At 64.8% G+C, this 57671-nt stretch carries 49 protein-coding genes (1 of these 49 running past the window's edge); 24 read left to right on the plus strand and 25 right to left on the minus strand.

Annotated features, from left to right (window positions below; all coding sequences use genetic code 11):
- Together dnaN and dnaA are read right to left on the minus strand one after the other, a co-directional pair.
- Positions 1–947 (minus strand): DNA polymerase III subunit beta (dnaN, locus tag VFF99_RS14490; protein ID WP_325019063.1); only part of this gene is annotated, 947 nt, incomplete at its 3' end.
- A gap of 295 nt (positions 948–1242) precedes the next feature.
- Positions 1243–2649, minus strand: coding sequence for a chromosomal replication initiator protein DnaA (gene dnaA / locus VFF99_RS14495; RefSeq protein ID WP_325019064.1), 1407 nt, complete (start codon positions 2647–2649; stop codon positions 1243–1245).
- Between the two features lie 543 nt (positions 2650–3192).
- Between dnaA and rpmH the strand changes: the two genes are divergently transcribed.
- From rpmH to mnmE, 5 genes are all read left to right on the plus strand, one after another.
- Positions 3193–3327 (plus strand): 50S ribosomal protein L34, encoded by a 135-nt coding sequence (gene rpmH / locus VFF99_RS14500; RefSeq protein ID WP_040041456.1) that lies wholly within the window; start codon positions 3193–3195, stop codon positions 3325–3327.
- Between the two features lie 8 nt (positions 3328–3335).
- Complete coding sequence (gene rnpA, locus VFF99_RS14505; protein ID WP_414691544.1) at positions 3336–3758, plus strand: ribonuclease P protein component; 423 nt, start codon at positions 3336–3338, stop codon at positions 3756–3758.
- The gene (gene yidD / locus VFF99_RS14510) at positions 3758–4012 is read left to right on the plus strand and encodes a membrane protein insertion efficiency factor YidD (RefSeq protein ID WP_325019068.1); all 255 of its coding nucleotides are present in this window, start codon (positions 3758–3760) and stop codon (positions 4010–4012) included. Before rnpA ends, yidD begins: the two co-directional genes overlap by 1 nt.
- Positions 4013–4035: 23 nt before the next feature.
- Entirely contained in the window at positions 4036–5697 is a 1662-nt protein-coding gene (gene yidC / locus VFF99_RS14515; RefSeq protein WP_325019070.1) for a membrane protein insertase YidC, read from the plus strand.
- Between the two features lie 262 nt (positions 5698–5959).
- Entirely contained in the window at positions 5960–7342 is a 1383-nt protein-coding gene (gene mnmE / locus VFF99_RS14520; RefSeq protein WP_325019071.1) for a tRNA uridine-5-carboxymethylaminomethyl(34) synthesis GTPase MnmE, read from the plus strand.
- Positions 7343–7560: 218 nt separating this feature from the next.
- Here the strand turns inward: mnmE and VFF99_RS14525 are convergent, their stop codons facing one another.
- Positions 7561–7803, minus strand: coding sequence for a hypothetical protein (locus VFF99_RS14525; protein WP_325019073.1), 243 nt, complete (start codon positions 7801–7803; stop codon positions 7561–7563).
- Positions 7804–7975: 172 nt separating this feature from the next.
- Here VFF99_RS14525 and VFF99_RS14530 point away from each other — a divergent pair, with 172 nt between their 5' ends.
- Together VFF99_RS14530 and VFF99_RS14535 are read left to right on the plus strand one after the other, a co-directional pair.
- Positions 7976–8314, plus strand: a complete 339-nt coding sequence (locus VFF99_RS14530; RefSeq protein ID WP_325019075.1) for a DUF3135 domain-containing protein — start codon at positions 7976–7978, stop codon at positions 8312–8314.
- The gene (locus VFF99_RS14535) at positions 8314–8802 is read left to right on the plus strand and encodes an MgtC/SapB family protein (RefSeq protein WP_325019076.1); all 489 of its coding nucleotides are present in this window, start codon (positions 8314–8316) and stop codon (positions 8800–8802) included. Before VFF99_RS14530 ends, VFF99_RS14535 begins: the two co-directional genes overlap by 1 nt.
- 111 nt (positions 8803–8913) lie before the next feature.
- Here VFF99_RS14535 and VFF99_RS14540 read toward each other — a convergent pair whose 3' ends face one another.
- The 6 genes from VFF99_RS14540 to VFF99_RS14565 all read right to left on the minus strand — a co-directional run bounded on the left by VFF99_RS14540 (position 8914) and on the right by VFF99_RS14565 (position 16517).
- Positions 8914–9120, minus strand: coding sequence for a hypothetical protein (locus tag VFF99_RS14540; protein WP_325019078.1), 207 nt, complete (start codon positions 9118–9120; stop codon positions 8914–8916).
- Positions 9121–9254: 134 nt separating this feature from the next.
- Positions 9255–9473, minus strand: a complete 219-nt coding sequence (locus VFF99_RS14545; protein WP_325019080.1) for a hypothetical protein — start codon at positions 9471–9473, stop codon at positions 9255–9257.
- 199 nt (positions 9474–9672) lie between these two features.
- Positions 9673–13251, minus strand: a complete 3579-nt coding sequence (locus VFF99_RS14550; RefSeq protein WP_325019082.1) for a PAS domain S-box protein — start codon at positions 13249–13251, stop codon at positions 9673–9675.
- 142 nt (positions 13252–13393) lie between these two features.
- Positions 13394–14353 carry a CAP domain-containing protein gene (locus VFF99_RS14555; RefSeq protein ID WP_325019084.1) on the minus strand — a complete coding sequence of 320 codons (960 nt, stop codon included), beginning with the start codon at positions 14351–14353 and terminating at the stop codon, positions 13394–13396.
- A gap of 89 nt (positions 14354–14442) precedes the next feature.
- A complete protein-coding gene (locus VFF99_RS14560) occupies positions 14443–15846 on the minus strand; it encodes a sensor histidine kinase (protein WP_325019086.1) in 1404 nt (467 codons plus the stop codon).
- Positions 15843–16517, minus strand: coding sequence for a response regulator (locus tag VFF99_RS14565; RefSeq protein WP_325019087.1), 675 nt, complete (start codon positions 16515–16517; stop codon positions 15843–15845). Before VFF99_RS14565 ends, VFF99_RS14560 begins: the two co-directional genes overlap by 4 nt.
- Positions 16518–16695: 178 nt before the next feature.
- On the opposite strand from VFF99_RS14565, the gene VFF99_RS14570 reads away from it, so the two are divergent.
- Positions 16696–17670 carry a Bug family tripartite tricarboxylate transporter substrate binding protein gene (locus tag VFF99_RS14570; protein ID WP_414691543.1) on the plus strand — a complete coding sequence of 325 codons (975 nt, stop codon included), beginning with the start codon at positions 16696–16698 and terminating at the stop codon, positions 17668–17670.
- A 40-nt stretch (positions 17671–17710) separates the two neighbouring features.
- Positions 17711–18766 carry an AbrB family transcriptional regulator gene (locus VFF99_RS14575; protein ID WP_325019089.1) on the plus strand — a complete coding sequence of 352 codons (1056 nt, stop codon included), beginning with the start codon at positions 17711–17713 and terminating at the stop codon, positions 18764–18766.
- A 220-nt stretch (positions 18767–18986) separates the two neighbouring features.
- Here VFF99_RS14575 and VFF99_RS14580 read toward each other — a convergent pair whose 3' ends face one another.
- Positions 18987–19625, minus strand: a complete 639-nt coding sequence (locus VFF99_RS14580; protein ID WP_325019091.1) for an NAD(P)-dependent oxidoreductase — start codon at positions 19623–19625, stop codon at positions 18987–18989.
- Between the two features lie 109 nt (positions 19626–19734).
- Here VFF99_RS14580 and VFF99_RS14585 point away from each other — a divergent pair, with 109 nt between their 5' ends.
- Entirely contained in the window at positions 19735–20637 is a 903-nt protein-coding gene (locus VFF99_RS14585) for a LysR family transcriptional regulator (protein ID WP_325019093.1), read from the plus strand.
- On the opposite strand, the gene VFF99_RS14590 is transcribed toward VFF99_RS14585, so the two are convergent.
- Positions 20638–21195: a hypothetical protein gene (locus VFF99_RS14590; protein ID WP_325019095.1), complete on the minus strand. Its 558-nt coding sequence runs from the start codon at positions 21193–21195 to the stop codon at positions 20638–20640. It lies immediately after the preceding gene.
- Positions 21196–21744: 549 nt separating this feature from the next.
- Here VFF99_RS14590 and VFF99_RS14595 point away from each other — a divergent pair.
- Positions 21745–22503 carry an L-asparaginase gene (locus tag VFF99_RS14595; protein WP_325019097.1) on the plus strand — a complete coding sequence of 253 codons (759 nt, stop codon included), beginning with the start codon at positions 21745–21747 and terminating at the stop codon, positions 22501–22503.
- Here VFF99_RS14595 and VFF99_RS14600 read toward each other — a convergent pair.
- The 4 genes from VFF99_RS14600 to VFF99_RS14615 all read right to left on the minus strand — a co-directional run bounded on the left by VFF99_RS14600 (position 22460) and on the right by VFF99_RS14615 (position 28011).
- Entirely contained in the window at positions 22460–23050 is a 591-nt protein-coding gene (locus VFF99_RS14600) for an MOSC domain-containing protein (protein ID WP_325019099.1), read from the minus strand. The genes VFF99_RS14595 and VFF99_RS14600 overlap by 44 nt on opposite strands.
- Complete coding sequence (locus VFF99_RS14605; protein ID WP_325019101.1) at positions 23047–24210, minus strand: MFS transporter; 1164 nt, start codon at positions 24208–24210, stop codon at positions 23047–23049. The genes VFF99_RS14600 and VFF99_RS14605 overlap by 4 nt, the downstream gene beginning before the upstream one ends.
- Before the next feature lie 66 nt (positions 24211–24276).
- Positions 24277–27015, minus strand: coding sequence for a pitrilysin family protein (locus VFF99_RS14610; protein ID WP_325019102.1), 2739 nt, complete (start codon positions 27013–27015; stop codon positions 24277–24279).
- Positions 27016–27021: 6 nt separating this feature from the next.
- The gene (locus tag VFF99_RS14615; protein WP_325019105.1) at positions 27022–28011 is read right to left on the minus strand and encodes a D-2-hydroxyacid dehydrogenase family protein; all 990 of its coding nucleotides are present in this window, start codon (positions 28009–28011) and stop codon (positions 27022–27024) included.
- 357 nt (positions 28012–28368) lie between these two features.
- Here VFF99_RS14615 and VFF99_RS14620 point away from each other — a divergent pair, with 357 nt between their 5' ends.
- The 3 genes from VFF99_RS14620 (at position 28369) to VFF99_RS14630 (ending at position 33298) form a co-directional block, all read left to right on the plus strand.
- The gene (locus VFF99_RS14620) at positions 28369–30213 is read left to right on the plus strand and encodes a phosphoenolpyruvate carboxykinase (GTP) (protein WP_325019106.1); all 1845 of its coding nucleotides are present in this window, start codon (positions 28369–28371) and stop codon (positions 30211–30213) included.
- 348 nt (positions 30214–30561) lie between these two features.
- Positions 30562–32766 carry a DUF1631 family protein gene (locus VFF99_RS14625; RefSeq protein ID WP_325019108.1) on the plus strand — a complete coding sequence of 735 codons (2205 nt, stop codon included), beginning with the start codon at positions 30562–30564 and terminating at the stop codon, positions 32764–32766.
- Between the two features lie 166 nt (positions 32767–32932).
- Positions 32933–33298, plus strand: coding sequence for a hypothetical protein (locus VFF99_RS14630; protein WP_325019110.1), 366 nt, complete (start codon positions 32933–32935; stop codon positions 33296–33298).
- On the opposite strand, the gene VFF99_RS14635 is transcribed toward VFF99_RS14630, so the two are convergent.
- The gene (locus VFF99_RS14635) at positions 33272–33940 is read right to left on the minus strand and encodes a 1-acyl-sn-glycerol-3-phosphate acyltransferase (protein ID WP_325019112.1); all 669 of its coding nucleotides are present in this window, start codon (positions 33938–33940) and stop codon (positions 33272–33274) included. The genes VFF99_RS14630 and VFF99_RS14635 overlap by 27 nt on opposite strands.
- A 116-nt stretch (positions 33941–34056) precedes the next feature.
- On the opposite strand from VFF99_RS14635, the gene VFF99_RS14640 reads away from it, so the two are divergent.
- Positions 34057–34974, plus strand: coding sequence for a DUF808 domain-containing protein (locus VFF99_RS14640; RefSeq protein ID WP_325019115.1), 918 nt, complete (start codon positions 34057–34059; stop codon positions 34972–34974).
- Here the strand turns inward: VFF99_RS14640 and VFF99_RS14645 are convergent, their stop codons facing one another.
- From VFF99_RS14645 to VFF99_RS14655, 3 genes are read right to left on the minus strand one after another with little or no spacing between them, the layout of a single operon-like run.
- A complete protein-coding gene (locus VFF99_RS14645; protein WP_325019117.1) occupies positions 34975–35568 on the minus strand; it encodes a phospholipase D family protein in 594 nt (197 codons plus the stop codon).
- Positions 35569–35613: 45 nt separating this feature from the next.
- Complete coding sequence (locus VFF99_RS14650) at positions 35614–36552, minus strand: pyridoxamine 5'-phosphate oxidase family protein (protein ID WP_325019119.1); 939 nt, start codon at positions 36550–36552, stop codon at positions 35614–35616.
- Positions 36553–36563: 11 nt separating this feature from the next.
- Positions 36564–37193 carry a glutathione S-transferase gene (locus VFF99_RS14655; protein ID WP_325019121.1) on the minus strand — a complete coding sequence of 210 codons (630 nt, stop codon included), beginning with the start codon at positions 37191–37193 and terminating at the stop codon, positions 36564–36566.
- Positions 37194–37312: 119 nt separating this feature from the next.
- Here VFF99_RS14655 and VFF99_RS14660 point away from each other — a divergent pair, with 119 nt between their 5' ends.
- Positions 37313–38215, plus strand: a complete 903-nt coding sequence (locus VFF99_RS14660) for a LysR substrate-binding domain-containing protein (protein ID WP_325019123.1) — start codon at positions 37313–37315, stop codon at positions 38213–38215.
- A 186-nt stretch (positions 38216–38401) separates the two neighbouring features.
- Entirely contained in the window at positions 38402–40522 is a 2121-nt protein-coding gene (locus VFF99_RS14665) for a CHASE domain-containing protein (RefSeq protein WP_325019125.1), read from the plus strand.
- A gap of 16 nt (positions 40523–40538) precedes the next feature.
- Here the strand turns inward: VFF99_RS14665 and VFF99_RS14670 are convergent, their stop codons facing one another.
- The 4 genes from VFF99_RS14670 to VFF99_RS14685 form a co-directional block, all read right to left on the minus strand.
- Entirely contained in the window at positions 40539–42512 is a 1974-nt protein-coding gene (locus tag VFF99_RS14670) for a TRAP transporter large permease (RefSeq protein ID WP_325019126.1), read from the minus strand.
- Positions 42509–43135 carry a TRAP transporter small permease subunit gene (locus tag VFF99_RS14675; RefSeq protein ID WP_325019128.1) on the minus strand — a complete coding sequence of 209 codons (627 nt, stop codon included), beginning with the start codon at positions 43133–43135 and terminating at the stop codon, positions 42509–42511. The genes VFF99_RS14670 and VFF99_RS14675 overlap by 4 nt, the downstream gene beginning before the upstream one ends.
- Before the next feature lie 108 nt (positions 43136–43243).
- Positions 43244–44392 (minus strand): TRAP transporter substrate-binding protein, encoded by a 1149-nt coding sequence (locus VFF99_RS14680; protein WP_325019130.1) that lies wholly within the window; start codon positions 44390–44392, stop codon positions 43244–43246.
- Positions 44393–44682: 290 nt separating this feature from the next.
- Positions 44683–46329: a methyl-accepting chemotaxis protein gene (locus VFF99_RS14685; protein ID WP_325019132.1), complete on the minus strand. Its 1647-nt coding sequence runs from the start codon at positions 46327–46329 to the stop codon at positions 44683–44685.
- 324 nt (positions 46330–46653) lie between these two features.
- Between VFF99_RS14685 and VFF99_RS14690 the strand changes: the two genes are divergently transcribed.
- The 3 genes from VFF99_RS14690 to VFF99_RS14700 all read left to right on the plus strand — a co-directional run bounded on the left by VFF99_RS14690 (position 46654) and on the right by VFF99_RS14700 (position 48668).
- Positions 46654–47220 carry an NnrU family protein gene (locus tag VFF99_RS14690; RefSeq protein WP_325019134.1) on the plus strand — a complete coding sequence of 189 codons (567 nt, stop codon included), beginning with the start codon at positions 46654–46656 and terminating at the stop codon, positions 47218–47220.
- A 100-nt stretch (positions 47221–47320) separates the two neighbouring features.
- Positions 47321–48238 (plus strand): lipid kinase, encoded by a 918-nt coding sequence (locus VFF99_RS14695; protein ID WP_325019136.1) that lies wholly within the window; start codon positions 47321–47323, stop codon positions 48236–48238.
- Positions 48222–48668, plus strand: coding sequence for a PA2169 family four-helix-bundle protein (locus tag VFF99_RS14700; protein ID WP_325019137.1), 447 nt, complete (start codon positions 48222–48224; stop codon positions 48666–48668). The genes VFF99_RS14695 and VFF99_RS14700 overlap by 17 nt, the downstream gene beginning before the upstream one ends.
- 46 nt (positions 48669–48714) lie before the next feature.
- Here the strand turns inward: VFF99_RS14700 and VFF99_RS14705 are convergent, their stop codons facing one another.
- Complete coding sequence (locus VFF99_RS14705) at positions 48715–49854, minus strand: GNAT family N-acetyltransferase (RefSeq protein ID WP_325019139.1); 1140 nt, start codon at positions 49852–49854, stop codon at positions 48715–48717.
- Positions 49855–50039: 185 nt separating this feature from the next.
- Positions 50040–52160, minus strand: coding sequence for a putative bifunctional diguanylate cyclase/phosphodiesterase (locus tag VFF99_RS14710; protein ID WP_325019141.1), 2121 nt, complete (start codon positions 52158–52160; stop codon positions 50040–50042).
- Between the two features lie 177 nt (positions 52161–52337).
- Between VFF99_RS14710 and VFF99_RS14715 the strand changes: the two genes are divergently transcribed.
- From VFF99_RS14715 to VFF99_RS14730, 4 genes are all read left to right on the plus strand, one after another.
- Positions 52338–54551, plus strand: coding sequence for a hybrid sensor histidine kinase/response regulator (locus tag VFF99_RS14715; protein ID WP_325019143.1), 2214 nt, complete (start codon positions 52338–52340; stop codon positions 54549–54551).
- A 94-nt stretch (positions 54552–54645) separates the two neighbouring features.
- On the plus strand, positions 54646–55425 hold the full coding sequence (locus VFF99_RS14720) for a transporter substrate-binding domain-containing protein (protein ID WP_325019145.1): 780 nt from the start codon (positions 54646–54648) through the stop codon (positions 55423–55425).
- Between the two features lie 198 nt (positions 55426–55623).
- On the plus strand, positions 55624–57300 hold the full coding sequence (locus VFF99_RS14725; protein WP_325019146.1) for a diguanylate cyclase: 1677 nt from the start codon (positions 55624–55626) through the stop codon (positions 57298–57300).
- An 82-nt stretch (positions 57301–57382) separates the two neighbouring features.
- Positions 57383–57671: the start of a hypothetical protein gene (locus VFF99_RS14730; protein WP_325019148.1), read on the plus strand. Its footprint extends 377 nt past the window's final position; only the first 289 of its 666 coding nucleotides appear in the window; its start codon is at positions 57383–57385; its stop codon lies beyond the right edge, outside the window.

A 57671-nucleotide genomic window follows, 5' to 3' on the forward strand; every position in this document is an offset into this window, starting at 1 on the left:
CTGTCGCCGCCGTAGTCGATTTCGAGTTCTTCCACGGCCTCTTCCTGGTCGGCGTTGGTGGAGCTGATCTTGAGGCTGCCGGGCGCGATGATGCAGCGCACGCCCTTGAACTTGTCGCTCGTCATGATCGCGGCGCGCTGCAGTGCGTGCAGCAGCGTCTGGCGGTCGATGGTGAAGTTGTTCTTGTAGCCCTTGGGGATCACGCGGGTGTAGTCGGGGAACTTGCCTTCGACGAGCTTGGAGATCAGTTCGATGTCGGCGAAGGTGAGCTTGACCTGGTTGCTGGCGATCTCCAGCTCGACCGGCGCGTCCTGGTCTTCGAGCAGGCGCTGCAGTTCGAGGATGGTCTTGCGCGGGATGATGACTTCCTGGCGCTGGAAATTCTGGTCGGTCTCGACCTGGCAGAACGCGAGGCGGTGGCCGTCGGTGGCGACCGCGATGACGTTCTTGCCGTCGACGACGAGCAGGAGGCCGTTGAGGTAGTAGCGGATGTCCTGCTGGGCCATCGCGAAGTGGACCATGTTGAACAGGTGCTTGAGCGTCTTCTGCGGCAGCGTGACCTTGGCGTTGAAGTGCTCGGCCTGCGCGACGGTCGGGAATTCTTCGGCGGCCAGGGTCTGCAGCGCGAAGCGCGACTTGCCGCACTGGACGGTCATGCGCTTGTTGGCCAGCGAGAGGGAGACGTCGCCGGAGTCGGGCAGTGCGCGCAGAATGTCGAGCAGCTTGCGCGCGGCGACGGTGGTGGCGGCGACTTCACCGCCGCTGCCGACGTCTGCCGTCGTGGTGATCTGCACTTCGATGTCGGTGGACAGGAAGGAGACTTTTTCGCCGTCCTTGCGAATGAGGATATTGGCCAGAATCGGCAGCGTGTGCCGACGCTCGACAATACCGCTCACGATCTGCAGAGGTCGGAGAAGCGTGTCTCGTTGGGTTTTGACCAATTGCATGCTGTTGTCCTTGTAGTAATTAAGTTGAGACAGTGCTGTTACTGGTGCTGCTTGTGGTTGACCTGGATGTTGGTGACGCCAGGACGCAGGGGCCGGTCTTTAAAAGGACAGATTCCGGCCCGCCCGATCAAACGCAAAATATCCTCTATTTTGACAGAAAAGGGGGGTGTCCAAGGAACCAAAGTGAGGGTTTTTTGCCGCCATTACAAGAGGATGGGCAGCGCCGGGAGGGCGCTGCTTGTTATTTGGGCAAAGGGCATTGAAAAGTTATCCACAGGCCAATAGGCAGCTGTGGTTAACCTTTCAGGGTCTGCTCGAGGACGTGCAGCTCGTGGTTCACTTCGGGGTTCTTGGACCGGTCGGCGGCGATCTTGCGGACGGCGTGCAGGACCGTGGTGTGGTCGCGGCCGCCAAAGAGTTCGCCGATTTCCGGCAGGCTTTTCTGGGTCAGTTCCTTGGCCAGGTACATCGCGATCTGGCGCGGCCGGGCGATGTTGGCCGGGCGTTTCTTGGAGTACATGTCGGCGACCTTGATATTGAAGAAGTCGGCGACGGTCTTCTGGATGTTCTCCACGGAAATCTGCCGGTTCTGCACCGACAGCAGGTCCTTCAGTGCTTCCTTGACAACATCGATCGTGATGTCCTTGTCGTGGAAACGCGAGTAGGCCAGGATCTTGCGCAGCGCGCCTTCCAGTTCGCGCACGTTGGAGCGCAGGTGCTTGGCGACGAAGAAGGCGACGTCGTCGTTCAGCGATACGCCTTCCTGTGCCGCTTTCTTCAGCAGGATCGCGACCCGCATTTCCAGTTCCGGCGGCTCGACGGCGACCGTCAGGCCGGAGTCGAACCGGGAAATCAGGCGGTCGTCCATGCCGGTGATTTCCTTCGGGTAGGTATCACTGGTGATGATGATTTGTTTCTTCGCAGCAATCAACGCTTCGAACGCATAGAAGAATTCTTCCTGCGTGCGGCTCTTGCCGGCGAAGAACTGGATGTCGTCGATCAGCAGCATGTCCAGCGAGTGGTAATAGCGCTTGAAATCGTCGAAACCCTTACGCTGGTAAGCGGTCACTACGTCTCGAACATATTGTTCCGCGTGGATGTAGCGGATGCGAACGTTGGGATTGTCCTGCAGCAGCTGGTTGCCGATCGCGTGGATCAGGTGGGTCTTGCCAAGGCCGACGCCTCCGTACAGGAACAGCGGGTTGTACGACACGCCGGGGTTGTTGGCGACCTGGATGGCGGCGGCGCGGGCGAGCTGGTTGGCCTTGCCGGTCACGAAGTTTTCGAACGTCAGGACCGGATTGATCTTGCTCTGGTCGCGCTTCTTTGTTTCCTCGATGACAATATCGACGCGCTCGATCGGGTCAGGCATGTCGGCATAGTCGGTGCCGCCGGCGGTGCCGGCAAGCGCCGGCGATGCGGACGGCATCGGCGCCGGAGCCGGCTTGCGGGCGACATTGGTGCGCGGGTCGAGCACGAACTGGACGTCGATCTGCTGCTCCCAGTGTTCGGCGGCGAGGGCGGTGATGCGGCCGGCGAACTGGGTCTTGACCCAGTCCAGCTTGAAGCGGTTGGGCGCGGCGATGCGCAGGCAGCCGTCCTCGAAGTCGAGCGGAACGAGCGGTTTGATCCAGGCGCTGAATTGCTGAGGCGTGAGTTCCTGCTCCAGTTTCGCGGAGCAAGCTTGCCAGAAATTTTCCATGAAAATTTTTCTAATGTTTGCTTTGTGGAAAATATAAAAGCCCTTGCGACTGCTCTCCTCCGGCAGTCCGCTGCACAGTCGGTGCCGGGGCGGGCGTGACTGCGCAGTGGAGTGCGGGAGCGGCGTGTCGGCCGGGCCCGGTTCCACAGGGAGGGGTATTCTAACGCCGGGAGATGCAGTTATCCACAGCCTGCGTCATTTTTCCGACATAAAAAAGTGCTTGCAAATGTGGATAATTTGGGCTTGACCAAGCGAGGGGGCCGGCGGCAACACAAGGGGAAAAATTGCCGGCCGGGACCGTTATCAGCCTTGCCAGAAGACTGATGACAGGAGGGCATGAAGAAACGGAAAAAACAGCCGGCGCTGCGCTTTTCCTTTCGGGTATTTCCCTAAGTTATTGACAGACAAGCAGAAATTGAGGTTTAATTGCGGGTTCACTGCCTGTCGCGTTTTGTGCGTGGCCACAAGACAAGAATGGGCTGCGTAAAAAATGATCTCACCCATTTGATCCCACCCATTTTTGCAGATTAGCGAGACCAAAAAATGAAACGTACTTACCAACCTTCCGTTGTCCGCCGCAAGCGCACCCACGGTTTCCGTGTCCGCATGGCTACCCGCGGTGGCCGCGCTGTCCTGAACGCGCGTCGCGCCAAGGGCCGCAAGCGCCTGGCTGTCTAAGCCAAGCCCTGCACCCCATCGCTGCCGGCGTGAGCGAAGAACGTTCACACTCCTACGCACGCACCCGGCGCATCGTGAAAACGGATGATTTTTCATCCGTTTTTCGTTTGCGGCCCGTGCAGCGGACCGCGCATTTCGTCCTGTACGCGCGCAGCAACCAGCTGGACCGCGCCAGGCTGGGTGTCGTGGCCGCCAAGCGCTTTGCGCCGCGCGCCGTGACCCGCAATACGATCAAGCGCGTCACCCGCGAACTGTTCCGCCAGTCCAACCTGCCGGCGATCGATTGCATCGTCCGCCTGTCGCAGCCCGTGAATTCGAAGGCCGGTCCGGCAACCAGCAGCAGCCTGAAGGCGACGCTGCGGCGCGAGCTCGCGCAATTGCTGGGTTCGCAGACGGTGAAATCGCCTTCGCCCGCTCCGGAATCCCGGTGATGAAAACGCTTTTGCTGCTACTATTGCGCGCGTACCAGCTGGGCATCAGTCCTTTCCTCGGCCAGAATTGCCGTTTTTATCCGAGCTGCTCCTCCTATGCCGCCGAAGCGATCCGTGAACACGGCGCGGCGCGGGGCAGCCTGCTCGCAGCGAAACGTCTGTGCAAATGCCATCCGTGGCATCCGGGCGGACTGGACCCGGTACCGACAAAAGCGGCGCAGCGCCATGCGGACTGCGCCTGCCAGCATCATTGAATTTACTAGCTCAACAAAGAACTATGGATATCCAACGTACCATCCTGTGGGTCGTGTTCTCGCTGTCCCTGCTCCTGCTGTGGGACAACTGGATGCGCTATACGGGCAAGCAGTCGATGTTCTTCCCGACCCAGTCCCAGACCCAGCAGGCCGCCGCACCCGCCGCCGGCGCCGCTCCGGCCGCGAAGTCGGACGTGCCGCAGCCGAGCGCGACCGGGCAGGCGCCTGCCGCCGTTCCCGCCGGCCCGACGCCGGTCAAGAGCGAGATCGTCACCATCACCACCGATGTGATGAAGGCGGATATCGATACCGTCGGCGGCGAGCTCCAGCGCCTGGAACTGCTCAAGCACAAGGACACCGTCGACCAGAGCAAGAACATGGTGCTGTTCGATGCCGGCACCAAGCATGTCTACCTGGCGCAGACCGGCCTCATCGGCGGCAACTTCCCGAACCACAAGTCCGGCTTCGTCGCCCGCCCCGGCCCGCGCGCGCTGGACGGCAAGGATGAAGTGCAGCTGGTGCTGGAATCCGAACAGGGCGGCGTGAAGCTGGTGAAGACCTACACCTTCCGCAAGAACGATTACACGATCGGCATCAGGCATGATGTCGTCAACGCCAGCGGCGCGCCGATCAGTCCGTCGCTGTACATGCAGATCGTCCGCGACGGCAACCGGCCGGAAGGCGAGTCGGAGTTCTTCGGCACCGGGACGTACACCGGTCCGGCGGTGTATACCGATGCGGAGAAATACCAGAAGGTCGATTTCGCGGACATCGAGAAGGGCAAGGCCAAACACGTCACCAAGTCCGACGACGGCTGGGTGGCGCTGGTACAGCATTACTTCGTGTCGGCACTGCTGCCGCCGGAAAATGTTTCGCGCGAAATCTACACGAAGAAAATCGACAACAACATGTACTCGATCGGAACCATCCTGCCCGTCGGGACGGTGGCGCCGGGCGCAACCGCGTCCATGGACGCGCGCCTGTACTCCGGCCCGCAAGAATCCGATCGTCTGGAAAAACTGGCGCCCGGCATGGAGGTCGTGAAGGACTACGGCATGCTGACGGTGATCGCCAAGCCGATCTTCTGGCTGATGGAAAAGATCCATGGCGCGCTCGGTAACTGGGGCTGGACCATCATCGTGCTGACCATCATCATCAAGCTGATCTTCTTCCCGCTGTCGGCCGCGTCCTACCGCAGCATGGCGAAGATGAAGACGGTCACGCCGAAGATGCAGGCTATCCGCGAGCGTTACAAGAGCGACCCGCAGAAGATGAACCAGGCGCTGATGGAGCTGTATCGCACCGAGAAGATCAACCCGCTGGGCGGCTGCCTGCCGATCCTGGTGCAGATCCCGGTGTTCATCGCGCTGTACTGGGTGCTGCTAGCCTCCGTCGAGATGCGCAATGCGCCCTGGCTCGGCTGGATTCAGGATCTCGCCTCGCCCGATCCGTGGTACATCCTGCCGGTCGTGATGGCGGTCTCGATGTTCATCCAGACCAAGCTGAACCCGACGCCGCCGGACCCGATCCAGGCCAAGGTGATGCTGTTCATGCCGATCATCTTCTCGGTGATGTTCTTCTTCTTCCCGGCCGGCCTCGTGCTGTACTGGGTGGTGAACAACATCCTGTCGATCGCGCAGCAGTGGGTGATCACGAAGAAGATCGAGAGCGGCCAGCCGGCTTGATCGCCTCGGTGACCAAGGAAGCCCGTGCGATGCGCGGGCTTTTTTGTTTGGGGGGTATCGCCCATAAAGGACTGTAGGGTGGGCAGAGCGAAGCGAAACACACCGTGCGCCTCGGCAGAAGTGGTGCTGGTGGGTTTCGCTTCGCTCTACCTACCCTGCGTTTCTTTATTGGTTGTCGAGTAATACACCCAACCGTTGCAATTCCATCCCCACCACCCGTTTTCATTTGATCAGCAACCATCCCCACCCCTAGAATCACCCCATGAACTTCGACTCTTCCCCCATTGCAGCCATCGCCACCGCCGCCGGCCGCGGCGGCATCGGGGTGGTGCGCATCTCCGGCAAGAACATAGCGCCCGTCATGCAGGCACTATGCGGGACGTCCTCGCTCAAGCCGCGTTACGCGACCTACCTGCCCTTCCTGAACGCGGATGGCACGGCGATCGACCAGGGCATTGCGATCTTCTTCAAGGCGCCGCATTCGTACACAGGCGAGGACGTGCTGGAACTGCAAGGCCACGGCGGGCCGGTGGTGATGCAGATGCTGCTGTCGCGCTGCCTGGAGGCCGGCAAGGACATCGGCCTGCGCGTGGCGCAGCCGGGCGAGTTCACGCACCGCGCCTTCCTGAACGACAAGCTCGACCTGGCGCAGGCCGAGGCGGTGGCCGACCTGATCGAGGCATCGACCGAAGCCGCGGCGAAGTCGGCCTCGGCATCGCTGTCGGGCGTGTTCTCGAAAACCATCCATGAGCTGGTCGACAAGGTGATCCACCTGCGCATGCTGGTCGAGGCGACGCTGGATTTCCCGGAAGAGGAAATCGACTTCCTCGAGAAATCCGATGCGCGCGGCCAGCTGGAGCGCATCCGCGCGGCGCTGGACGAAGTGTTCGCGCAGGCGTCGCAGGGTGCGCTGCTTCGCGAGGGCTTGAACGTGGTGCTGGCGGGCCAGCCTAACGTGGGCAAGTCTTCGCTGCTGAACGCGCTCGCCGGTTCCGACGTTGCCATCGTCACGCCGATCGCCGGCACCACGCGCGACAAGGTGACCGAGACCATTCAGATGGAAGGCATCCCGCTGCACATCATCGATACCGCCGGCATCCGCGATGCCGGCGACGAGGTGGAGCGCATCGGCATCGAGCGCACCTGGGGCGAAGTGTACAAGGCAGACGTGATCCTGCACTTGCTGGACGCGAGCCGCGGGCCGACGCGCGAGGATGAGGAAATCGTTTCGCGCCTGCCCGACAGCGTGCCAGTGCTGCGTGTGTGGAACAAGATCGACCTGTCCGGCCACCGGCCGGCGGTGGACCGCATGCCGGATGCGACGCATGTCTATCTCTCGGCGACCGACCGCCGCGGCATCGACCTGCTGCGCACCGAGTTATTGCGGGTGGCCGGCTGGCAGCAGACGGGCGAGTCGCGCTTCCTGGCGCGTGAGCGTCACCTGCTGGCGCTGAAGGCCGCGCGCGACCACCTCGAAATGGCGGCCGAACACGTTGCCAGGAATAACCGCACCAGCGACCATGCACTGGATCTGTTCGCGGAAGAATTACGAATCGCGCAGGAGCGTTTGAACAGCATCACCGGAGAATTCACGCCGGATGACCTGCTCGGCGTAATTTTCAGCCGTTTTTGCATCGGAAAGTGAAGGAAGTTCGGCGGGGCCAGGTTTTCGAGGCTTTTGTTTTTTATTAAAGCCGTGTAGTATTCGCCCACCAAATAAAGAAATCCGATTCCAGGATGATCGAAGGAGACACGGAAGCCCGCGGACGCAAGTCTCGCGGGCTTTTTATTGCGCGCTGTTATCAGCTTTGTGAATAGGTGTCATCACCAGAATAAAGCAGCGGTATTTGTTGCGGAGCAGTATTATTCTTCCTGTCTCCTCCAACTCTTCTTGAATTGGATTTGCCCGCTAACCGCAAGGTCAGCGGGCTTTTTTTCGCCTGTACGGGAAATCCCCTCCGGCCGGGCATCCAGCGCGGCCTGCAAGACCAGCTTCATCACCTCCCGCTCGGCCACCGACTCCGGCTTGCGCGCATATTTCGGCAACAGTCCGGCTTCGACGGCCTTCTCGACGGCGGCTTTGAGCATGTCGTTCGTGATGTTCATCGTTGCGTCTGGAATGCGTAGAGGCGCGATTATGCCCCATCCTCCGCCTCAAATGTTGACGTACGGCAATGCTTTATCCCCCGGGCCAAGGAGCCCGCCGCTTGAGCGGACACAAGATACAAAAATGACAAGGGTGTTATACCTGTAGCAACGCGACTACAGGAGCCCGAGCATGCATTCCCCCCTTCCCGACTTCGATGAACTGGCCGCCTTGCACCGGCGCGATCCGGCGGCGCTGGAAGCCTTGCGCCGCAACATGCTGCGCGATGCGGTTGACGAGGCACCGGCGCAGCACCGGGCCGCACTGGAACAATTGCTGGAAAAGATAGAGGCGACGCGTGCCACTGCAGGCACGCCGATGGAAGCGGCGGCAGCCGCGTTTCGCATGATGCAGGAATCGGTGGTGCGCCTGCACGACGGCTGGGAGCAGGCGCTGGAAGCGGTAGCCGGCCTGCAGACGACGCTGGTGATTGAACGCCTCCAGCGCAACGCGGCACTGCGCGCGGCCTGATGCCGGGGTGGTGGGACGTCGTCCTGCAGACGCTCGAAGCGGAGTTTTCCGACCTTTCGGAGCCGGCGCAGTTCGCTCGCATGGCGGTGCGCCTGCTGCTGGCAGTGATCCTCGGGGCGATGCTCGGCCTGGAGCGGGAACTGCGTGGCATGGCGGCCGGTTTGCGCACCCACATGCTGGTGGCGCTCGGCTCGGCGCTGTTCGTGGTGGTTCCGCTGCAGTCCGGCATGGAAGCGGATGGGGTGAGCCGCGTGCTGCAGGGCGTGATCTCGGGAATCGGCTTCTTGGGCGCGGGCGCGATCGTGAAGCTTTCCGGTGCCGGGGAGATTCGCGGACTGACCACGGCGGCCAGCGTCTGGCTGACCTCGGCCATCGGCATCACGGCGGGCATGGGCCGGGAAATGACTGCCGTGCTGACCACCCTGCTGGCACTGGCCATCCTGACGCTGTCGCACCTGAACACCCGTCCCGAAAGGCCGGACGACTAGCCTGCCTTGAGATTAATCAATAGAAAAATTCCCTTGCGAATCATTGACATGGCGCAGCTTATCCCCGGTTGTCCACAGTGTTTTCCACTGCGGGTGTGGGCAAGTGCGGCCTTAGCCCGCGGGATAATCGAGGTTGAAACGGGCTTCCTCTTCCGGGCTCATCGCATGGGAGAGGAACACGCTGCTGTCGGCAGCGGCGACGGAATGGCCGCAGTGCGGACAGGTAATCTTCCCGCTGCCGTCTGCGGTGTGCTTGCCGAATTCATTGATTTGGTACGGACGGCCGCAGCCGGAATTGATACAACGCTGGAAACGCATGGGACTTGCAGAATGACGTGAACGGGCAGAAGAGGCCGGCACGTATTCTATTGTCGCCAACGCAAAAACGAAAACGCCACGCCGCGCAAAAGCGCGCGTTGTTGATCACGATCAAATGACCGCCGCAGCCGGCGCTACGGCACCTCGGCCAGGATGCGGTGCGCCAGCGCGATGGCCTGTTCCAGCGCCTGCTCGGGGCTGTCGGAGGGCGCGTCCGCCGTATGCTGCCGGTCTTCGCTTGCCGCGCCGTCCTGGTGGCTGATCATCACGACGCCGCGGTATTTCCCGTCCGCCTCTTCCTGGATATCCGCCTGCGCAACCCAGTCTGCCTTGGTGTATTTGATCGCTGCCATCATTGCCTCCTTAGCTGGATCAGCTAGGACTGCAGTCCATGGAGGATGTTCTCGCGGCGTTGACGCTTAATTTTTGTCAAGAGGAAGCTAGAGCAAGCTGTACAAGGCCCATGCGATCAGGCCGATGCTCACCGCGGCGGATGCGGCGATGCACAAGAACGCGCGGATGCGGTTGCGGTTGAAGGACATGGTTGTTTTATTATCCCCCCGATTGCGCCAGCGCCGCTCCGATCGCGCCATAGAGCGCGCGGAGCAGGGCATCGAGCTCGTCGAGCAAGGGCGCGAGCTCGGCATCGGTTGCGCCGGCATGGATGCACTGCTCGATCCGTGACGACAATTCAGACACCATCCTTGCACCGAGCAGTCCGGCCGCACCCTTGAGCGAATGCGCGTGACGCCTCGCCTGTTCGCGGTCGTGCACAAGCGCGGCACGAATCTGCGCTGCCATGTCGCAGTGCGACTCCCTGAAGCGGGCCAGCATCTGCAGGAAGAACGCGCGGTTGCCGAGCGTTCGCGACAGCCCGCCCTGCACGTCGATGCCCTCGATCGCCAGCACCGGTTCGGCCGCGCATGCCGAAGGCGCGTCGTGCTGCACCACCGCCTGCGGGCACCAGCGGCCAATCGCCGCATACAGTTCGGCGGGATTGATAGGCTTGGCGAGATGCGCGTTCATGCCGGCGGCGAAGCAGCGTTCGCGCTCCTCGACCAGCGCATGGGCCGTCATCGCAACGATGGGCAGCGCGGCGAAACGGGCATCGGCACGGATGCGGCGCGTCGCTTCGTGGCCGTCCATTTCCGGCATCTGCACATCCATGAACACCAGGCCGTAGCGTTGCGGGCCGCCGGTCATCAACCTGTCGAGCGCGATGCGCCCGTTGGCGGCGACCTCGACTCGCACGCCGGCGGCCTGCAGCAGTTCGATCGCGATCTGCTGGTTGATTTCATTGTCTTCAACCAGCAGCACGGTGAGGCCGTCAAAGCGCGGCATGGGTTCCTGCGTGCGTCCCGGTTCAACCGGCGTGCCGGGCGCGACAAGCTCGGCCAGCGTGTCCGTCAGGGTGGACGCATTGACCGGCTTGAGCAGGAAGGCGTCCGCCTTCATGTGCTCGACGCGCTGCCGCGCTTCCTCGCGGCCGTGCGCGGTGACCAGCACCATGCGCGGCGGCGTGCCCAGCGAGTCGTCGTGCTTGACGGCGGCCACGAGGTCGAGCCCATCCATGCCGGGCATGTCGAAATCGGTGAACACCACGGCATAGGGCGCCTTGCTGTCGGCGCGATGGATCATGCCGAGCGCTTCGCCCGCATTGGCCGCGACGTCGACGCGCACGCCCAGCGCGGCGAGGCTCTCGGCCAGCACGGCGCGCGCATTCGGATTGTCGTCCACCACGAGCATGCGCAGGCCTTTGATTGCGGGCGGTGCGAGGACGCGCCGTTCCTGCGTGTCATCCAGCCCGAACCACGCGGTGAAGCGGATGGTGGTGCCGACGCCGACCGCGCTGTCGAGAGAGATGGTGCCGCCCATGAGGTCCACCAGTCGCTTGGCGATCGACAGGCCGAGGCCGGTACCGCCGTACTTGCGGGTGGTGGACTCGTCGGCCTGGCTGAAGGCACGGAACAGCTTGCGGGTCTGCTCGGAAGACATGCCGATGCCGGTGTCGCGCACGATGAACTCCAGCTGGATCCGGCCGGCCTCCGTTCCCAACCGGCGGCAGGCGACGAAGACCTCGCCCTCCTCGGTGAACTTGATCGCATTGTTGACCAGGTTGATCAGCACCTGCCCCAGGCGCAGCGGGTCGCCCACGAGGCCGCGCGGAATGTCGAGCGGGAACCGGAACAGGTATTCCAGCCGCTTTTCCTGCGCGCGGGCGCCGGTGACGGTGGCGACATTGCCGAGCACGTCGTCGAGATTGAAGCCCACATGCTCCATGTCGAGCTTGCCGGCCTCGATCTTGGAAAAGTCGAGGATGTCGTTGATCACGCCGAGCAGCGAGAGGCCCGCGCTGCGGATCTTCTCGATGTAGTCGCGCTGCTTGGGATCGAGCCCGGTACCCAGCGCGAGGTGCGCCATGCCGATGATGGCGTTCATCGGCGTGCGGATCTCATGGCTCATGTTGGCCAGGAACATGGACTTGGCGCGCGTGGTTTCCTCCGCATGGCGGCGCGCCAGTTCGGCTTCCTTCAGCTCGCCCTGGATCTGCCGCCTTTCGAGCCGGATGCGCTCGGCCATGCTGTGCTTGAGGCTGTCCTCGAGGCGCTTGCGCTCGGTGACGTCGGTCATGAAAGACAGCGTCGCCGGCTTGCCTTCCCATTCGATCATCACCGCCGACAGCTGCACCCACACCACCGCGCCGCTCTGCGCGTTGACGATGCGGAAGTTGTAGTACTGCTCGACCTGCTCGCCGCGCAGGCGCCGCAGGTGGTGGTCGGTGACCAGCGGCCGGTCTTCCGGATGGACGGCGCTGACGAAAGGTTGCGCAAACAGTCCTTCCTGGGTGGTGCCGGTGAGCTGCAGCACGCGCGGGTTGGCGAACACGATGCGGCCATCCTGCACCACCAGGATGCACTCGGTCACGTTGTCGATCACCTGCCGGTGATGCTCTTCGGACTTGTTGAGGTCGATCTCGAGCTGGCGGCGCTTGGTGATGTCCATGACCACCCAGACGGTGCCGCGCGACAGGTCGTCGGGCTTCACGGCGCGGCCGGAGAGGTAGGCCCAGAACAGGCTGCCGTCGCCGCGGCGCAATTGCAGCTCGGCCTCATAGGAGGCGCCGCGCCGTACGGCATCGGCCACCTCGGCGCCGGTCTTCAGGTAAGCCTCGCGCGAGGGGTAATAGGGTTGGAGCGATTTGCCGATCGGCTCCTCGGGCCCGACGCGGAAGATCTGGAACATCGCGCGGTTGGCCCAGTTGACGCGTCCGCCCGCATTCAGGAACACCATGCCGACGATGGAGTTTTCGAGGATGGTCTCGCGTTCGGCCAGCGTCTGCTTGAGCTTGTCTTCGAGCGCCTTGCGTTCGGTGATGTCGGTGATGAAGGCAAGCGCGGCGGGCCGGCCATCCCAGTCGATCCGCACCGCGCTCGATTCGACCCACAGCACTTGGCCGTCAAGGCGCACGACCCGGAATTCCGTATGGCGCGAATCCGGCGCATCGTCGCTCATGCGGCGCTGGTAGCGCTGCATGAGGGTGTCGAGGTCATCGGGATGAACCAGCGAGGCGAAGGGAATGCGCAGCAGCTCGTCCAGCGCGCGGCCCGACAGCGCGGCAGTGCGCGGGTTGCCGTAGATGACGCGGCCGTCCTGCACGACGACGATCGCCTCGCTCACGTTTTCCACCACGTCGCGGTAGAGGTCTTGCGAGCGGCGCAATGCGCGTTCCTCTTCGGCCTTGCGCGCATGGATGTCGGTAAAGGTGACCACCATGCGCCGCTGCCCGTTCTTCAGCGCGATGGCGTTGAAGCTGACCAGCGCGGTCAGCAGGCTGCCGTCGGCGCGGCGCACGCGCCATTCGTCGGGCAGGCGCGGCCGCGCGGAAAACAGTTCGGCAATGAAGCGATGGCCATGGACGGCGACGTCCGGGGGGGCGGCCAGGGTCCAGGAGCGGCCGACGATCTCTTCCGGAGGATAGCCGAGCATCCGGCAGAAGGCGCGGTTGACGCGCAGGAAGACGCCGTGCTCGTCGAGAAAACAGACGCCGATGCCGGCCGCGTCGAAGCCTGAACTCAGAAGTTCGTGGTCGTCGTGCGCAGAGGGATGTGGGATTGGCCTTGCCGTCATCATGCCGCCCGCTGGTTGTAGCTGCCCTCGATAGCAAGGGCAGCCGATTGCGCGGCGGGCGGCTCGCTAACGTGTCAACTCGGTGTCACCTTGATTTCCGGAAACACGATAGCAGATTCATGCCGGGCTGGCATCAGCGTGCGGTTTACTGTGTCGTAAACGACCACTCGCGAGTGGCGGCCTGCCCGTCGACGCGCCCGATGAACTGCACGTCGTAGATGGTGTTGGCCGACAGCACGCCCAGCGGGACGATGGCGGCGACCGACGGCGGCGTGAGCGGGTCAGCCGTGCCGCCGGCGCTCGCCCGGTTCTGCAGCAGCTGGGTCTCCAGCGGATTGCCGCCGCGCGGGCGGATGGTGAAGCTCTGCACTTCGATCACGGAAGTGATGTCGGCATGCACGCTGACCGGATAGCCGACTTCATTGCGCGAGGGTACCGGGTCGGGCACTTCGTGGTCGCTGAAGAAGTTGCGCGGCACGCGCTGCTGGCCGGAGAACGGGTAAGTGATGAACCTTCCCGCGCCGAGGCCCGCGTCGAGCCGGTCGGCAACGAAATTGGTGGTGAAGTAGGTGGAGCCGTTGCGCACCGTGGCCGCGCCGGCGCCGATCTGCAGGAATACCGGGTCGAGGATCACGAAGCGGTGGTAGATGGCGGCGAGCAGGTCTTCGGCGGCGTTGATGCCCGAGGTGTCGGAGGTGGAGGACAGCACTTCGCCATAAGCATAGGCGGAGCGGAACTGGTAGCCGGCGGCGGTCAGGCGGTCGCCCACCGTCTCACCGGTGAAACCCTGGGTGCCGGGTGTCTGCTCGTGGGTGATGACGTTATGGGTTTTCTGGTATTCGGAGTGCAGCTGCGCGGCCGCATCGGCCATGGGGGCGCGCACGAGCGTGCGAACGCCCGCCTGCTGGCGGCGGTAGTTGAACCATGCGACGCCGTCGGCTGCCGTGTTGCCGGTCGCCACCGGTGCGCCCGGCTCGGCAACGGCCGTCGCGTTCTGGGTGGTGACGCCGCCGCCACCGCCGTTGTCACCGCCGCCTCCGCCGCATGCGGCCAGTGCGAGCGATGCCAGGAGGGCGGCCAGGGCCGAGCGCTTGTGTCGCTCCATGTGTATTCCTTTTTCCAATTTTCAGACGCAAAAAGTCACGTTAGACGCGGCTGTTCCCATAAGGTTGCAAAGCTGAATGGAAACTTCCGTCAGACTGGAAAAAGTATCCTGACTTTGAGGCCGGCGCCTTGCGCGCCGTCCAACAATGCGACTTCCGCACCGTGCATGGCCGCAATGTCACGCACGATGGTCAGCCCGAGGCCGCTGCCGGCGGCATGGGTCTCTTGCGCAGATGCGGCGCGATAGAACGGCGCGAACACGCGCTCGCGATCGGCTTGCGGAATGCCGGGACCGCTGTCTTCCACTTCCAGCATGGGCACGTCGACCTTGAAGACGCGCAGCGCCACCTTGCCTCCGTGCGGGGTGTAGCGGATGGCGTTGTCGACGAGGTTGGCCAGCATTTCGTGGAGCAGCAGTGCGTTGCCGCGCACCATGACCTCGCGCTGTCCTTCGAAGGAAAGGTCGATGTCCTTCTTGACCGCCTCCACCGCCAGCTCCAGCCCGACCTGCCTTGCCACGCTGGCGAGCGACACCGGCTGCAGCTCGCCTTCGGCAGCGCCGTGTTCGGCGCGTGCCAGGGACAGCAGGCGGTTGGCGAGGTGCACGGTGGCGTCGGTGGTGCCGGCAATGCTTTCCACGATGGCGCGCATGGCCTTCGGATCGTTCTCGCGCAGCGCCAGCTCGGCCTGGGTCTTGAGGACCGTGAGCGGCGTGCGCAGCTGGTGCGAGGCATCGGCGATGAATCGCCGCTGTCCGGCGATCAGCGTCTGCAGCCGCGCCATGTAGCCGTTCATGGCGGCGACCAGCGGCCGCACTTCCTTGTGCACGAGGTCGGGATTGAAATCGGAGAGGTCGGTCGGCTTGCGCGCGCCGACTGTGTCGGTCAGCCGCATCAAGGGCCGCAGGGCATAGCGCACGCCGAACCAGGCCAGCGCGGCGGCGGCGAGCACCAGCATGGCTTCGCGCAGCAGCGTGTCGAACAGGATCTTGCGCGACAGGTCGCGGCGGGCCTCGAGCGACTCGCCGACCTGGATCAGTGCGATGCCGCGGATGGTGTCGTCGTACACCGGCTGGTAGAGTGCGGCGATGCGCACCGGCTCGCCGCGGTAGACGGCTTGGTAGAAGTACACCAGCGCCGGATAGGCCTGAGAGCGCTGCACATCCTTGGGCAGCGGCGGCAGGTCGTCGTAGCCGGAAACGAAATCGCCGTTGATGCCGGTGACCTTGTAGTAGATGCGGCCCAGCGTATCGGTCTCGAAACTGTCCAGCGCCACGTAGGGCACGTCCGCCACCACCTTGCCCTCGACCAGGGAGACGCGCTCCGACAGCGCGCGCGTGGAGGCGAGCAGCGAGCGGTCATAGGCGAGGTCGGCTGCCTCGATCGACGCGTGGTACACGGTGACGGCATCGATCGCCACCAGGATCGCAAGGGGAATGAGCAGCCATGCCAGCAACTGGCCGCGCAGGCTGCCGGTACGACTGGCGGAACTCACTTTTCTTCGAGCAGGTAGCCGAGCCCGCGCAGCGTGGTGATGGCGACGCGGCCGGGTTCGGCGCGTTCCAGCTTCTTGCGCAGGCGATGGATGTAGATTTCGATGGCGTCGACGTTGGCATCGTCGTCGAGCGCGAACACGGCGTCGAACAGCTTCTCCTTCGGCACCGCGCGGCCGGCGCGCGTGATCAGCACTTCGAGCACCGAATGCTCGCGCGGCGTGAGCGCCAGCGGCGTGCCGCCATAGCTGAACATGCGCGACACGGTGTCGAATGACAAGGCACCGCAGTTCAGCACCACCGCTTCATTGCCCTGGGAGCGGCGCAGCAGCGCCTTCACCCGCGCCTCCAGTTCGACCAGCTCGAAGGGCTTGGCGAGGTAATCGTCGGCACCGAGGTTGAGGCCCTGCACGCGGTCGTTGAGACCGCCGCGCGCAGTGAGCACCAGCACCGGCGCCTTGTTGCCGCGTGCGCGCATGCGCTTGAGCACCTCGAGGCCGTCCATCTTCGGCAGCGTGAGGTCGAGGATCACCAGCGCGTACTCTTGCGTGTGCAGCAAGGCGTCCGCGTCGGCGCCGTTCATCGCACACTCGACCGTCAGGCGCGCATCTTGCAGCGCCTTGCTGATCCAGCGCGAGAGCTCGGCGTGGTCTTCGACCAGGAGGATACGCATAGTTGTTCGATTGAAAGCCGTCTGAAAGCTGCGACGGAGTATGGTGGCCGGTTGCCGCGGGAGTACTGCGGCGCATCGCTGCGCGGCGGCGTTGCCCATCATACTGGAAAAGCAGCAGCGTTTGTCTGCTCCGCGAATATCGGCAAGAATGACGTGAAACGGTCACCAGAGATGCAACATGACAATCCGCGCCCTGCTCTTCACACTGGCAATGACGCTTGCCGCACAGGCAGGAGCCAATCCGCGCGCACCGGAATGCGTCGTCCCGGCCAAGCCGGGCGGCGGCATGGACCTGACCTGCAAGCTGGCGCGCAAGGGCCTGGAGCCGGTCGCGAAACAGGCGCAGGTCAACCCGGCGCTGCGCATTACCTACCTGCCGGGCGGCATCGGCGCCGTCGCGTGGAGCTCGGTGCTGTCGCAGCGGCGCGCCGAGCCGGACACGCTGGTCGCATTTTCCGGCGGCTCGCTGCTCAACCTCGCGCAGGGCAAGTACGGCAAGGCCTCGGCCGCCGATGTGCGCTGGGTGGCGGCGGTAGGCGCGGACTACGGCATGGTCGCGGTGCGCGAGGATTCGCCGTACAAGACGCTGCGCGAGCTGCTGGATGCGATCAGGCGCAATCCGGGTGCGATCTCCATCGGCGCCGGCGGCACGGTGGGCAGCCAGGACTGGCTGAAAATGTCCATCCTCATGCGGCAGGCGGGCGGCGAGCCGAAGTCGCTGCGCCTGGTGGCCTTCGAGGGTGGCGGCGAATCGTTCACGGCGCTGCTCGGCGGCTATGTGCAGGCGGTGTCGGGCGATGTGTCGGAGGCGGCGCTGTATGTCCCGACCGGCAAGATCCGCGTGCTCGCGGTGCTGGCCGACAAGCGCCTGCCCGGACCGCTCGCGCATATCCCGACCGCGCGCGAGCAGGGCTTCGCGCTGGACTGGCCGATCATTCGCGGACTCTACATGGGTCCGAACGTGCCGGACAAGGATTACCGCAAGTGGGTTGCCGCCTTCGAGAAGATGATGGCGCAGCCTTCCTTCGAACAATTGCGGGCGGCGCACGGCCTGTATCCCTTCGCGATGACGGGCGATGCACTGACCGGTTATGTGAAGAACACGGTGGAAGAATACGGCAGGCAGGCCAAGGAGCTGGGACTGCTGCGCTGATTCCGCCCGGACGCAGGCCCGCGGGTCTGCAACAAGCATCATGCCTTTCCTGAAGCGCGACGGCCTGCGGCCTTTCCTCCTCTCCCTCACCATCGGCCTCATCGCCGCCGTGGCCTGCGACTGGCTCGACACGCCGCTGCCGTGGATGATCGGCCCGCTGTTCTCCACGGCCGTCGCCCGCATGGCCGGTGTGAAGCTCTACAATCCGCAACAGGTGAGGGAGGCGGGCCAGTGGGCGATCGGCACCGCCCTCGGCCTGTACTTCACGCCGCCGGTGCTGGCGGTGCTGGCGGCCTATCTCGGGTATATCGTCGCGGGCGTGGTGTTCGCCCTGCTGCTCGGCGCCTTCTGCGGCTGGCTGCTGCACCGGCTGTCGGGCGTGGAGCAGACCACCGCATTCTTTGCGATGGCGGTCGGCGGGGCGTCGGAAATGGCCACCCAGGGCGAGCGCCACGGCGCCAAGGTGGACCGGGTGGCCGCCGCGCACAGCCTGCGCATCATGATGGTGGTGGGGATCATCCCCTTCCTGTTCAAGTTTGCGGATGTGCACGGCAGCGACATGTATGCGCCGGGCGCACGCGAAGTCGACTATCCCGGTCTGGCGCTGCTGATCCTGCTGACCTGCGGCGGTGCGCTGCTGCTCAAGCGGATCGGCTCGCCGAATTCGTGGGTGATCGGCCCGCTTGCGGTCGCCATTGCGCTGACGGCGACCGGAACCAACCTCTCCGCGCTGCCCGAATGGATGGTGCGGCTGGGCCAGCTGTTCATCGGGATTTCGCTCGGTACGCGCTTCACGCCGGAATTCCTGCATACCGCGCCGCGTTTCCTTGCCAGCGTCGCACTCTGCACGCTGGCGGCCATGGCGATTGCCGCCGGTTTCGCCTTCGGCCTGTCGGCGCTGAGCGGCATCCATCCGGCCACCGCCATCCTCGCCACCTCACCGGGCGGCATCGCGGAAATGAGCCTGACGGCGAAGACCCTGCAGCTCGGCGTGCCGATCGTCACTGCGTTTCACGTGACGCGCATGTCGGCGCTGGTGCTGACCATCGGCCCGTTGTTCCGCGCAATGCGGGCGTGGAAGCGCCGGCGCGCATAAGTCGAGGCAAAAACGCGCGCAGACAAAAACGCACAGGCAAAAAAAAGGAAGTGGCGGTCGCCCCCGACGCCACTTCCAACCCAGGAGACAGCCGGTTGAAAGACGCTTAAACTTTCCCGACTGGCACTGTTCCATCATCGTAATTGATGTCTATTTGGCAATCCAATGCCATATTTGCATCACTTCATGCAAGGCGCGCATAAGGGAACAGTCGTTCGCTTCAATAGCCCACGGTAAAGCGCTGGCGGAGGTGGGTGGGCTTTTCCAGTTCATCGACCATTGCCACCGCATAGTCTTCCACCGAGATGCGGCTTTCCCCCTTCTCGTCCGCCAGCAGGCGGTCGCCGCCGAGCCGGAACTTGCCGGTGCGCTCGCCCGGCGCGATCACGGCCGACGGGCTCAACATGGTCCAGTTCAGGGACTTTTCCTCGCGCAGCAGCCTGAGCGCCTCGCGCGCGCCTTCGGCGGTCGGCTTGTACATGGCCGGGAAATTTGGGGTATCGAGCAGTTGCAGGCCGGGCGCCACTTCGAGGCTGCCGGCGCCGCCGACCACCAGCAGGCGGGGTACGGCAGCTTCCTTCGTTGCGACGATGATGGCGCGGATACCGCGCAGGTAGTAGTCATAGACATCGCTCTGCGCATGGCCGCTGAAGGCGCTGATGACGGCGTCAACTCCCTTGAGCCGAGCGGCGAGCTGCGCCTGGTCGAGCACATCGACGCCGACCGGTGTGAGGTTCGCGGCAGGCGCGAGCTTGCCGGGATGCGCGACGACCGCCGTGACCTGGTGGCCGCGCGACAGGGCTTCCTTGAGGATGGCGGAGCCGATGAAACCGGTGGCGCCGATGAGGGCAATACGCATGATGGATTCTCCAGGTTGTCAGAATGCAGGCACCATCATCGCGAAAACGATTGATCAGATAAACGGGCAAGTGAATAATTGATTGTTACCATATCCAGAACAATCCATCATGTCTCTCCTGAACCAGGTCGACCTGAACAGTCTCGTCGTGTTCGCTGCCGTGGTCGAGTGCGGCGGCTTTACGGCGGCGGCCGACCGGCTCGGCGTCGCCAAGGCCAAAGTCAGCGTGCAGGTCGCACGGCTGGAAGCGAAACTCGGCACGGCGCTGTTCGTGCGCACCACGCGCAAGGTCAGCCTCACTGATGCGGGACGCAGGCTGCATGAGGAATGCAAGCCGCTGCTGCACGGCTTGCAGGAGGCGATCGACCAGGTCGGCCATGATGAAGGCATGCTGGCGGGAACGCTGCGCCTGACCACCAGCGTGGACCATGCGGTGCAGTCGCTGGCGAGAGCGGCGGCGGAGTTCGCCGCGCGCCATCCGGCGTTGCAGATCGACCTGCGCACCGGCGACCGCGTGGTGGACCTGGTCGAGGAAGGCATCGACCTCGCCATCCGTCTCGGCTGGCTGCGCGATTCTTCGCTGCGCGCCGTGAAGCTGGGCGAGTTCGAACAGCACCTGGTGGCCTCGCCCGCCTACCTCGCGCGCGCCGGCAGGCCGAAGCAGCCGGAAGACCTGGCGGCGCATGACTGGGTGGCCCTGATGCTGCTGCCGACGCCTTTCACCTGGAAATTCAGTCGCCGCGGCGAGACGCGCACGGTACAGGTGAAGTCGCGCATCCGGGTCGATTCGCCCGGGGCGCTGCGCACTATGTTGCGCCAGGGCGCCGGCGTGTCGGTGCTGGACCAGTACAGCGTCCAGGACGACCTGAAGTCGGGCGCGCTGGTGCGGCTGCTGCCGGACTGGTCGCTGCCGCGCGCCGGCATCCACGCGGTGTATCCGCCCGGGCGGCACGTGCCGCCGCGGGTACGGCAGTTCATCGACTTTTACCGCGCGTGGCTGAAGCCGGCCTGATCAGCTGAAGGACAGGCGCGCGTGCGACCACGGATCGGGCACGCTGCGCCGCGTGCCGAACATGCCGGCGGCGCCGACCTTCAGCCTGTCGAGCGAAAATTGCCGCAGGTGCTGGAAGATGCTCTGGTTGATGCCCATCGTCGCCTGCATCACCAGCATGTCGACCTCGCGGCGCGGCGCGCCCTCCTGCGCTGCGCGCGGACGGCCCGGCTTGCCGCGCGCAGCCTGCTCCGCCATCGCGCAGCGAAAAGCGTCTTCCAGCGTGACGAGGCTGGCGTCGCACGCGAGGGTCCAGCAGCGCCGCAGCGTGGGGTGCGGTTGCAGCAGCTGTTCGCTGCACAGCATCGCGCACAGCCGGAGCAATTCCCTGGCCTGCCTGCCTGTGTGTTTCTCCAGTTGCGCGAGATCGACGGCGCGCGGGGCGGATGAGACGAAGCGGCCGAGCACTTCCGTGATCAGGCACAGCCGTTCGTAAAGCACGCCGCTGCCGAGAATGTCCTGATTCGATGTGCTCATGCCGCGGACGGGATCGATGACGAGGGATGCAGTGTTTCGCATGTTTGCTGTCCTTGATAAGGGGTGGCTGGATGCACGCAGCCCGGTAAGGCGAACGCGCCGCACAAGATCGTGCACGCCGACAACATTGCAATTTGCAGGCCATCGCGCGGCAGTACCGAACGCTTGCCGTTTTTTCTTTCTCGTTCAACACCTTGCGCCCGGGCGAGCGAATGAAGCGAGGTGGGCGCGCACTCTTTTAGTGCCATGCGGCGACATTGTGGTGAATGCAAGCTTGGCTAAGCAGCAAAAGCAATTGAACAAATTGCCTGAGCGACTGTCCGAATCGCTAACAGGGAGCGATCCTCGGCGGCGATGAACATGACGGGCAACGCATCGCAGACCCGCAATCCGCATTGCCGCATCCCCTCGCTGGATCCGTGCCGCATCATGCGGCGGGGCCGCTTCTTGCGACGGTAATCCGCGCAAAAATCAAGACGTGATTTGTGCCTGCGGATGGTTTACAGTGTGTTGAACGCCCTTGCCCTTGCCGCCCCAGTACGACGGCAAGGAAGGCTGCGTCCAGCGTCATGAACAGAGTTTGAAATACCGATGAAACCCCTTGCACCCGGCACCGTCATCTTCCATCGCTTTCGCGGCTATGGCGTCCTTACCTCGGTCAACCTCTTGACCGGGTGGGTCTCTGCGCGCTTCGGCGATGAAGTGCGCACGCTGGACCTGAACCTTTCGCACGATGAACTGCACCATGCGGACGGCGAACCGATCCGCTTTCGCCGCGACGCCCCGGATCGCATGCCGCACGCGCGCCTGATGGCGATGGTGCGTGAATTGCACCGCGCCGGCTACGAGCGCCTGTACCTGTATTCCTGGCCCAAGCCCTCGGGCCTGCACTGGCGCTGGCACCTGTTCACCGGGCAGCGCAACTGGATCGACCGCGCATGGCGCGAAGGATGGTACGGCTCGGGTGCGGATTACAACTTCAATCCGGTGCTGGGCTGGGGCGACCAGCCGGGCGCGACGGCGCAGGAACTGGTGCATGCCTTCGCGCGCTTCGACCCGCACGGGCTGGCGCAGGCATTGCGGCGCGATGAAGACCACACCGCGTGGTTCGACATGGTATGCGAGGCGCTGCTGCCGAATTACGCCTACACGCTGGGATGGGACTTGCGTGACGGTCCGGTGCCCGAGCATCTGCCGGTGATCCCGGTGCGCCGCGGCGTGCCTGCCTATGCGGGGCCCCCGCTGCCCTGGCCGCCGGGCTGGACCAAGCTGTGGACGGGCGGACGCGCGCTGGTGAAAACCGGATTCAGAACAAATCGCGCTGACGCCCCTTCAGACGCCGTTCGTTGAGCTGCGCGAGTGAGGTCTCCCGCTTGCCGGGAACGATGCTCACCGCGTCGCCGGCCTGCAGCGTACCGATCTCGATCACGCGCAGGTAGAAGCCGCTGTTCCCCGCCTGCACCATCATCTTCGCCGCGTGCGAAAAGCCCATCTTCGCATTGAACTTGTAGCAGGGCTGGCGCGGCTCGGTCACTGCGAGGACGACGCTGCCGATGTGCAGGCGGTCCCCCATCCACAGGTCGCTTTCCAGCACGCCCTGCAGCGTCAGGTTCTCGCCGAGGGAACCGGGCGGCAGCGGCTCCTCGCGCTTGTGCACCGCAAGGCGCTGCGCGATCCAGAATGCATAGTGCTCGGACGGATAGGCATACACCGCCTTGTTCAGTCCGCCGTGCACCGTCAGGTCCGCCTGCTCGTCGCCTTCGATGCCCAGCTTGCCGACCTTCACCGGACCTTCGACCGGATGCTTGTGGATGCCGGTCGCCACGCGGCGCATGCGATCCGACTGCGGCACGAAGAGGTCGCCGATGCTCCCCGCGTTCACGCTCAATACCTTCATGCGGCCTCCATCACGCGCCGGCGTCCGGCGAGATTGGCGGCATAGATGGACACGCCGATGGCGGCGGCCATCGGCACCGCGCTGTAGAACGACAGGCTGCCGGTGCCCTGGGTGGAAATGATCAGCCCGCCGGCAAACGCGCCTGCCGCCTGGCCGAGATAGATGGCCGATGAGTTCAGCGATACCGATGCCGAGGCAAGCTGCGGCGCCATTCCCACCAGGCGTGCCTGCTGCGCGCCGTTGATCGCAAAGCAGCCCAGTCCCCATAGCAGGATCAGCACCACGGTGAACGGCAGCGAACCGCGCGTCAGCGGCCACAGGACGATGGCCGTCAGCATGCAGCTCATCGCAACGACGCCGACGCGCATCGGACCGATGCGGTCCATCACGCGTGCGCCGATCACGTTGCCGAGCACGCCGGTGACGCCGAAGCAGAGGAACATGAGGCTGATGACGGTGGGCGTGGCGCCGATGAAATCCTTCAGCAGCAAGGCCATGTAGGAAAAGATGGTGAACATGCCCAGCGCCTGGATCGCGGTGACCGAGATGGCGAGCAGCAGCGGCTTGTTGGCGAACAGCGCCTTCCATGCGGCGCGGTCCATCGGTGCGACAAACAGTTTCGGCGGAATCTGCAGCCACACGCCGGCGGCGAACAGGGCCGCCAGCAGGCCGACCAGTCCGAGCGTCGGACGCCAGCCGATATGCGCGCCGAGATAGGCGCCGATCGGGGTGCCGACGACGGCGGCGATCGACCAGCCGAGGAAGACCAGGCCGATGGCCTTGCCGCGCACTTCCGCCGGCACCATCAGCCCTGCGGTAGCGGCGGCCTGTGCGGTGAACACGGCGGCGCCGAGCGCGGTCAGCATGCGTGCCGCGAGCAGGGTGTTGTATCCCGGCGCCAGCGCCGCCAGCCAGTGCATGGCGGCGTACAGCAGCAGCGACGCGGTCAGCAGCTTGCGGCGCTCGATGGCGCTGGTCCAGCCGGCCAGGAGAGGCCCGGTGACGCAGATCGTCATCGCAAAGGCGGAAATGAGCATGCCGACCTGTGCCGGCGAAATCGCGAGGTCGGCGCTCAGCTCGTTGAGCATGCCGGGCACGATCATCACGCCGGTGCCGATGGCGAAATTGCCGAGGGTGAGGGACCACAGTCTGGTCTGCATGGGAACTCCAGGAAGGACGCTCCAGTGTAGCGAAATATGAACGACCGTGCCGAAAGTGACGCGGCCTTATTTCTGACCGAAGTCGCCGGCAACGGCGGACGACATCTTCGCCGGGTCGAGGTATTTCTTCAGCGCGGCGTTCACCTGCTCCGGCGTGACCGCGGCAAAGTCCTGGTCGCGCTGTTCGCGCGCTGCCATGGTCCGTCCCCAGAACAAATTGTCGGCGAGCATGGCGGCGACCGTGCGTTCCTGCACGAGGTTTTGCCGCCGCACGCGCAGGATCGCTTCCTTTGCGAAATCCACCTCGAGCGCGCTGAAGCCGTCGGCCAGCACCTTGTCGAGTTCGTCGCGCAGCGCGGCTTCGAAGCGGTCGCGGTTCTGCGGCGCGAAGCTGCCGCTGATCGTGATGCGCCCGCTGCCGTCGCGCGTGCTGACGGCAAGCGCGGCGTTCACGCTGTAACTCAGCCCTTCCTTTTCGCGCAGCCGGTTCCACAGCCGCGCGCCGGCGCGCCCGCCCAGCAGTTGCACGGCGGTGTAGAGCGCAGGCATGTCCGGCGATATTTCATCCAGTGCGACAGGGAGGACGGCGGCGTAGGCGGCATTGGTCTTGTCCGGCATGTCGAGCACAAAGCGCATGGCCGGGGTTTCCTGGTGAGGCCGCGGGATGCGTGCATAGGCTTGCGGGCTGCGCCAGTCGTCGAACAGCGCGCGCAGTTGTTCCGTCACCCGTGCCGGCTCCACCGGCCCCACCATCGCCAGCTCGGCGTGGCTGGCGCCGGCATGGGCTTCGTAAAAGGCTTGGACGCGTGCGGCGCTGGCTTCGCGTGCCGCCTGCCGTGTTTCATCCGGGTGCCAGGCACTGCGCGGGTCGTCCTTGTCGTAGCGCACGGTATGCCGCGCGAGCGTGAGCGTGGCGTGGGACGCGGGATCGTTCTGCGCGGCCAGGATCTGCGCGGTCGCGGCACGCCGCGCCTGTTCGAATTCGTCGTCGGGGAAAGCGGGCATGCGCAAGACCTCGGCGACCAGTTCCAGCACGCGGCCCAGGTTTTCCACCGGCGCGTTGAAGTCGACCGCCAGACCGGCGAGGCCGCCGGCAGCCGGCGCGATGCCGTTGACGCTGATGGCGCTGTCGAGCTCCGCCAACAGGTTGTTCAGCTCGCTGCGCGAACGCCTTGCGGTGCCCTTGAGCATCATGCCGGGCAGCAGCAGGGCGTCTGTCCGCTTGCCGCGCAGGCTGTCGGGCGTTCCCCAGCGCAGGCGGAGAGTGGCGCTGACACGGCCGCCCTTGGTGGCCCGCGGCAGGATGGCGATCTTCATGCCGACGGGCAGGGAGCTTACCTGCGTGCGGGCGTCGATCTCGGTGTTCATCATGGGGAAGGCCTCGATCGCGGCGGCAGGCGCGCGGCCTCGATAATCCTTCAGCAGGGCGTCGAGGTCCGGGCGCGGCCATGCCGGGGCGCGCGGCGCCTGGGCGGCGGGGATGAAGCGGCCGGTGGTGCGGTTGCCTTGCACGAGGATGGCGCGTGCCAAGCGATCGACGTCGGCAGGCGTGACTTCCGCGATCCAGTCGCGCATGGCAAAGCGCAGCCGCCAGTCGCCGGCGGCAATGGGTTCGGTCAGGCTCATGGCCACGCCCGGCGCGTCGAGCAGGCCGCGGCTGATGGCATTGACGAGCAGCGTGCGGGCGCGCAGGACTTCATCCTCGGTCACGGGCGCCATCTTCTCCAGCGCTTCCAGCATGGCTTGCTGGGCGGCGTCGAAGTCCGTGCCGTCCGACAGCAGGGCACTGAAGTAGAGCAGGCCCGGATCGCGCGTGTGCTGGGACCAGTCGGAGACGGCGCTTGCCAGCCCGGTCTGCACCAATGCCTGGTGCAGGCGGCCGCCGGGAACGGCAGTGAGGATCTGGCGCAGGACGGTCAGTGCCGCGAAGTCGCGGCTGCCGGCCGGGACCGCGTGGTAGGCGGCGGCCACCAGGGGCGAGGCGCCGCTGCGGCGCAAGGTGACATGGCGTTCGCCCTGCTGCACCGGCTCCTGCGTGTAGAAGGGCGGGAGCTGGCGGGCGGGCTGCGGCAGCTTGCCGAAGGTGGCGGCGATGCGCGCGAGCACGGCGGCGGGATCGAACTTGCCGGCCACCACCAGCACCGCATTGTCGGGCTGGTAAAACTCGCGGTAGAAGCGTTGCAGGCGCGTGATCGAGACGTTTTCGATGTCGGACAGGGTGCCGATCACCGCCCTGCCATACGGGTGCCACTGGTAGGCGCTGGCCAGCACGGCCTGGTAGAGCGCGATGTCGGCGCGCACTCCGGCGCGCTCGAATTCGTTGCGCACCACGGTCATTTCGCTGTCGAGGTCGCGTTGCGCGACGTGGGCAGTGACCATGGCGTCGGCCAGCCAGCCGAGGTACCAGTCGAGGTTGTCGCCTTCGGCATTGAAAGTGGCGTAGTAGTTGGTGCGGTCGTAGGACGTGGTGCCGTTCCATTGCATGCCGCGCTGGGCGAATTCGGTCTTCGGGTCGGGCGTGGACGGCGTGCCCTTGAAGACGAGATGCTCCAGCAGGTGCGCCATGCCCGCCTCCCCGCTGCTCTCGTGGCGCGAGCCGACGAGATAGACGATGTTGACGGTGACGACCGGCTTGCTGTTGTCCGCGGCGAGCAGGATGCGCAGGCCGTTGTCGAGACGGTACTCGACGACGCCTTCGACAGCGGTCACCTGCCGCGCGCCCGGTATCATCCCGGCGCGCGCGGCGGCGAGGAGTGCGAGAGCGAGGAAGGCGGCGGCCAACGCGCGCAAGGTAAAGCCTTGCATGCTTGCTTACCGGCCCAGAGCGGCGGGATTGAGGATGTTCTTCGGCGTGCCGGCCGCGAAATCCACGATGTTCTGGAACGCCGCGCGGAAGTACAGCTCGTAGCTGTCCTTCTCGACATAGCCGAGGTGCGGCGTGGCCAGCACGGTCGGGATGCGCAGCAGCGGCGCGTCGGGCGGCAGCGGTTCGGCCTCGAAGACATCGACCGCGGCAGATCCGGGACGGCCGCGGTGCAAGGCGGCTTCCAGCGCGCCTTCCGTCAGCAGTTCGGCGCGGCTGGTGTTGACGAAGAGCGCGCTCGGCTTCATGCGGTCGAGGTCTTCGGCAGTGACCAGCCCGCGCGTGGCCTCGTTCAGCCGCAGGTGCAGCGAGAGGACGTCGGCCTGCGCGAAGAAGTCCTCGCGCGACGCTGCCTCGCGGAATCCCTGCTGGCGCGCGGCATCGCGGCCGGCTTCGCTGCCCCAGACCATGACATCCATGCCGAATGCCTTGCCGTAGCCGGCAACGAGTTTTCCGATGCGGCCGAAGCCCCAGATGCCCAGTGTCCTGCCCCTGAGCAGCGTGCCCAGGGTGTTGAGCTCGGGATTGATGGAAGCGGTCTGCCACAGGCCCTGGCGGAGGTTGGCCGCGTACTGCGGGATCTTGCGGGAGGCCGCCATGATCAGCGCCCAGGTCAGCTCGGCGGGGGCGGCCGGGTCGCCCACGCCTTCAGCGATCGCGATACCTGCCGCAGTTGCCGCATCAACATCGATGTGACCGCTCACCTTGCCGGTTTGCGAGATGAGCTTGAGCCGGGGCAGCTTGCCGAGCAGTTGCCGGCTGAGGACGGTACGTTCGCGGATCAGCACCAGCGCATCGAAGTCCTTTAGACGCAGCGCAAGTTGTACTACACCTTTTGCGCTGTTCGTGAACACTTTGACATCATGCCCCTCTAACAGGCGGAAGCAATCGAGACGGGTAACGCAGTCCTGATAGTCGTCGAGAATGGCTATTTTCATATGTTCTTGCCCGTTTGCCTGCAAAACCGTAGCAAAGATACGAGTCTCGGCAGAAAGCACAAATGCCTACTACAAAACTCAACTATTTTTCCTACATTTTTGTTGTAAATCATTGAGCCGAGGTGTTGCCCCGTGTACAATCGGTCCTTAACTTCTCGTTACTCCCCCTGGAGGAAACGAGCCCACCAGCCCGAGCATTATTCCATTTTTCGGGCAGCGCGGTCCTACCTCACGACCGCCCTCGACATGACCGCCGTACCGCTAGACCAATGCGCCCTAGCCGAGCCAAAAGCTGACGACGATCCTGCCGCACCGGGACAAGACAGATTTCTTTATTGGCATTGGAGGTAGTTTTTTATGAACCAGCCCGTTATGGGAGGCATTGCAGCATTGAATGCACCAACCTACGTGAAACACCAGAAGCTGATCAACTGGGTTTCGGAAATCGCCGCCCTGACCAAGCCCGACAGCATCTACTGGTGCGACGGCTCCCAGGAAGAATATGATCGCCTGTGCGCGGAAATGGTCGCCGCCGGCACCATGAAGAAGCTCAACGAAGCCAAGCGCCCCAACAGCTACCTCGCCTGCTCCGACCCGTCCGACGTGGCGCGCGTCGAAGACCGCACCTTCATCTGCTCCGAAAAGCAGGAAGACGCCGGCCCGACCAACAACTGGATGGCCCCCGCGGAAATGCGCGTGACCCTGAACGGCCTGTTCGACGGCTGCATGCGCGGCCGCACCATGTACGTGGTGCCGTTCTCGATGGGGCCGCTCGGCTCGCCGATCGCCCACATCGGCATTGAATTGTCCGACTCCCCCTACGTCGCGGTGAACATGCGCATCATGACGCGCATGGGCAAGGCCGTGTACGAGGTGCTGGGCAGCGACGGCGAGTTCGTGCCCTGCGTGCACACCGTCGGCAAGCCGCTGGCCGCCGGCGAGAAGGACGTGCCGTGGCCGTGCAACCAGACCAAGTACATCGTCCACTATCCGGAAACCCGCGAGATCTGGTCCTTCGGCTCCGGCTACGGCGGCAACGCGCTGCTGGGCAAGAAGTGCTTCGCGCTGCGCATCGCCTCCACCATGGGCCGCGACCAGGGCTGGCTGGCGGAACACATGCTGATCCTCGGCGTGGAATCGCCGGAAGGCAAGAAGCATTACGTCGCCGCCGCCTTCCCGTCGGCCTGCGGCAAGACCAACTTCGCGATGCTGATCCCGCCCAAGGCCTTCAACGGCTGGAAGGTCACGACCATCGGCGACGACATCGCCTGGATCAAGCCGGGCGCCGACGGCCGCCTGTACGCGATCAATCCGGAAGCCGGCTACTTCGGCGTGGCGCCGGGCACCAACACCGCCACGAACTCCAACTGCATGGCGTCGCTGAACGCGAACACCATCTTCACCAACGTCGCGCTGACCGACGACGGTGACGTCTGGTGGGAAGGCCTGACGAAGGAAGCGCCCGCTCACCTGGTCGACTGGCAGGGCAAGGACTGGACGCCGGACTGCGGCCGCAAGGCAGCGCACCCCAACGCCCGCTTTACCGTCGCCGCCACTCAGAATCCGGTGATCGATGCCGCCTGGGACGACCCAGCCGGCGTGCCGATCTCGGCCTTCATCTTCGGCGGCCGCCGTTCGACCACGGTGCCGCTGGTGACCGAAGCCCGCAACTGGGTGGAAGGCGTCTACATGGCCGCGACCATGGGTTCGGAAACCACCGCTGCGGCCGCCGGCCAGCAGGGCGTGGTGCGCCGCGACCCGTTCGCGATGCTGCCGTTCATGGGCTACAACATGAGCGACTACTTCCAGCACTGGCTGAACATCGGCAAGAAGATTGCCGCCTCGCCGGCCGAACTGCCGAAGATCTTCTGCGTGAACTGGTTCCGCACCGACGAGAACGGCAAGTTCGTCTGGCCGGGCTTCGGCGACAACATGCGCGTGCTGAAGTGGATGCTCGACCGCATCGAAGGCAATGCCGGCGGCGTCGAGAACATCTTCGGCGTCACCCCGCGCTTTGAGGACCTGCAGTGGGACGGCCTGGAGTTCACCCAGGAGCAGTTCGACCGCATCACCTCGATCGACAAGGCGGCATGGGAAGCCGAGCTCAAGCTGCATGCCGAACTGTTCGACAAGCTGAAGTACCACCTGCCGTCCGAGCTGGAGTCGACCAAGGCTTCGCTGGAGAAGCGCCTGGCAGCGTAAGCTGCGCCGGGCAGGGCAAGATGAAGGCGGCCGGAATATCCGGCCGCTTTTTTTTCGTATGCTACCGGGAAGACAAGCTTTTTGTTACTGCATGTCAATTTTCTAATGCAAAGCGGACAACCCGGTTTCCGCCGCGATTTCACCGCAAGAGCACGGTTCTTTGAAAGATCTAGCTTCGAAGAGAAGTGGGCGCTAGCTGGACTTCCGAGCATGGAAAAATGTTTCCACACGGAAAGTAACGTTTCCTTACAATTGAAATCTTGCCGTACGGCAATATTGTGCAAGAATGAGGTGAGAGTCTGATTTACTGGACATCCCTTCCCTACATTCACTCAATGCAGCCCGGCCATGGCTTCCGAAGTCTCACTCGTCGATGCGCACAGCGCAAACCCGATTCCGCCTTCCCTCCGGATCGAGGTGTTGCAGGCGCTTGCGGATACCGCGGCGGGCCTGGCCAACAAGCAGATTGACGGCTTTATCACGCGCCTGGCCGACGCCATGCTGGACGCGGCCAAGACGGCCGGCGACCCGCAGGACGCGAAGCTGCTCGCCGCTTCCTCCGCGCTCCTCAAGCGCAACCGCTATCCCTTCTATTATGTGATGTCCGAGCGGCTCGGGGCCGCCCTGCATAACGAAGTGCTGGCGGCCGAATATCCCGGCACGGTGCAGGAATCGGCGGCCGTCCCGGCGCCGCTGCCGCCCGAGCTGGAAGTGGACAAGAAGCTCTGCCTGGTCAAGGCCGCCCGCGGGATCGAGGCCGAGAACAATACCCGCCTGACCGCGCTCAACATCCGCCTGGCCTCGCTGCTCGGCCGCGAGGCGCTGCAGACGGCGCAGAATCCCTTCCGCCCGCAGGTCTTCCTGTCGGTGATCCACGAATCCTGGTGCGAATTCCAGCCGGATACGCAGACCCACCACTTGGTGTACCGCCTGCTCGGCCCCTCGCTCTGCCTCGATCTCGCGCCGGTGCTGCATGCGCTGAACATGGCGCTGATCAAGCGCGGCATCGTGCCGCACCTGCCGGCCGCGGCGCTGGTCGCCACGCTGGACGCGGAAAAGAAAGCCTCCCCCGGCCAGGACGAAGCATCGCTGGATCCGGTCACCCGGCAGCTGCGCCGCCTGTTCCCCGCGGAAGAGAAGACGCCCGCCCGCAGCGGCGACCGCGCGCTCGATACCGACTTCCCGGCACTGTTTGCGGAGGACGCGCTGCACGCGACCGCGTCGCGCAACGAATTGATGTCCTTCCTGTCGGCCGTGCAGCGCACTGCTTCCGCCCAGCCGGCTCAGCCCGCCAAGGGTGCCATGCGCGCCGCGCCCTTCCATGTCGACATCCTCGACCGCATTCGCAAGGATGCGCCGACGGGCGCGCTGACGGCGACCGATACCAGCGTCATCAACCTGTTGAAGAAGATCTTCGGCACCGTGTTCGCCAACGACGACATCGCCGACGAGATGAAGGCCCTGATCGGCGCGCTGCAGGTAGCGGTGCTGAAGGCGGCGGTGCAGGACAAGGATTTCTTTTTCAAGGCCGGCCATCCCGCGCGCCGGGTGCTGGACCTGATGACCCGGCTGTCCGTCGGCTGGGACCCGCGCAAGGGCGATGCCGATCCGCTGTACGCGGTCATCCAGCGCAACGTCAAGCGCATCCAGCAGGAATCCGACCAGCGCATGGGCGTCTTCGCGGATGCCGCAGCCGAGCTGCTGGCTTTTATCAAGCGCGACGACACCGCGACCGAGCAGGTGCTGGCCAATTCGATCGGCAACGCCCTGCAGCAGGAGCGGCATGACCAATGCGTGAAGGCGGCGAAGAACGAGGTCGCGATGCGGGTGGGCACCGGCGAGGTGGTCGCCTTCGTCGAGACCTTCCTCGAGGACAAGTGGGTGCGTGTGCTGACGCTTGCCTACGGCGTCAAGGACGAGAAGCCGCAGGCCGTCGAGAGCGCGATCCGCACAATGGACGACCTGTGCTGGAGCGTGAAGCCGAAGATCACGGCCGCCGAGCGCAAGGACTTGCTGGCCAAGCTGCCGCCCATGGTCGCCATGCTGAACAAATGGCTGGACCTGATCAAGTGGCACGGCGACGACCGTGAGCGCTTCTTCAAGGAGCTGGCCGAGTGCCATGCCTCTATCGTGCGCGCGCCGCTGGAGCTGTCGCCGGAGCGCCAGATGCAGATCGCGCTCGCCGTGGCCAAGCGTGCCGCGGAGCGGCGGGCGCAGCGCCAGGCAACGCAGCAGCCGGAACCCGAACCGGATGCATTCGACCAGATGGTCGACGATCTCGAACGCGGGACATGGATCGAATTCAAGCGCACGGACGGCACGGTCATCAAGATCAAGCTGGCCTGGGTCAGCCCCATGCGCAGCCTGTACATCTTCTCGACCAATGACCGCCTGGAAGCCCTCTCGGTATCGGCCGAGGAGCTGGCGCAGGCGATGCGGGAAGGACGTGCGCGCATCCTGTCGCTGTCGGGACTGGTCGGTAGCGCGCTGGCGTCGGTCTTTGGCGCGGACGGTGCGAACGATGCGGCAATGGAGGCGAAGTCAGCGGCATAGGGCGTGGTAGTGCTGCTTTCCCCAAGCGCGACAGTCAACCTGCTCGCGCTTTTTTTTGCATTTTCGATCAATCTGCCCGCCGGGCAATATGTTGCGGAACTGCACGAACATTTATGCACCTAAGGAACGCATTGAATGGCAATGTGTTTCTGATGGGAGAGAAGAATTGGCACAGCAAGATGGCAACAAGGATGTCACGCTGGATGACTTGCTGAGAATTGTGGAATCGGCAGCACGTACGATCGAACGCCTGCAGGCAGTGAATGCGACGCTCATGCAGCAGATGCGCGATGCCGAGTCGGCGGCGCAGCTGGCGAACGCCGATGCCGAATCCAAGGCACGACAGATCGACGAACTGGAGCAATCCGAAGCCGCGCTGCGCGAAGACGCCGCGTGGTGCCGTTGGTTCAAGAACAAGTACGGCGCATCGACCTTCTTTTCGCATATCGAACGCGAATACCAGTCTACCCAGCGCGTGGACGAAGCCGTCCCGTACGCGGCGCAGTCAGGCCCGGCGGCGGACGCGTCCTGACTGTTCCACCGTCTGCGGCAGCTCGCGCCGCGCGTTGTTGGCGAAGACGATCGGCGCGGCGCACTCGTGCTTCAGGCCGCGGCAGGTGCGATAGGCCTCGCGAATGCACGCCAGGTCTGACTCGACGTCCCCGGTGAGCATGGCATAGCTGACCATGCGCACTTCCCGGGTGCGGTAATCGATGCACGCCATCCCGAGCGGAACGCCGGCCGACAAGGCAATGTGGTAGAAGCCGCTGCGCCAGCTGTCGCGGTACTTGCGCGTGCCTTCCGGCGCCAGCGCCAGCCAGTATTCGTCAGCCGCCCGGATCCGCGCCGCCAACCGTTCGATGGCGCCGGTATTGGACGCGCGCTCGATCGGCTCGCCGCCCCAGGCGCGGAAGAACGGTCCGAGCAGTGCGCCGCACGGCCCCTTGAACAAAGCTTCCTTGCCCAGCCAGCGAAAACGGACGCCGATCGCCCATTTGGCGAGCAGGCCGATGACGAAATCCCAATTCGAGGTGTGCGGATAGACGATGACGACGCCGCGCGGCCCGGGCAGCGGCGCGACATTGACGCGCCATCCGAACAGGCCAAGCATGCGCACGGCAAAACGCTGCCAGCGTGTGGCTACTCCCGCAGTCGTGAGGTAATGGTCGGACATGAGGGCTCATTATCCGCCTTTTATTTCTAACTGGAAATGCTATTGGTCAAGAAGCGACAGGGGTGCGCGGGTTATGATTAAATCAGCAACTTCACTCATTTCCAACGAGGATACGCATGGCCGGAGCCAGCCTGTTAGCCCTGCTCGACGATATCGCCACCATTCTTGACGATGTGGCGGCAATGACCAAGGTCGCCGCGAAAAAAACCGCCGGCGTGCTTGGCGACGACCTCGCGCTCAATGCGCAGCAGGTCTCCGGCGTCCGGGCCGAGCGCGAGATCCCGGTAGTCCTGGCAGTGGCCAAGGGCTCGCTGGTGAACAAGATCATCCTGGTGCCGGCGGCGCTGGCCATCAGCGCATTCGCGCCGTGGGCAGTCACGCCGCTGCTCATGATAGGCGGCGCCTTCCTGTGCTACGAGGGCTTCGAAAAGCTCGCGCACAAATTCCTGGCGAACAAGAAGGAAGAGGACCACCGCCACGCCGAACTGGTCGAGGCCGTCGCCGACCCGGCCGTGGACCTGGTGGCGTTCGAAAAGGAGAAGGTGAAAGGCGCGATCCGGACCGATTTCATCCTGTCCGCGGAAATCATCGTGATCTCGCTGGGCGCCGTCGCCGACGCAGCGTTCGAGACGCGCGCGGCCGTGGTGACGGCCATCGCCGCGATCATGACGGTGGGCGTGTACGGTCTGGTGGCCGGCATCGTGAAGCTCGACGATGCGGGCATGCATCTCATGCAGCGCCGCGGGCCGGCGCAGCTTCTGGGACGCGCGCTGCTGCGCACTGCCCCCATTCTGATGAAGTCGCTGTCCATCCTGGGCACGGCGGCGATGTTCATGGTCGGCGGCGGCATTCTCGTGCACGGCATACCCGTCGCGCACCACGCGCTCGAAGGCGTCGCGCACGCAACCGGCGCGCTGGAACCCCTGACCTCGGCGCTGTTGAACGGGCTGGCCGGCGTCGTCGCCGGCGGCATCGTGCTCGCCGTCGTCAGCGGCGTCCAGTACCTGCTGCGCATGTTCCGCAAGCCGGCCTGATCAGTAGGCCGGCCGGTAGTCGCGGCCTTCATCGTAGCGACTCTGCCAGTGCCGCAGGTAGGAGGCCGCGAGTTCGGCGTTGTGCCAGATCACCAGCACGTTCTCGCTGTTCGCCTTCGCCGCCGCCTGCGAATAATTGAATGAGCCGGTCTGCACGTGCAGGCCGTCGCTCACGATGTACTTGTCGTGGTGGATCACATACCTGTCGTTGGTGCGCACGGCGATGCCGGCATTGGCCAGCAAGTTGAGCGCGGCCTTGCCCGACTTCGACGTCGTTCCCTTCTCGTCGGCCACCACCCGCACGTCGACGCCGCGCCGGTGCGCATCGGTGAGCGCCCGCACCACCTTGGGCGAGGTGAACGAGTAGGCGGCGAGGCGGATGCTCTTTTGCGACGCGTTGATCGTCTTGAGCACGAGACGCTCGGCGCTGCCTTCCGGGGAATAGCCGGACTCGATCTGCGCCGTGGAGGGCGCCTTGTCGGTGCGCGACTGGATGGCGCGCGAGAGCTCGTCGACCAGGGTGGGCTGGCGCGCATGAGCGCTGTGGGTGCCGAGGGCAATCAGGAAAGCAAGGGCGGAAATCAGTTTCATCATGGTGGCGATCTGAGTCCCGCCATCGCCGGGAGTTCCCTTCGGCAATCACCCCCACACGCCGGTGGCATCCAGATGCGGCGATTGTTCCTTCAGGCTCCAGCGCAGCGGCAGCCCACCGGGGCGCCATACGTGGTGCTCCGTGCGGAACCGCAGCACCCGCTGCGCGCCGGCGACGCGTGCGATGTCCGGCCCCTCCCAATCCGTTTCTGCCCGGCCGCTGAGGTGCAGCAGGTCGCCGCGTTCGAAATCGATGAACAGCAGGCCGGCGCGGCCGTCGGCGGCGATGTTGCCGATGGTGTTGAAGAAGTTATTCCCCTGGAAGTCCGGCCACGCGATCGTGCCGTTGTCGTCCGCATGGACGAAACCGGGGCGGCCGCCGCGATGGGAGACATCGGCCGCATGTGCGGTGCCGTAGGCCTTGTCGGCGGCGGTGGCGATGAAAAAGGTATCGGCACGGCGCACGAGCGTGAGCGCCGGCGCGGGCAAGTGCACGCCGCCGCTAACGGCGGGCAGCGCGTCGTCCTGCACGCACGCCTGCAGTTCGCGCGTCTGGATGTACTTGGCGCAATTGCCGAAGCTCTGCGCGAGGGCAAACCCGAAACCGGTGGCATCGGCGGAGGTAATCGTGCCGTTGGCGCGGTTGCGCCGCCGCGTCTCGAACTGCAGTCCGAGCAGGCCGACCGGCGTGCCAGGCGCCAGGGAGGCGGCGAGCGGATCGTCTTGCATCAGACGGGCATCGATGCGCAGTGCGGCCGGCGCCGGCGACGAGACGAAACCCGGCCCGCCCCAGAGCAGGGAGGCCCATACGCGCCCGGCCGCATCTTCCGCGCCGACGAACAGCGTGGGCAGCAGCGGGAAGAATTCGCGGTGCTGGTCGGGCATGTAATCGCGCAGCACGATGCTGCCGACTTTTTCCATCTGCGCTCGGACGCCGATACGCGCCTGCGCCTGCTGTTCGCCAGGGTGAAAGGGAGCGGTATGCATTGGATGCCTCGTTATGCCGCCTTCGGCGCCGGCGTTTCGATCATTGGCAGGAAGCCGGGCAGTGCCTCGATGCGCGCAAGCCATGCGCGTACCGCCGGCCAGGGGTCGAGCGAGATGTCGCCTTCCGGTGCGCGTGCGATGTAACTGTATGCGGCCACGTCGGCGATGGTGACAACGTCACCGGCAAGGAAGGCGCGCGAATGCAGTTCGCCCTCCATCACCCGGAACAGGCGCTCGGAGCGGCGCAGCGCGGCCTCCATGTCGACCGGGGCGCCGAAGCGCTTCCCGAGCCGCGCGGTGGCCGGGCCGAAGGCGATCTCGCTGGCCGCCGCCGACAGCCAGCGCTGCACCCTGGCCGCGCCTTCCGCATCGCGCGGCAGCCAGTGGGCGTCGCCGTACTTCGTCGCGAGGTAGACAAGGATGGCGTTCGAGTCGGCGACCACGGTGCCGTTGTCGTCGATTGCCGGCACCTGGCCGAAGGGATTGATCTTCAGGTAGTCGGGCGTCTTGTGCTGCCCGGCGCGCAAGTCGATGTCGACCGGCCTGTACGGCAGGCCGAGCAGGGACAGGAACAGCTCGGCGCGGTGCGCGTGGCCGGAAATGAGGCTGCGATAAAGCGTGATCGGGGCAGTTGCTTGCATATCGGGTCTCCATTTTGTCGGGAGACTTGATTCTGCATGCACTACATTGCTGAATAAATGGCAGCAAATGAAGCAGATTACTCCATAATGCGAAGTAATCTTTCTGTCTTTTCCAGACCATGGACAAACTGCGCGGCATACAGACCTTCATTGCCATCGCCGACCGAGGCAGCCTGACCGCCGCCGCCGCCGCGCTCGATACATCGCTGCCCACCGTGGTGCGGCGCCTGGCTGAGCTGGAGGATAACCTCGGCGTACGCCTGTTCAATCGCACCACCCGGCGTATTCATCTGACCGACGAAGGCCACCGCTATCTCGCGATCTGCCGCCATGCCCTCGGCCAGCTGGAGGAAGCGGAGGACACGCTGTTCGATGCGCGCGCCGAGCCCGCGGGAAAACTGGTGATTACAATGCCCGTGCTGTTCGGGCGCCTCCATGTGGCGCCGCTGGTGCGGGCGTTCATGCGCAATCATCCCGCGGTGACGGTGGAAATGCTGATGCTTGATCGCAGCATCGACTTGATCGAGGAAGGGGTGGACCTGGCGGTGCGCATCGGCCACCTGGCCGATTCGACCCTGCACGCGGTGCCGGTGGGCCAGCTTCGCCGCGTTGTATGCGCCAGCCCCGAATACCTGAAGGCGAACGGGACCCCGCGCCATCCGTCCGAACTGGGCAGGCATGCAGGCATCGGCTTCACCGGTCGCAGCGTACTGCGGGAATGGCAATTCCGGGAAGACGGCAGGCTGTCGGGGGTGCGCATGGAGCCGCGCATGACGACCAACCTGGTCGAGGCGGCGGTCGATGCATGCTGCGACGGACTCGGACTGGGCGTCTTCCTGTCTTACCAAGTGCAGGCAGCGGTGCGCGCGGGGAAGCTCAAGCCCGTGCTGCGCAAGTTCGAGACCGACCCGGTGCCGATTTCCATCCTGTATCCCCATGCCCGGTTGATGTCCGCCCGGGTGCGCGCTTTCATCGATTTCGCCGTGCCGCGCCTGCGCGCGGAAGATTTCACCCGCCTGTGATGAACCGGAAGTGTTAAGTTGCTGCAACCTAAACTTTCTGCAGAGAAATTCCTATACTAATAGCTACAAATTTTGATTGACGCACATCAATGAAGTGCGTTTTCGCAAACTTTCGCTGCACTGCAACAAAAAAATCGCCGTAGGATTAGGAACTGCAATACACATAACAACAGAACGGGGAAGATCTTGTCCTGCCCACTCTCGCGCAAACCGGTGTCGGTCGCAGCCTTGCTGGTCCTCGGTGCAGGACTGGCCTTTACCGGAATACTCTCCGCCTGGCTCGGGCGAACGCACGATACGGCGCGGCAACAGGAACTGGAATATGCGGCCGACATGCGGCAGACGGCTTTCCTGGAAGCGCTCGACAATACGCTCGATGCCTTGACCGTGGTCAACCGCTTCTTTTCCAGCGCCGGCGAACCGAACCGGCGCCAGTTCCAGGACTTGTCCGGTCTCCTTGTGGAACGCCACCCCTTCGTCCAGGCGTTCGCGTTCTCCCGCGTCATCCCCGATGCCCAGCGCCATGCGTTTGAAGCGCGCATGCAGCGCCATCACGATGGCTTCGTCATCACGGAGATCAGGAACGGCAGAACGGTGCCTGCGGGCAGCCGGCCGCAGTACCACGTCATCGAGCAGGTTGCCCCGGCCGCGCCCAACGCCCTCGTCGTCGGACTCGATATCAATTCCGTTCCCGGCAGGGAACGGGCGCTGGACCGGGCCCGCACTGCGGGGGCGCCGAGCGCGACCGGGCTGTTCGATCTGCTGACGGCCGGCGGCCGGCGCGGCTTTGTCGTCTTCGTGCCGGTCTACCGCCCGGGAGCCGCCAGGGAGGAGGCCAATGTGGCCGGCTATACCGCGGTTGTCATCCGCGCATCCGCATTGGTCGAATCGGTCATGCGCCGCGCCGCCCTGCTGCAATCCCGCGATGTGGATGTGAGCATCCTGGTCGATGACGGCGCGGACAAGGAACTGGTCTTCCGCACCGGAGCGGCGGTTCCACATGGGCCTGCAGCGGTCCGCAGCTTCGAGACGGCGGGCTTGCGCTGGCATCTTGAGGTGAGCCAGCCGCCGTCGGCGGTCGGCATTCAATACGCGCTGCGGTGGATCGCCCTTGCGGGCGGTTCGGCGCTGAGCATCCTGCTGGCGCTCTACCTGCAATCGCTGGCAGTGCGCGCCCGCGACCTGGCACGCGCCAACGCCCGCCTGAAGGACGACATCGCCGCGCGCAAGCGCATCGAAAGCGCGCTGCGCGCCAGCGAGGAACGCTTCCAGCGCCTGGCAAGCATGTCGTCGGACTGGTACTGGGAGCAGGATGCGGACCTCCACTTCACCATGATCAGCGGCGACAGGATTTTCGGCGACACGCCGACGCGGGAGCTGATCGGCAAGGCGCGCTGGGACATCCCGGTGGAGATCGATGAAAAGGACTTCGAGCACCACCTTAACCTGATCCGCCTGTACCAGCCCTTCACCGACCTCGAATACCGGGTGCGCGACGCGAAAGGGCGCGAGCACTGGATGTCGGTCAGCGGCGAGCCGATGTTCGGCAGCGATGGGGAATTCCTCGGTTACCGCGGCACGGGCAAGGACATCACCGAGCGCAAGGAATCGGAACAGGCGCTCAGGCAGTCGCAGATCGAGCTGCGCGAACTGGCCGCGCACCAGGCGCGGGTGAAAGAAGACGAACGCAAGCGCATTGCGCGCGAGATCCACGACGACCTCGGCCAGAACCTGCTCGCGCTGCGCATCGACGTTTCGCTGCTGGAAGACGAGACGCGCCAGCGGCATCCCGCGCTCAACGAACGCATCCACAGCCTGCTGTCGCAGGTGGACAATGTGGTGCGATCTGTGCGCACCATCATCAACGACCTGCGCCCGGCCGTGCTCGACCTCGGCCTGCAGTGCGCGGTCGAGTGGCAGGTGCAGCAGTTCCGCCAGCGCAGCGGCGTGTCCTGCACCCTGTCCACCGAGGGCGGCGACATCGACGATGTGCTGGACGAGGAAGCGGCCACCTCGATCTTCCGCATCCTGCAGGAATCGCTCACCAATGTCAGCCGGCATGCGTACGCAACGCATGTCGACATCCGCCTGCAGCGCCGCTACGACAGCGTCGTGCTCGAGATCGCGGACGACGGCGTGGGCACCTTCCCCGGCAACATGCGCAAGCCGCGCTCCTTCGGCCTGATCGGCATCCGCGAGCGCATCTATACGATGGGCGGCGAGTTCCGCGTGGTCAGCGCGCCGGGCAAGGGCACGACGCTCACCATCACCATTCCGGCATCGCAGACATCGGCCGCCGCTGCATGAGCGGCGGCACAACGTATCACTTGTACAGCACCTCAGGCAGCCACATGCCGATCGCCGGGAAGGTGTACAGCAGGACCAGCGCCAGCACCTGGATGGCCATGAAGGGCAGCATGCCGAGGAAGATCTGGTTCAATGTCACTTGCGGGGGCGACACGCCCTTCAGGTAGAACGCCGCCATCGCCACCGGCGGCGACAGGAAGGCGGTCTGCAGGTTGAGCGCGACCAAGAGGCCGAAGAACAGCGGATCGACATTGAAATGCGCCAGCAGCGGGATGAAGATCGGCATGAAGATCACGATGATCTCGGTCCACTCCAGCGGCCAGCCGAGCAGGAAGATGATCACCTGCGCCAGGATCATGAACTGCAGCGGCGTCATGTCGAGCGACAGCACCCAGTTGTTGATGATCTCCTGGCCGCCCAGCAGGGCGAACGCCGCCGAGAAGATGCTCGACCCGACGAACAGCCAGCACACCATCGCGCTCGTCTTTGCCGTGAGGAAGACCGATTCCCTCAGCACCTCCAGATTGAGCCGCTTGTAGGCCGCCGCCAGCACGAGGCCGCCCAGCGATCCCATGGCCGCCGCTTCGGTCGGCGTTGCCAGTCCGAACACGATGGCGCCGAGCACCGCCAAGATCAGGATGGCCAGCGGGAAGAAGGAGCCGAGCAGCATCTTGAAGATTTCCAGCCGCGTGAAGCTGAAGATCGCATAGAAAACCGCAAGGGCAGCCAGGCCGGCGGCAAGCGTGATCCAGAAGCCCAGGGGTAAAGGCTTGGTCTCCGCCGCCTCCTGCGCTTCGCCGACATCGGTCTTTGCCGCGGGTGCGGTGTCGGCGGGCGCCGCCGGTGCGGGAGTGACAACGGAATCCGCTTTCTTGTCCTCCGCCGGCGGTTCCGACAGGCCCTCGGCACCGGGCGGCTCCGCCAGCCCCTCGGACGGAGGTTCGGCAAGACCGCCTTCGGAAGGCTCGCTCAGTCCGCCTTCTTCCGTCAATTCGATGCCCTCGCCCATCTGCACGACGCCAGTCATATCCTGCTCGTCAACCGTCGTCACCGCGCGGTAAGCAAAGCCCATGAGCAGCGCAAAGGTCAGCGCCGGCAGCAGGGTGATGAACAGCTGGCCGAGCAGCGTGCCGCGGCTCACGCCGGCATGGCTCTTGCCGCCGAGCGCGCCCAACAGGCCGGTGACTGCATTGCGGCTGCCAGTGCCCGATATCGCCTGGGCCCATGCCGGCAGGGGCACTTTCCGGTCTTCCTCCGACAGCGGAGGCGCATAGTCCGGTTTCAGCTTTGCAAGCAGGATCACATAGCCGATGTAGAGCGTGGCGAGCATGATGCCCGGGAAGAAGGCACCGGCGTACAGCTTGACGACGGAAACGCCGGCCGTTGCGCCGTAGACGATCAGCAGCACCGAGGGCGGGATGAGGATGCCAAGGCAACCGCCGGCAGTGATCGAACCTGCCGACAGTTTGACGTTGTATCCCGCCTTGAGCATGGCCGGGAAGGCGAGCAAGCCCATCAGCGTGACGACCGCGCCGACGATGCCGGTGGCAGTGGCGAAGATCGCACAGGTAACAATGGTGGCTACCGCCAGCGAACCCGGCAACCTTGCCATGGCGAGATGCAATCCCTTGAACAGCCGGTCGATCAGGTTTGCGCGTTCGACCAGGTAGCCCATGAACACGAACAGCGGGATCGAGATCAGCACGTCGTTGGCCATCACCGCGTAGGCCCGTTGCACCATGAGGTCGAGCGTGAGCCCGATGGCGTCGTCCGGATTGCGGCTGCGATAGGCCAGCCAGGCGAAGAACACGCCCATGCCCATGAGCGTGAACGCGGTCGGGAAACCGAGCATGATCGCCACCACCACCAGCGCCAGCATGAGCAGGCCGAGGTGGCCGTTGGTCATCTCGGAGGGCGCCGGCATGAGGACGAAGACACCGATCACTACCATGGCCATGATGGTCAGGCCGAACCAGACTTCCTTCCTCATTGCCTGTCCCCTTTCCCCTGGCCGGCGAGTTCGCCCAGCTTCGCGATGTCCTCGTCTTTCACGTGCACCATTTCCTTGAGCTTGTCGACATCGACTTCCTCGACGTCCTGCTCGCGCGGCGGCCAGTCGCCTTGCTTGAGGCAGGCAATGCAGCGCACGATCTCGACCACGCCCTGCGCCAGCAGCAGCGCGCCGGCGATCGGGATCACGGTCTTGAAGGGATAGAGCGGCGGGCCGTTCGCGGTGAGTGTGGAATGTTCATTGATGGCCCACGATTCCTCGGCGTAGGTATAGCCGGCCCACACCAGGGCCACGATGCCGGGAATGAAGAACAGGATGTAGAGCAGCAGGTCGAGCGCCGCCTGCAGGCGCGGCGGGAAGAAGCCGTACAGTACGTCGCCGCGCACGTGGCCATCCTTGGCCAGGGTGTAGGCCCCGGCCATCATGAAGGAGGTGCCGTACATCATGATCATCAGGTCGAACGACCAGGCGTTCGGCGTATTGAGCACGTAACGCGAGAACACTTCCCAGGAAACCTGCAAGGTGAGCGCCAGGATGAGCCAGGCAAAGGCCTGCCCCACCCAGGTGCTGACCCTGTCAACGAAGTACAGGAGCTTTTGCATTATCGGAACCTCGTGAGGCGGCGGCCCCACGCGAGCTGGCCGCCGCGGCGTTCAAAAAAAACACCATCCGGTACCACGGGATGGTGTTTTATGCGCAGTCCGTTGCGGTCAACCCTTCTTGACCGGCTGCTTCTTGCCAAAGTAGTGGTTGTAGGCCATGCGGCGCGGGTTGTTGGTGTCCATGTCCCACTTCACGGCACGCTCGGCAAAGGCGCGCATCGAGGCTTCCACCTCCTTGAACAGCGGGTTGCCTTCGCCCTTCTTCGCCACCACTTCGTCCCAGACCGCGAGCTGTTCCTGCAGGAAAGCATCCGGCGTCTTGTAGAACTTCACGCCGTTCTTGGTCTGCAACTCGCGGTAGTCGGTGGAGTAGCGGTCGACCGCCTTCCACGACATGTCGGCGGACGAGGCCTCGACGGCGTTCTCGATGATCGCCTTGAGCTTGGCCGGCAGCGCGTTGAACTTGGGCTTGTTGAAGGTGATCTCGAACTGCTCGGAGCTCTGGTGGAAGCTTTGCAGCATGCAGACCTTCGAGACGTCCGGGAAGCCGAGCACGCGGTCGGAGGTAGCGTTGTTGAACTCGGCGCCGTCCAGCAGGCCGCGGTCCATCGCCGGCACGATCTCGCCGCCGGGCAGGGCATTCACCGCCGCGCCCATCGAGGTGAACAGGTCGATCGCGAGGCCGTTGGTACGGAACTTCAGGCCCTTGAAATCGGCCGTCTTGGTGATCGGCCGCTTGAACCAGCCGAGCGGCTGGGTCGGCATCGGGCCGGTCAGGAAGGAGACGATGTTGGCGCCGATCGAATCATAGAGCTTGGCCAGCAATTCCTTGCCGCCGCCGTACTTGTGCCATGCCAGCACCATGTTGGCATCCATGCCGAAGGCCGGGCCCGAAGTCCACAGCGCGATCGCTGCCTGCTTGCCGTAGTTGTAGCCCATCACACCATGGCCGCCGTCGAGCGTGCCCTTGGACACGGCATCGAGCAGGCCGAAGGCCGGCACCACCGCGCCTGCCGGCAGCACTTCGATCTTGAGCTCGCCGCCGGTCATGTCGTTGACCTTCTTGGCGAAGTCGTTGGCGTACTCGTGGAAGATGTCCTTCGCCGGCCAGGTGCTCTGGAAGCGGAACTGCGTCGGGGTTTGTGCGGTGGCTACCGCGGGAAACGCCAGCGCAGTGGCGGTGCCCGCCGCTGCCTTGCCCAGGAAGCCGCGACGCGAGGTTTGAACCGGGGAATTGGTCTTGCCAGTCTTCTTCATGGTGTGTCTCCTATGGTGGTGTAGTAATACCTTGGACATTGTCGTCCCACGGGATGGAGCGAGACTTGATACAAAGCAATAGGACGAACCGGATAAGAATGCGCTGGCAGGCGTGGAATGGGCAAGCCGCAACGCAACATGGAAATCGGTCTACAATGGCCGGTTCCTCCTCACTGATCACTCACTGATCAATGTATGCCGCGCGCTTGGCAGCGCAAGTTTTTTCGGCATGGTCGTTGCATGTGCGCCCGGCGTGCATCCCTCTGGGCGCCGGGCTTGCCCGCTCCTGGTCAGAACTCTTCCCAGTCACCGTTTGAAGAAATGTTTGCCGGCCGCTTCGGCACCGGTGCCGGCAGCGGCGCAGGAACGACCGCCGGCAAAGTTGCCGTGTGCGCGCCGTCGAGCTTGAAGACCGCCACCGCGTCGGACAGGTGCATGGACTGGTCATGCATGGACTGCGAGGCGGCGGCGGCCTGCTCGACCAGCGCGGCGTTCTGTTGCGTTGCCTGGTCCATGTGGGCGATAGCCTGGTTGATCTGCTCGATGCCCGCGGTCTGTTCCCGGGTGGCGGCGGTGATTTCGGCCATGATGTCGGTCACGCGCCTGACGCTGTCGACGATCTCGCTCATCGTGGCTCCGGCCTCGTCCACCAGGCGGGCGCCGCTGTCGACCTTGTCGACGGAATCGTCGATCAGCGACTTGATTTCCTTTGCCGCCGCGGCAGAACGCTGCGCCAGGCTGCGTACTTCCGCCGCCACCACCGCGAAGCCGCGCCCTTGTTCGCCGGCACGCGCCGCTTCCACGGCTGCGTTCAGCGCAAGGATGTTGGTCTGGAATGCAATACCGTCGATCACGCCGATGATGTCGACGATCTTCTTCGAAGAGGCATCGATCGATCCCATCGTCTCCACCACCTGCGCCACGACCTTGCCGCCGCGCATGGCCACTTCCGACGCCGAGATGGCAAGCTGGTCGGCCTGGCGCGCGTTGTCCGCATTCTGCTTCACTGTCGAAGTGAGCTCTTCCATCGACGAAGCGGTTTCCTCCAGCGAACCGGCCTGCTGTTCGGTGCGGTGCGACAGGTCGCGGTTGCCGGCCGCGATCTCGCTGGACGCGTTCTGAATGGCGTCGGTGCCGCCGCGTACGCGTGCCACGATTCCGGCGAGGCTGTCGTTCATGTTCTTCAGCGCCTGCAGCAGGTGCCCGGTTTCGTCGTTGGAGCGGATTTCCACGCGCTGGGTGAGGTCACCCGCTGCGATGCTTTCGGCGAGCTTTACGGCATCGTTCAGCGGCAGCATGATGGAACGGATGACCCAGGCGCCGACGGCGGCCGCCAGCAGCAGGCCGAACAACAGCGCGGCGACACAGCTGTAACGCACCATGTCGTAGGTGCTCTGCGACGCGGCGAACTCTGCCTTGGCGACATCGAGCTGGAGCTGGATGAGCGCGTTGATGCGGTCGCGCGCCGGCGCGAACAGGGCTTCCATCGGGCCGTGCAGCAGTTCCGTAGCCTTGGCCGTGTCCCGCGCGCGCAGCGCTTCGACCGCCGGCTTGAGGCCCTCGGTGACGAATTGCCTGCGCTTCTCGGCGAATTCTCCGGCGATGCGGCGTTCATCCGGAGTGAGGGAGGTCTGCATGTAGATGTCCCAGGTCAGGCTGACCTGCCGGATGTTGGCATCGACCTCATCCATGAGCCTGGCCGCCTCTTCCGGCTCGTCTGATACAGCCTTGGCGACGAGCAGCTGGTTCAGCGTCAGCTTGCGCACGATGTCGTCGAGCTGTCCGAGCGCGACCAGGCGGTCGTCGTACAGCGAGCGCATGGCTTCGTTGGCGTGGCCGAGCGCGCCGATGCCGATGGCGGCGCCGACGATGAGTTGGGCCGAGAGAAAACCCAGGACGAAAACGAGGCGCGACTTGATGGTAATGTTCTTCAACATGGGAAGCCTTTCCACAGGATGGGCGTCGCGAAGCATGTCGGGAAACCGCCGGACGTGCAGATCGGGCGGAGCGGCGACGCAGGTTTATTTTTCTTGTTTCGCTTGCCGCACGACCACGCGCGCGGCAGCCTTATGGGCCGCGGCAAATCCTACTGATGGCAACTTGCAATAAAATTGACGCACATCAAAATTTGCCGAAACGCCAACACGTCCTAGGCGAAATGCAGGCTTTGTCCTACACCGCCCGCCGCTTGCGGCAGGTCACGAGGACGGCCGCCGTTCTGATTACGCTGTGCATGCAATCCATCCACTCAGGGAGGGTCTATGGAAGTACTGGTACTCGGGCTTGTGCTGTTCCTCGGCATCCATCTTCTGCCGGTGCTGACCGGCGTGCGCGAGGCGCTGTATGCGCGTCTCGGCGAGAAGGCTTACAAAGGCATGTTCTCGATCATCTCGGCGCTGGGCCTGGTGCTCATCGTCGTCGGCTACTGGCGCGCGCCGTCCGAACCGCGGCTGTTCAGTCCCTTTCCCGCGGCGATCCTGGCCGCGCCGCTGGTGATGATCGTGAGCTTTGTGCTGCTGGCATCGGCCAACATGCGCAACCGCATCCGCCGCGCGCTCCGGCACCCGATGCTGATCGGCGTCGGGCTCTGGGCCGGGGTGCACCTGCTGGCCAACGGCGAAACGAAGGCGACGCTGCTGTTCGGCGCGTTCCTTGCGTATGTCGTCATCGACCTGGTATCGGCCACGCAGCGGCATGCCGTGAAAAACTTCACCCCGGTCGGGCGCCAGGATGCGATCGCCGTCGGCGCGGGCGTGGTCCTTGCACTGCTGGTGATGGCATTCCACCGTTACCTGTTCGGCGTCCCTGCCGTGCACTGGAGCCTGTGAACTGTAACGCCAGGCAAGAGAGGAACCGCGCCCTGCGCGCATTGTCATAGCAACAAGCAAGCGGATTGCAGGAGACGGTTTTCTTTTTTCAGGAGAGGCTGTGCCCAAGCGCGCGTTACTCATCATCAATCGCAAGAGCCGCAACGGGAACTCTGACCTCCACACCGTCACCGAACGCCTGAAACGGAGCGGCATGGATGTGCTGCCATGGGCGCTCGACCGCCCGGAGCAGATCCCGGACATGATCCGGCGCCACGCGGCCGACGTCGACCTTGCCGTGGTCGGCGGCGGGGATGGTTCGCTCAATGCCGCCGCGCCGGCGCTCATCGAGACGCGCCTGCCGCTGGGCGTGCTGCCGATGGGCACGGCGAACGACCTTGCCCGCACGCTGCAGATCCCGATCGACATCGACCAGGCGAGCGACATCGTCGCCGGCGGCGTGCCGCACAAGATCGACCTCGGGCGGGTCAACGGGCGCTACTTCTTCAACGCCGCGCACATCGGGCTCGGCGTCCATGCGCGGGAACACCTGTCGCCGGACGTGAAGCGCCGCTGGGGCGTGTTCGGCTACGCGCGCAGCCTGTTCAAGGCGCTGTCCTCGTTCCGCCCCTTCCACGCCGATATCGTGTGCGACGGCCGCCGCAAGCGCGTGCGCTCGATCCAGATCTCGGTGGGCAACGGGCGGCACTATGGGGGCGGCATGACGATCGCGCAGGAAGCGAGCATCGACGACCGGCTGTTCTACCTCTACAGTATCGAGCCGCTGCCCTTGTGGGACCTGGTCAAGTATGCGCCGGCATTCCGTGCCGGCCGCTTCGAGGATTACCACCCGGTGGACATCGAGCAGGGGCACAGCATCCGCATTGCGACGAGCCGGACGATGACAATCAGCGCCGACGGCGAAGTCGTCTCGCGCACGCCGGCCACGTTCGACATGATCGCCGGCGCGGTGACGGTCTTTGTCCCGCCGGCCTATCTGGAAAGCAGGAAGGAGGTGCTCCATGTTGCTCAGAGATGAAAAGCAGATGTCCGTCAATGCCGTGGAAAGGCTGTGCTTCGAAACGGCCGATCACTACGAAGCGGCGGCCTCGGAACTCGGCGCCGACCATCTCGCGCAAGTCTTCGCCGCGCTGGCCGCGGAACGCCAGCATCTCGCGGCCGAACTGGCGGTGCATATCCGCGCCCTGGACGATCTTCCGCAGCAGCCCGACCCGGATCGCGAAGCGATCTCGCACATGCTGTCGGGGATCAAGGCGCTGCTGTCGGGCGACATGCGTGCTTCCCTGGTCGCCGATTGCGAACGCGGCGAGGAAGCACTGGTATCGGCGGTGCATGCCGCGCTGAGGCAGGACCTGCCGCCGGAGATGCACGCGGTATTGCGCCGGATCCTTGCACATGCGGAGTCCGCGCAGCGCGAGCTGACGGCGGCCAACAGATCATCGGGATAGAGGATGCATGGTGGGTTTCGCTGCGCTCTACCCACCCTACGATCCTTCAGGGCTTCACTGCTCCTGCGCCCTTTGCCAAGCGCCAGATGCGCGCGACGATCCGTCCGGCCACGCTGTCGCGCCGCCTGATCTGGCGCACCCACACGCGTGCGCGGCGCACGCCCGCATGGAAGGCGTGCTGGATCACGAGCTTGCCGTACAAGACCATGTGCAGCCAGGAGCGGTAGATGACGACATCATCGAGATCGCGCTGCTCGCCAAGCAGGCGCGACTTGTAGTCGTCCTGCCCCCACAAGAAGTGGTACTCGCCCCCGCCGCGGCGGATGCATTCGCAGATGGTCAGGTAGCAGCACAGTGTGCCGAGGCGGTAATCGTCGTAGGCCGGATCGTGGGCCAGCGTTTCGAGGAAAAAGTTGGCGCCGGCGCGGTAGTTGATGGAGCCTGCGCAGATGCGCCCGTCAACCATGATGACGCCGACCAGGCCGCACTCGCGCGACAGCTGCACAATGCGCCGCGTGATGTCTTCGTCGTTGATCGATTCCTTGCCCTTGCTGGCCATGCGCAGGCGGTTCAGGTCGATGATGTGGCGGATCTGCCACTCTTCGATCTCGCCCGGACCGAGGGCGCGGTATTCGAACGCCGGGAAATCGCGCTTGAGCTTGTTCAAGTAGCGATGGATGTAGCTGCGCGTGGAACGCCCGAGGCTGGCCATGTAGTTGTCCGGGCTGCTCGGCAGCGACAGCACCATGTCTTCGAGGCAGTTGAAACGCTGGCAAGGCAAGGGCAGGTCGGCCATGATCGGCCGCACCGCATGGAAGGAGATCGCCTTGACGCCGGGATACCGGCCGAAGATGTAGCCGGCGAAACGCAGGACGTCGTCCTGGTCGATACGGATGCCTTCGTTGATCACGCGCACCGTGTTGCGCTGGCGCTGGAAGAGCCAGGCGCACACGATGTTCTTGCCTTCCCGCACGACGTACGTGCTGGCATTGTCGGCGCCGCCGAACACCCGGTAGTACGCCAGCGAGGAAAACAGGTTGCCGTACAACCTTTCCAGCGCCGGGCCGACGAAGGCGGGCACGTCGTTGTCGTAGCACTGGATGGAGATATCGGACCACGGCGCCATCTGCACGGCGACCGTGTTGTTGGAAGACTGTTCGATGGATCGTTCTTGTCTGCCGCTCATCGCATTCATTCTCTTCGTTGTCGGCCCGCGTCCCTGTCGCGGACCTTGTCCACGCTTTGATCGGCAAGCGGCAAAGAGTTCATTGCGTGCGCGTCTGCTTGCGCATGCTTTTTGTGTGAACGCAAAAGCGCGCGGCGAGGGAGTTTCCTTCTACGCAGGAAAGCGGGACGCCGCCCGGTGAAAAATCAACAGTGCGCCTTGCCCCTCAGCCAGGCATGCGCGAATGCATCGCAGGACACCGGCCTGCCGAAGTGGTAGCCCTGGACTTCGTCGCAGCCGTTCTCCAGCAGAAAACGCCGCTGCTCTTCCGCTTCCACGCCTTCGGCCACCACGCGCAGGTTGAGGATGTGGGCCAGCGAGATCACCGCCTTGACGATCGCAGCGTCATCCTGGTCGGTGGCGATGTCGCTGACGAAGGAACGATCGATCTTGAGCGTGTCGACCGGGAAGCGCTTGAGGTAGTTCAGGCTCGAGTAGCCGGTGCCGAAATCATCGATCGAAATTTTCACGCCCAGTTCCTTGAGCTTCTTCAAGGTGGCCAGCGACTTGTCGACGTCGCGCATGACCACCGTCTCGGTGATCTCCAGCTCGAGACAGTCCGGCGCCAGGCCGCTTTCGCGCAGCACATCCGCCACGACGCCGACAATGTCCTCGCGCATCAGCTGGCGCGGCGAGAGATTGACCGAAACCGGGATCGCGGGATAACCGGCCTGCTGCCAGGCGATGTTCTGCGCGCACGCCGCACGCAGCACCCATTCGCCGATCTCGATGATGAGGCTGCTTTCCTCCGCCAGCGGGATGAATGATCCCGGCGGCACCATCCCGCGCGACGGACTGTGCCAGCGCAGCAGCGCCTCGGCCCCGACCAGCCGGCCCGAGGCGAGATCGATCTTCGGCTGGTAGTGCAGCACAAACTCATTGTTGGTTACTGCGTGGCGCAAACTGTTTAGCAGTTCGAGCCGCTGCATCGCGTGCGCGTTCATCTCCGCGGCGAAGTACTCGAAGCTGTTGCGCCCGAGTTCCTTGGCCTTGTACATGGCGGAATCCGCATTGCGCAATAGCGTTTCGGCATCATGCCCGTCGTCAGGGAAGACGCTGACGCCGATGCTGCAGGTGACGTGCAGTTCGAGTTCGTTCACCGGCGTCGGCGCGGCGACAACGGCGATGATGCGGCGGATGGTATCGGTCACCGCTTCCATGCCCTTCTGGCTGGAGAGCACGATCACGAACTCGTCACCGCCCTGGCGCGCGACGGTGTCGGAGGCGCGCATGCAGGACTTGAGGCGCGCGGCGACTACCTTGAGCAGCTCGTCGCCGACCTGGTGCCCGAGGCTGTCGTTGATGAACTTGAAGTGGTCGAGATCGATGAAGGCGACCGCGGCGATGTCGCCGTTGCGCTGCGCGTGAAGGATCGCCTGCTGCAGGCGGTCGGAGAGCAGATTGCGGTTGGGCAGTCCGGTCAGCGCGTCGTGCGTGGCCTGGTGACGGATCTTTGCTTCGTAGACCTTGCGCTCGGTGACCTCGACTACCGTCCCCTCGTAGAACAGAATTTCGCCGCCGGCGCCGCGCACTGTACGCGCATTTTCCGAGATCCAGATCACATTGCCGTTGCGCTGGCGCACCTGCGACTCGAAGTTGAGCACCTGGCCATGCTCGCTCATCAGACGCAGGAACTCGGCGCGGCGATCCGGCTCGACGTAGAGCTGGTGCTGGATGTCGCGCAGCGTGCCGATCATCTGTGCCGGCGAATCGTAGCCGTACATGCGCGCCAGCGCCGGGTTGACCGCGAGGTAGCCCTTGTCCGGCGTCGACTGGAAGATGCCTTCGACGGCATTCTCGAAAATGCTGCGGAAGCGCCGCTCCGCCTCATGCAGCGCCTGTTCCGCTGCACGGCGCCCGGTGACGTCCTGCACGAAGCCTTCCAGTGCAATGCACGCACCGCTGCCGCTGCGGATGCCGGTGCCGTGCTCCCATACCCAGCGCTGTGCGCCGTCAGCCCGCACAATGCGGTATTCGATGCTGTAGCGACGGTTGGCCTGCAACGCGCTATAGATTGCGTTGCGCACGGCCGGCCTGTCGGCCGGATGCACCAGTGCGCCCAACTGCACCTTGCCATCCATGAAATCGCGCTCGCCATAGCCGGTGAGCTCGCGGCATCCGGCGCTCACGAACTCGATGCTCCATGCGAAGTCGACGCGGCAGCGGTAGATCATGCCTTCGAAATGCGCGAGCAGGTCGTGGAGCATGCCCGCTTCCCCCGCGGGCGCGGCCGGACGCGAAAACATGGCAAGGGCAAGGTCGGGCATGCTTCTTCCTTATGCAGAGCATTTCTGCAATGCAATAACAATGCCAAGGCGGTTGACGCACCGTTCCGGTGCGCGAGCGCCACAAGGAAGATGCCGCAAGGACAGTTCTTTCATTATCATGGTAGGGCGCCCGCCGGCCCCGGCTCCTGCCCGATCGACCACCATGAAAGCAGCCATTTGAAGATTCGCACCTACCTCACCCTCACGGCCATGGCGGTGCTTGTGCCGGTCATCGTCTTTGCAGCGCTTGCGCTGAACATGCTGCTCGACGCGGAACGCCAGGCGGCCCTGCGGGCGGTGCACGAGACGGCGCGCGCCACCGCGTTGAGCGTGGACCGCGAACTGGCCGCCGCCGAAGCGCGGCTGCGCGCGCTGGCCACTTCCCGCTACCTCGCCGGCGGAGACCTGGCCGGATTCCACCGGCAGGCAAAGGGCTTGATGCGCGACGACAACGAGTGGATCGTCCTCTTCGACCGTTCCGGCCAGCAGATCATCAATACGCGTGAGGAATTCGGAGTCCCGCTTCCACGGCGCAGCCGTCCCGAGATCGGGCTCGAGGTCATGCGCACGGGAGCGGCCTATGTCTCCAACCTGCTGTACGGCGCCGTGGTCAAGCGCCCGGTGGTCTCGGTCGAGGTGCCAGTGCCGCACCCCGACGGTCCCCAGCTCGTCATCAGCCAGGCCTTCGTTACCGATTACCTCGATCGTGCCTTCGAGCAGGCGGCGGTCCCGGGGAACTGGGTGATCGGTATCTTCGACCGCGAGGGCGTGACCGTGGCGCGCAGCCGGGGCGGCGAACAGTTCGTCGGCAAGCCCACCGTGCCTCAACTGATCGAAGCGGCGCGCACGCGCGACGAGGGCGTCCTGCGCACGCACAACCTCGACGGGACGGAAATCTACGGCATCTATACCCGGTCCAGGCTTTCGGGGTGGATCGTCGGCGTGGGCGTGCCGGTTGTCGACATCGAGCATGCCGCCCGCAAGGCGGTGTTCGTCTCCGGCATCGGTTTGCTGGCGGCGATTGGCGGCGCGGCACTGGTCGCCTTCCTGCTGGGCCGCCGCCTCGCCGGCGCGGTGGCGGGTGCGGCGCAGTCGGCCGCCGCGCTCGGCCGCGGCGAGCTGCCCTGCGAGACGCGCTCGGGCGTGGCCGAAGTCGACCACCTGCACACGGCGCTGGCCGAGGCCGGCAGCATCCTGCAACGCGAGCGCGACTCGCGGGAGGCGGCGGAGGCGGAGCGTGAAGTGCTGTTTGCCAGCGAACAGGAAGCGCGCCGGCTGGCCGAACAGCAGAACAAGACCAAGGATGAATTCCTCGCCATGCTCGGCCACGAACTGCGCAATCCCCTGGGCGCAATTTCCAACGCCGTGGCGATCCTGGAATTCGAGGGGCTGAGCGAGGAGAGCGGCAAGCGGGCGCGAGACGTCATCGGCCGCCAGAGCCAGCACCTTGCCCGCATCGTCGACGACTTGCTCGATGTGAGCCGGGTGATGTCGGGCAAGGTATTCCTCAACCGCCAGCGGCTCGACCTGGCCGAGGCCGTGCGCCAATGCATCGCCTCGCTGTCCGGTGCGCAGCGGGCGGACCGCCACACGCTGAACGTGGAGGTGGAACCGGCCTGGGTGGACGCCGACCCGACCCGCATCGAGCAGGTCATCAGCAATCTCCTGTTGAACGCGGCGAAATACACGCCGGGCGAGGGACGGATCGATGTCCGGGTGCGAGCCGCAGACGGCAAGGCCGAATTGACGGTGCGCGACAACGGCATCGGCATCCCGCCGCAACTGATGCCGCATATCTTCGACGTGTTCGTGCAGGGCCCGGCGACCCTGGACCGGACGCAGGGCGGGCTGGGGATCGGCCTGGCGCTGGTGCAGCGGCTGGTGATGCTGCACGGCGGCACCGTAACCGCGTATAGCGAGGGCGCCGGCAAGGGCAGCTGCTTTACGGTGCAGCTGCCGCTGGCGGCAAGTGCCGGCGGCGCCGGGCGCGCGTTGCCGCCGCGACCGGCGGGCGGCAACGCCTGCCGTGTGCTGCTGGTCGAGGACAACGAGGACAACCGCCAGACCCTGGCGGCGGTGCTGTCCATCTACGGCTTCCAGGTGACCGAGGCCAGCGACGGCCACCTGGGCGTGCGGGCAGCGACGGCGGAACGGCCGGATGTCGCCGTCGTCGATATCGGGCTGCCCGGCATCGACGGCTACGAAGTGGCACGCCGGCTGCGTGCCGCACCGGAAACGCGGCACATCCGCTTGATTGCCGTAACCGGGTACGGGCAGGCGGAAGATCGCGAGCGCGCGCTCGCGGCCGGCTTCGACGCCCATCTCATCAAGCCGGTGGAACCGGCGCGGCTGCTGGAGGCCATCAACAGCTTCATCCGCTTCATCCGCTGAGCGGCGTATTCGCCGCCCTTGCATTCGTGCAACACGGCAGGAAACTGGGCTACACTCCTCCCATATTTATGGGAGTCCCGCAGGGGGAAACACGATGGTCCGCAGGTTTGCCTTTCGAGTACTGCTGCCGCTTTGCGCGTCTGCCGCTGCGCATGCGTCGCCCGGTACGCACAGCGCCGGCCCCGATGTCATGCGCCTGGCCAGCCTGGACTGGCTGCCCTACGTCGGCGCCGGGCTCGAGCAGGAGGGCTGGTCGAGCTTCGTGGCGGATGCGGCCGCGCGGCATTCCGGCCGCCGGGCGAAGATCGACTACTTCCCCTGGACGCGGGCGGTGCAGCTTGGCACGCGCGACCCCAACTATGCCGGCTACTTCCCCGCCTACTACACCGAGGAGCGCGCCCGCACCTGCCACTTTTCGGCGCCGATCGGCAGCAGTACCGTCGGCTTCGCCTACCTGCAGCGCGCTCCCTTGCAGTGGGCATCGGTGCAGGACCTCACCGCGTTGAGGATAGGCGTGGTGGCCGGCTTTTCCAACGGCCCGGCCTTCGACGCCATGGCGCGGGAGGGCAAACTCCGGCTCGACGCGTCGCCCAACGACATGCTGAACCTGCGCAAGCTGCTCGCAGGCCGCGTGGACACGGTGGTGATCGACAAGCTGGTGCTGCGCTACCTGCTGGCGACCGAGCCCGGCCTGGCGCGCGAGCGCAAGCAATTTGCTTTTCACGACAAGCCGCTGGCCGAACTGTCGCTCCACGTCTGCTTCCAGCGCACCCCGGCCGGGCGGGAAATGCAGCAAGCCTTCGACCAGGGAATGCAGGGCCTGTCCCTGCGCAAACTGGAAGCGGAATACTTCCAGCGGATCGAGAAGCAATGATGCGCGGATGCATCAGTTGCGCTTCTGCACTTCGTCGGGGTCGCGTAGAATTGACCGGCAGTACGTCCCAACGCAGCAACCGGGACCCCACCCCGGCTTTGCGAGTCCAGAATGATCCCCCGGCTTGATTCCCCCGTGAAGAAACCCGTGCGCCTGACAGCAGAGACCGGCAAGCGTTCGGCCAGCAGGGATTGAGACATGCACCAGTGGAATGACACGCCGGGAGACGCCGGCCTCGATGCGACCTTGCGCGCGCTCGAGGAAGCCTATGTCGCCGGCCTGCCCGGCCGTCTGAACGCCATCGAAAGCAGCTTGCAGCGCTGCCTCGACGAGCCCGGCAGCGTTGCGCATTTCGACGCCCTCGTGCTCCACCTGCACTCGCTGGCCGGGTCGGCCGGCACCTTCGGTTTCACCGATCTGGGCATGCGTGCGACCGAGCTGGAACTGCGCATGAACGCCTTCCTCAAGGCAGCGGCGCACGACGCCGGTGCTTTCGCCCCGATCGCCGATGCCGTCGGGTCTTTCCTGCACTGGGCAGCGTCCGCCACGCAGGCAAAGGCAATACCATCCGCAATCCCTGCGCCTTGCGCGCCGGCCGCGGCCGGTGCCCCGCGCCTGATCTACCTGGTGCACGACGATACCCTGGTGGCCCGGGACATCGCCGGCCAGCTGGAGAACTTCGGCTACGAGGTCGAGGTGATCACGGCGCTGGCGCACCTGCAGGAATACATCGACCGGCGCTTGCCCTCTGCCGTCGTGATGGACCTTGGTTTCCCCGCGGGCATCCTCGCCGGGGCCGCGGAAGTGGCGCGCATCCGACAGGCCAATGCCCATGGTTTCGCGGTCATCTTCATCTCCACGCGCAGCAATTTCGAAGCGCGGCTGGCGACGGTGCGGGCAGGCGCCGATGCTTACTTTTCCAAGCCGCTGGACATGGTGGCGCTGATCGACCGCCTGGATGCGCTCACCGTGCAGGAGGAGAAGCAGCCCTGCCGCGTACTGATCGTCGACGACGACCTGCAGACGGCAGAACACTATGCCGCGGTGCTGCGCGGCGCCGGCATGGATGTGCGCGTGCTGGAACAAATCCCGTCCATGCTGCAGACGCTGGGAGAGTACCGCCCGGAGCTGATCCTGATGGATGTGTACATGCCCGGCTGCAACGGCGTCGACCTCGCGCGCCTGATCCGCCAGGACAACATGTACCTCGACGTGCCCATCGTGTTCCTGTCCAGCGAATCGGATGTCGAGAAGCAGCTGGATGCGATTGAGTCCGGCGCCGACGATTTCCTCACCAAGCCCATCCAGCCGGCCCACCTCGTATCGGCGCTCAACAGCCGCGTGCTGCGCTACCGTGCCCTGCGCAGCCTGATCATGCGCGACAGCCTGACCGGCCTGTTCAACCATTCGGCGCTCAAGGAACACTTGGCGCGCGAAATCGCCCGTGCCCGCCGCAGCCGGGCGCCGCTGACGCTGGCCATGGTGGACATCGACCATTTCAAGCGCATCAACGACAGCCATGGCCACCCGGTAGGCGACCAGGTCATCCGCGCGCTGGCCCGCCTGCTGCAACAGCGCCTGCGCCGCGGCGACATCATCGGCCGTTACGGCGGCGAGGAGTTTGCCATCATCATGCCCGGCACCCCGCCGGACGCCGCCGCCCAGGTACTGGACCAGGTCCGCGCCTCGTTCTCGACGATCCGCCACTATGCGGAAGCGCACGACTTTACCGCCACCTTCTCCGCAGGTGTGGCCGAACTGGCAACGGACGGCGATGCCGATACCCTGTTCCGGTTGGCCGACCAGGCGTTGTACCAGGCCAAGCACGACGGGCGGAACTGTATCCGCAATGCGTCGTCACTCGGGGAAAATTGACCTGGATCAACGATTTCCGCGGCGTACTCGAAGAGCATCGAGACTTCCGACGACACGCTGACAAGCACGAAAGGTAGTCCCCATGTCCGCCCAGCCACGCGCCATCGCGCCCGCAGGCACCGCCGCCGATCCGCAGACGGACCTGCACGGCCTGGAAGCCGATATCGCGTCCGTCTTCCTCGCCCGCCTGGAAGGCTTGTTCGAACCCGGGGCGCTCGGCCTCGGCGAGGGAGCGCCGGCGGAAGGCAGCTTCCTTGCGCGCATCGGCAAGCCCGAGTTCTGGACCTGCGCGATGTGCAAGAAGGACGCGCTGCGCTACAGCCCGGCAGTGCATTTTTATATCGGTACGCTGTTTGGCGACCATGCTCCGA

The organism is Noviherbaspirillum sp. (assembly GCF_035654295.1).
In the GTDB taxonomy this organism is placed as follows: Bacteria; Pseudomonadota; Gammaproteobacteria; order Burkholderiales; family Burkholderiaceae_D; genus Noviherbaspirillum.

Coding starts and splice junctions, on each gene's coding strand:
- dnaA (WP_325019064.1), bottom strand. CDS start 2,649: ATGGAAAATTTCTGGCAAGCTTGCTCCGCGAAACTGGAGCAGGAACTC.
- rpmH (WP_040041456.1), top strand. CDS start 3,193: ATGAAACGTACTTACCAACCTTCCGTTGTCCGCCGCAAGCGCACCCAC.
- yidD (WP_325019068.1), top strand. CDS start 3,758: ATGAAAACGCTTTTGCTGCTACTATTGCGCGCGTACCAGCTGGGCATC.
- yidC (WP_325019070.1), top strand. CDS start 4,036: ATGGATATCCAACGTACCATCCTGTGGGTCGTGTTCTCGCTGTCCCTG.
- mnmE (WP_325019071.1), top strand. CDS start 5,960: ATGAACTTCGACTCTTCCCCCATTGCAGCCATCGCCACCGCCGCCGGC.
- VFF99_RS14525 (WP_325019073.1), bottom strand. CDS start 7,803: ATGAACATCACGAACGACATGCTCAAAGCCGCCGTCGAGAAGGCCGTC.
- VFF99_RS14530 (WP_325019075.1), top strand. CDS start 7,976: ATGCATTCCCCCCTTCCCGACTTCGATGAACTGGCCGCCTTGCACCGG.
- VFF99_RS14535 (WP_325019076.1), top strand. CDS start 8,314: ATGCCGGGGTGGTGGGACGTCGTCCTGCAGACGCTCGAAGCGGAGTTT.
- VFF99_RS14540 (WP_325019078.1), bottom strand. CDS start 9,120: ATGCGTTTCCAGCGTTGTATCAATTCCGGCTGCGGCCGTCCGTACCAA.
- VFF99_RS14545 (WP_325019080.1), bottom strand. CDS start 9,473: ATGGCAGCGATCAAATACACCAAGGCAGACTGGGTTGCGCAGGCGGAT.
- VFF99_RS14550 (WP_325019082.1), bottom strand. CDS start 13,251: ATGATGACGGCAAGGCCAATCCCACATCCCTCTGCGCACGACGACCAC.
- VFF99_RS14555 (WP_325019084.1), bottom strand. CDS start 14,353: ATGGAGCGACACAAGCGCTCGGCCCTGGCCGCCCTCCTGGCATCGCTC.
- VFF99_RS14565 (WP_325019087.1), bottom strand. CDS start 16,517: ATGCGTATCCTCCTGGTCGAAGACCACGCCGAGCTCTCGCGCTGGATC.
- VFF99_RS14570 (WP_414691543.1), top strand. CDS start 16,696: ATGACAATCCGCGCCCTGCTCTTCACACTGGCAATGACGCTTGCCGCA.
- VFF99_RS14575 (WP_325019089.1), top strand. CDS start 17,711: ATGCCTTTCCTGAAGCGCGACGGCCTGCGGCCTTTCCTCCTCTCCCTC.
- VFF99_RS14580 (WP_325019091.1), bottom strand. CDS start 19,625: ATGCGTATTGCCCTCATCGGCGCCACCGGTTTCATCGGCTCCGCCATC.
- VFF99_RS14585 (WP_325019093.1), top strand. CDS start 19,735: ATGTCTCTCCTGAACCAGGTCGACCTGAACAGTCTCGTCGTGTTCGCT.
- VFF99_RS14590 (WP_325019095.1), bottom strand. CDS start 21,195: ATGCGAAACACTGCATCCCTCGTCATCGATCCCGTCCGCGGCATGAGC.
- VFF99_RS14595 (WP_325019097.1), top strand. CDS start 21,745: ATGAAACCCCTTGCACCCGGCACCGTCATCTTCCATCGCTTTCGCGGC.
- VFF99_RS14600 (WP_325019099.1), bottom strand. CDS start 23,050: ATGAAGGTATTGAGCGTGAACGCGGGGAGCATCGGCGACCTCTTCGTG.
- VFF99_RS14605 (WP_325019101.1), bottom strand. CDS start 24,210: ATGCAGACCAGACTGTGGTCCCTCACCCTCGGCAATTTCGCCATCGGC.
- VFF99_RS14610 (WP_325019102.1), bottom strand. CDS start 27,015: ATGCAAGGCTTTACCTTGCGCGCGTTGGCCGCCGCCTTCCTCGCTCTC.
- VFF99_RS14615 (WP_325019105.1), bottom strand. CDS start 28,011: ATGAAAATAGCCATTCTCGACGACTATCAGGACTGCGTTACCCGTCTC.
- VFF99_RS14620 (WP_325019106.1), top strand. CDS start 28,369: ATGAACCAGCCCGTTATGGGAGGCATTGCAGCATTGAATGCACCAACC.
- VFF99_RS14625 (WP_325019108.1), top strand. CDS start 30,562: ATGGCTTCCGAAGTCTCACTCGTCGATGCGCACAGCGCAAACCCGATT.
- VFF99_RS14635 (WP_325019112.1), bottom strand. CDS start 33,940: ATGTCCGACCATTACCTCACGACTGCGGGAGTAGCCACACGCTGGCAG.
- VFF99_RS14640 (WP_325019115.1), top strand. CDS start 34,057: ATGGCCGGAGCCAGCCTGTTAGCCCTGCTCGACGATATCGCCACCATT.
- VFF99_RS14645 (WP_325019117.1), bottom strand. CDS start 35,568: ATGATGAAACTGATTTCCGCCCTTGCTTTCCTGATTGCCCTCGGCACC.
- VFF99_RS14650 (WP_325019119.1), bottom strand. CDS start 36,552: ATGCATACCGCTCCCTTTCACCCTGGCGAACAGCAGGCGCAGGCGCGT.
- VFF99_RS14655 (WP_325019121.1), bottom strand. CDS start 37,193: ATGCAAGCAACTGCCCCGATCACGCTTTATCGCAGCCTCATTTCCGGC.
- VFF99_RS14660 (WP_325019123.1), top strand. CDS start 37,313: ATGGACAAACTGCGCGGCATACAGACCTTCATTGCCATCGCCGACCGA.
- VFF99_RS14670 (WP_325019126.1), bottom strand. CDS start 42,512: ATGAGGAAGGAAGTCTGGTTCGGCCTGACCATCATGGCCATGGTAGTG.
- VFF99_RS14675 (WP_325019128.1), bottom strand. CDS start 43,135: ATGCAAAAGCTCCTGTACTTCGTTGACAGGGTCAGCACCTGGGTGGGG.
- VFF99_RS14680 (WP_325019130.1), bottom strand. CDS start 44,392: ATGAAGAAGACTGGCAAGACCAATTCCCCGGTTCAAACCTCGCGTCGC.
- VFF99_RS14685 (WP_325019132.1), bottom strand. CDS start 46,329: ATGTTGAAGAACATTACCATCAAGTCGCGCCTCGTTTTCGTCCTGGGT.
- VFF99_RS14690 (WP_325019134.1), top strand. CDS start 46,654: ATGGAAGTACTGGTACTCGGGCTTGTGCTGTTCCTCGGCATCCATCTT.
- VFF99_RS14700 (WP_325019137.1), top strand. CDS start 48,222: ATGTTGCTCAGAGATGAAAAGCAGATGTCCGTCAATGCCGTGGAAAGG.
- VFF99_RS14705 (WP_325019139.1), bottom strand. CDS start 49,854: ATGAGCGGCAGACAAGAACGATCCATCGAACAGTCTTCCAACAACACG.
- VFF99_RS14710 (WP_325019141.1), bottom strand. CDS start 52,160: ATGCCCGACCTTGCCCTTGCCATGTTTTCGCGTCCGGCCGCGCCCGCG.
- VFF99_RS14720 (WP_325019145.1), top strand. CDS start 54,646: ATGGTCCGCAGGTTTGCCTTTCGAGTACTGCTGCCGCTTTGCGCGTCT.
- VFF99_RS14725 (WP_325019146.1), top strand. CDS start 55,624: ATGCACCAGTGGAATGACACGCCGGGAGACGCCGGCCTCGATGCGACC.